Source organism: Paenibacillus sp. JNUCC-31 (genome assembly GCF_014844075.1).
Lineage (GTDB): Bacteria > Bacillota > Bacilli > Paenibacillales > Paenibacillaceae > Paenibacillus.
The window spans coordinates 4,092,545-4,150,215 of record NZ_CP062165.1; the positions used below are offsets into that span (position 1 = coordinate 4,092,545).

The 57,671-nt window shown below is 42.3% G+C and carries 50 protein-coding genes, 1 tRNA gene and 3 pseudogenes; 48 read left to right on the forward strand and 6 right to left on the reverse strand.

The genetic code is table 11. From position 1 onward, the window contains the following. The first annotated feature begins 176 nt into the window (after positions 1-176). The 6 genes and pseudogenes from JNUCC31_RS17805 (at position 177) to JNUCC31_RS17830 (ending at position 4,431) form a co-directional block, all read left to right on the forward strand. On the forward strand, positions 177-1,046 hold the full coding sequence (locus tag JNUCC31_RS17805; protein ID WP_192262950.1) for a sigma-70 family RNA polymerase sigma factor: 870 nt from the start codon (positions 177-179) through the stop codon (positions 1,044-1,046). Positions 1,047-1,157: 111 nt separating this feature from the next. Then, a complete protein-coding gene (locus JNUCC31_RS17810; RefSeq protein ID WP_192262952.1) occupies positions 1,158-1,661 on the forward strand; it encodes a CarD family transcriptional regulator in 504 nt (167 codons plus the stop codon). A gap of 622 nt (positions 1,662-2,283) precedes the next feature. Beyond that, positions 2,284-3,006, forward strand: a pseudogene (locus tag JNUCC31_RS33410) (Y-family DNA polymerase); the annotation flags it as partial. Beyond that, the gene (locus JNUCC31_RS33415) at positions 2,980-3,549 is read left to right on the forward strand and encodes a DinB/UmuC family translesion DNA polymerase (RefSeq protein WP_416234446.1); all 570 of its coding nucleotides are present in this window, start codon (positions 2,980-2,982) and stop codon (positions 3,547-3,549) included. The pseudogene JNUCC31_RS33410 and the gene JNUCC31_RS33415, both read left to right, overlap by 27 nt. Beyond that, entirely contained in the window at positions 3,542-3,880 is a 339-nt protein-coding gene (locus tag JNUCC31_RS17825) for a YolD-like family protein (protein WP_192262958.1), read from the forward strand. The genes JNUCC31_RS33415 and JNUCC31_RS17825 overlap by 8 nt, the downstream gene beginning before the upstream one ends. Positions 3,881-3,903: 23 nt before the next feature. Continuing rightward, positions 3,904-4,431 (forward strand): hypothetical protein, encoded by a 528-nt coding sequence (locus JNUCC31_RS17830; RefSeq protein WP_228469071.1) that lies wholly within the window; start codon positions 3,904-3,906, stop codon positions 4,429-4,431. A 1,294-nt stretch (positions 4,432-5,725) separates the two neighbouring features. On the opposite strand, the gene JNUCC31_RS17835 is transcribed toward JNUCC31_RS17830, so the two are convergent. Both JNUCC31_RS17835 and JNUCC31_RS17840 read right to left on the reverse strand, forming a co-directional pair. Then, complete coding sequence (locus JNUCC31_RS17835; protein ID WP_228469074.1) at positions 5,726-6,478, reverse strand: SDR family oxidoreductase; 753 nt, start codon at positions 6,476-6,478, stop codon at positions 5,726-5,728. Between the two features lie 589 nt (positions 6,479-7,067). After that, entirely contained in the window at positions 7,068-7,616 is a 549-nt protein-coding gene (locus tag JNUCC31_RS17840; RefSeq protein WP_192262962.1) for a TetR/AcrR family transcriptional regulator, read from the reverse strand. 186 nt (positions 7,617-7,802) lie between these two features. Here JNUCC31_RS17840 and JNUCC31_RS17845 point away from each other — a divergent pair, with 186 nt between their 5' ends. The 7 genes from JNUCC31_RS17845 (at position 7,803) to JNUCC31_RS17880 (ending at position 14,267) form a co-directional block, all read left to right on the forward strand. Beyond that, entirely contained in the window at positions 7,803-8,804 is a 1,002-nt protein-coding gene (locus JNUCC31_RS17845) for an NADP-dependent oxidoreductase (RefSeq protein ID WP_192262964.1), read from the forward strand. 12 nt (positions 8,805-8,816) lie between these two features. Next, entirely contained in the window at positions 8,817-9,833 is a 1,017-nt protein-coding gene (locus tag JNUCC31_RS17850) for an NADP-dependent oxidoreductase (protein WP_192262966.1), read from the forward strand. Positions 9,834-9,836: 3 nt separating this feature from the next. Beyond that, on the forward strand, positions 9,837-10,682 hold the full coding sequence (locus JNUCC31_RS17855) for an alpha/beta fold hydrolase (RefSeq protein WP_192262968.1): 846 nt from the start codon (positions 9,837-9,839) through the stop codon (positions 10,680-10,682). Positions 10,683-10,922: 240 nt separating this feature from the next. After that, positions 10,923-11,501 carry a TetR/AcrR family transcriptional regulator gene (locus JNUCC31_RS17865; RefSeq protein ID WP_192262972.1) on the forward strand — a complete coding sequence of 193 codons (579 nt, stop codon included), beginning with the start codon at positions 10,923-10,925 and terminating at the stop codon, positions 11,499-11,501. Between the two features lie 188 nt (positions 11,502-11,689). After that, on the forward strand, positions 11,690-12,388 hold the full coding sequence (locus JNUCC31_RS17870) for an SDR family oxidoreductase (RefSeq protein ID WP_192262974.1): 699 nt from the start codon (positions 11,690-11,692) through the stop codon (positions 12,386-12,388). 56 nt (positions 12,389-12,444) lie between these two features. Then, on the forward strand, positions 12,445-13,146 hold the full coding sequence (locus tag JNUCC31_RS17875) for an SDR family oxidoreductase (protein ID WP_192262976.1): 702 nt from the start codon (positions 12,445-12,447) through the stop codon (positions 13,144-13,146). Positions 13,147-13,181: 35 nt separating this feature from the next. Then, entirely contained in the window at positions 13,182-14,267 is a 1,086-nt protein-coding gene (locus JNUCC31_RS17880; RefSeq protein WP_192262978.1) for an alkene reductase, read from the forward strand. Between the two features lie 110 nt (positions 14,268-14,377). Here JNUCC31_RS17880 and JNUCC31_RS17885 read toward each other — a convergent pair whose 3' ends face one another. Continuing rightward, the gene (locus JNUCC31_RS17885) at positions 14,378-14,632 is read right to left on the reverse strand and encodes a helix-turn-helix domain-containing protein (RefSeq protein ID WP_192273114.1); all 255 of its coding nucleotides are present in this window, start codon (positions 14,630-14,632) and stop codon (positions 14,378-14,380) included. On the opposite strand from JNUCC31_RS17885, the gene JNUCC31_RS34130 reads away from it, so the two are divergent. The 13 genes and pseudogenes from JNUCC31_RS34130 to JNUCC31_RS17950 all read left to right on the forward strand — a co-directional run bounded on the left by JNUCC31_RS34130 (position 14,582) and on the right by JNUCC31_RS17950 (position 24,387). Next, a complete protein-coding gene (locus tag JNUCC31_RS34130) occupies positions 14,582-14,902 on the forward strand; it encodes a ribose-phosphate pyrophosphokinase-like domain-containing protein (protein ID WP_192262980.1) in 321 nt (106 codons plus the stop codon). The two genes, JNUCC31_RS17885 and JNUCC31_RS34130, sit on opposite strands and share 51 nt — an antisense overlap. Beyond that, positions 14,823-14,987 carry a hypothetical protein gene (locus tag JNUCC31_RS17895; protein WP_192273545.1) on the forward strand — a complete coding sequence of 55 codons (165 nt, stop codon included), beginning with the start codon at positions 14,823-14,825 and terminating at the stop codon, positions 14,985-14,987. Before JNUCC31_RS34130 ends, JNUCC31_RS17895 begins: the two co-directional genes overlap by 80 nt. An 18-nt stretch (positions 14,988-15,005) precedes the next feature. Continuing rightward, positions 15,006-15,872 (forward strand): Cof-type HAD-IIB family hydrolase, encoded by an 867-nt coding sequence (locus JNUCC31_RS17900; protein ID WP_228469075.1) that lies wholly within the window; start codon positions 15,006-15,008, stop codon positions 15,870-15,872. Between the two features lie 25 nt (positions 15,873-15,897). Next, positions 15,898-16,059 (forward strand): hypothetical protein, encoded by a 162-nt coding sequence (locus JNUCC31_RS17905; protein WP_192262982.1) that lies wholly within the window; start codon positions 15,898-15,900, stop codon positions 16,057-16,059. Positions 16,060-16,394: 335 nt separating this feature from the next. Next, a pseudogene (locus JNUCC31_RS17910) lies at positions 16,395-16,679 on the forward strand (nitronate monooxygenase); the annotation flags it as partial. Between the two features lie 468 nt (positions 16,680-17,147). After that, positions 17,148-17,939: an ABC transporter permease gene (locus tag JNUCC31_RS17915; protein WP_192262984.1), complete on the forward strand. Its 792-nt coding sequence runs from the start codon at positions 17,148-17,150 to the stop codon at positions 17,937-17,939. Positions 17,940-17,995: 56 nt separating this feature from the next. Then, the gene (locus JNUCC31_RS34135) at positions 17,996-18,748 is read left to right on the forward strand and encodes an ABC transporter permease (protein ID WP_416234317.1); all 753 of its coding nucleotides are present in this window, start codon (positions 17,996-17,998) and stop codon (positions 18,746-18,748) included. Positions 18,749-18,795: 47 nt separating this feature from the next. Further along, positions 18,796-19,755, forward strand: coding sequence for an ABC transporter ATP-binding protein (locus JNUCC31_RS17925; protein ID WP_228469077.1), 960 nt, complete (start codon positions 18,796-18,798; stop codon positions 19,753-19,755). 30 nt (positions 19,756-19,785) lie between these two features. Further along, a complete protein-coding gene (locus JNUCC31_RS17930) occupies positions 19,786-21,495 on the forward strand; it encodes a nucleotidyltransferase family protein (protein ID WP_192262986.1) in 1,710 nt (569 codons plus the stop codon). 20 nt (positions 21,496-21,515) lie between these two features. After that, complete coding sequence (locus JNUCC31_RS17935; protein ID WP_192262988.1) at positions 21,516-22,229, forward strand: dTMP kinase; 714 nt, start codon at positions 21,516-21,518, stop codon at positions 22,227-22,229. Between the two features lies 1 nt (position 22,230). Then, on the forward strand, positions 22,231-22,806 hold the full coding sequence (locus tag JNUCC31_RS17940) for a phosphoribosyltransferase family protein (protein ID WP_192262990.1): 576 nt from the start codon (positions 22,231-22,233) through the stop codon (positions 22,804-22,806). Between the two features lie 16 nt (positions 22,807-22,822). After that, the gene (gene purE / locus JNUCC31_RS17945) at positions 22,823-23,317 is read left to right on the forward strand and encodes a 5-(carboxyamino)imidazole ribonucleotide mutase (protein WP_192262992.1); all 495 of its coding nucleotides are present in this window, start codon (positions 22,823-22,825) and stop codon (positions 23,315-23,317) included. A gap of 125 nt (positions 23,318-23,442) precedes the next feature. Further along, positions 23,443-24,387 (forward strand): GNAT family protein, encoded by a 945-nt coding sequence (locus JNUCC31_RS17950; RefSeq protein WP_192262994.1) that lies wholly within the window; start codon positions 23,443-23,445, stop codon positions 24,385-24,387. A gap of 115 nt (positions 24,388-24,502) precedes the next feature. On the opposite strand, the gene JNUCC31_RS17955 is transcribed toward JNUCC31_RS17950, so the two are convergent. Beyond that, positions 24,503-24,593, reverse strand: a tRNA-OTHER gene (locus JNUCC31_RS17955). A 948-nt stretch (positions 24,594-25,541) separates the two neighbouring features. On the opposite strand from JNUCC31_RS17955, the gene JNUCC31_RS17960 reads away from it, so the two are divergent. From JNUCC31_RS17960 to JNUCC31_RS17970, 3 genes and pseudogenes are all read left to right on the forward strand, one after another. Continuing rightward, on the forward strand, positions 25,542-25,745 hold the full coding sequence (locus JNUCC31_RS17960) for a hypothetical protein (protein WP_192262996.1): 204 nt from the start codon (positions 25,542-25,544) through the stop codon (positions 25,743-25,745). A gap of 678 nt (positions 25,746-26,423) precedes the next feature. Further along, positions 26,424-26,813, forward strand: a pseudogene (locus tag JNUCC31_RS17965) (MerR family transcriptional regulator); the annotation flags it as partial. 83 nt (positions 26,814-26,896) lie between these two features. After that, positions 26,897-27,184 (forward strand): DUF4260 domain-containing protein, encoded by a 288-nt coding sequence (locus JNUCC31_RS17970; RefSeq protein ID WP_192262998.1) that lies wholly within the window; start codon positions 26,897-26,899, stop codon positions 27,182-27,184. Between the two features lie 143 nt (positions 27,185-27,327). Here JNUCC31_RS17970 and JNUCC31_RS17975 read toward each other — a convergent pair whose 3' ends face one another. Continuing rightward, a complete protein-coding gene (locus JNUCC31_RS17975; RefSeq protein ID WP_192263000.1) occupies positions 27,328-27,672 on the reverse strand; it encodes a winged helix-turn-helix transcriptional regulator in 345 nt (114 codons plus the stop codon). A gap of 331 nt (positions 27,673-28,003) precedes the next feature. Here JNUCC31_RS17975 and JNUCC31_RS17980 point away from each other — a divergent pair, with 331 nt between their 5' ends. From JNUCC31_RS17980 to JNUCC31_RS18045, 14 genes are all read left to right on the forward strand, one after another. After that, a complete protein-coding gene (locus JNUCC31_RS17980) occupies positions 28,004-29,131 on the forward strand; it encodes an NtaA/DmoA family FMN-dependent monooxygenase (protein WP_192263002.1) in 1,128 nt (375 codons plus the stop codon). Positions 29,132-29,200: 69 nt separating this feature from the next. Beyond that, positions 29,201-30,310: a Gfo/Idh/MocA family protein gene (locus JNUCC31_RS17985; RefSeq protein WP_192263004.1), complete on the forward strand. Its 1,110-nt coding sequence runs from the start codon at positions 29,201-29,203 to the stop codon at positions 30,308-30,310. Between the two features lie 111 nt (positions 30,311-30,421). Further along, on the forward strand, positions 30,422-30,847 hold the full coding sequence (locus JNUCC31_RS17990) for a MarR family winged helix-turn-helix transcriptional regulator (protein WP_192263006.1): 426 nt from the start codon (positions 30,422-30,424) through the stop codon (positions 30,845-30,847). A gap of 340 nt (positions 30,848-31,187) precedes the next feature. Then, a complete protein-coding gene (locus tag JNUCC31_RS17995) occupies positions 31,188-31,910 on the forward strand; it encodes a DUF421 domain-containing protein (RefSeq protein ID WP_323374332.1) in 723 nt (240 codons plus the stop codon). 255 nt (positions 31,911-32,165) lie between these two features. After that, positions 32,166-33,371, forward strand: coding sequence for a TraB/GumN family protein (locus tag JNUCC31_RS18000; RefSeq protein WP_192273118.1), 1,206 nt, complete (start codon positions 32,166-32,168; stop codon positions 33,369-33,371). 286 nt (positions 33,372-33,657) lie between these two features. Continuing rightward, positions 33,658-34,794, forward strand: a complete 1,137-nt coding sequence (locus tag JNUCC31_RS18005) for a GntR family transcriptional regulator (protein WP_192263010.1) — start codon at positions 33,658-33,660, stop codon at positions 34,792-34,794. Between the two features lie 170 nt (positions 34,795-34,964). Further along, positions 34,965-37,184, forward strand: a complete 2,220-nt coding sequence (locus JNUCC31_RS18010; RefSeq protein ID WP_192263012.1) for a hypothetical protein — start codon at positions 34,965-34,967, stop codon at positions 37,182-37,184. A 3-nt stretch (positions 37,185-37,187) separates the two neighbouring features. Further along, complete coding sequence (locus tag JNUCC31_RS18015) at positions 37,188-40,286, forward strand: alpha-mannosidase (RefSeq protein ID WP_228469080.1); 3,099 nt, start codon at positions 37,188-37,190, stop codon at positions 40,284-40,286. A gap of 48 nt (positions 40,287-40,334) precedes the next feature. Then, a complete protein-coding gene (locus JNUCC31_RS18020; protein WP_228469082.1) occupies positions 40,335-41,249 on the forward strand; it encodes an ABC transporter permease in 915 nt (304 codons plus the stop codon). Between the two features lie 12 nt (positions 41,250-41,261). After that, the gene (locus tag JNUCC31_RS18025) at positions 41,262-42,158 is read left to right on the forward strand and encodes a carbohydrate ABC transporter permease (protein WP_192263016.1); all 897 of its coding nucleotides are present in this window, start codon (positions 41,262-41,264) and stop codon (positions 42,156-42,158) included. Between the two features lie 80 nt (positions 42,159-42,238). Then, positions 42,239-43,894 carry an extracellular solute-binding protein gene (locus JNUCC31_RS18030; RefSeq protein ID WP_192263018.1) on the forward strand — a complete coding sequence of 552 codons (1,656 nt, stop codon included), beginning with the start codon at positions 42,239-42,241 and terminating at the stop codon, positions 43,892-43,894. Positions 43,895-43,948: 54 nt separating this feature from the next. Further along, positions 43,949-45,955, forward strand: a complete 2,007-nt coding sequence (locus JNUCC31_RS18035; RefSeq protein ID WP_192263020.1) for a glutaminase family protein — start codon at positions 43,949-43,951, stop codon at positions 45,953-45,955. Between the two features lie 24 nt (positions 45,956-45,979). Then, the gene (locus tag JNUCC31_RS18040) at positions 45,980-49,267 is read left to right on the forward strand and encodes a glycosyl hydrolase (RefSeq protein WP_192263022.1); all 3,288 of its coding nucleotides are present in this window, start codon (positions 45,980-45,982) and stop codon (positions 49,265-49,267) included. Between the two features lie 163 nt (positions 49,268-49,430). Beyond that, a complete protein-coding gene (locus JNUCC31_RS18045; RefSeq protein ID WP_192263024.1) occupies positions 49,431-51,467 on the forward strand; it encodes a GxGYxYP domain-containing protein in 2,037 nt (678 codons plus the stop codon). Between the two features lie 139 nt (positions 51,468-51,606). Here JNUCC31_RS18045 and JNUCC31_RS18050 read toward each other — a convergent pair whose 3' ends face one another. Continuing rightward, positions 51,607-52,962, reverse strand: coding sequence for an MATE family efflux transporter (locus JNUCC31_RS18050; RefSeq protein ID WP_192263026.1), 1,356 nt, complete (start codon positions 52,960-52,962; stop codon positions 51,607-51,609). A gap of 167 nt (positions 52,963-53,129) precedes the next feature. Between JNUCC31_RS18050 and JNUCC31_RS18055 the strand changes: the two genes are divergently transcribed. The 5 genes from JNUCC31_RS18055 to JNUCC31_RS18075 all read left to right on the forward strand — a co-directional run bounded on the left by JNUCC31_RS18055 (position 53,130) and on the right by JNUCC31_RS18075 (position 57,328). Continuing rightward, entirely contained in the window at positions 53,130-53,864 is a 735-nt protein-coding gene (locus JNUCC31_RS18055; RefSeq protein WP_192263028.1) for a class I SAM-dependent methyltransferase, read from the forward strand. A gap of 172 nt (positions 53,865-54,036) precedes the next feature. After that, positions 54,037-54,615: an RNA polymerase sigma factor gene (locus JNUCC31_RS18060; protein WP_228469084.1), complete on the forward strand. Its 579-nt coding sequence runs from the start codon at positions 54,037-54,039 to the stop codon at positions 54,613-54,615. After that, positions 54,612-55,874 carry a hypothetical protein gene (locus JNUCC31_RS18065; RefSeq protein ID WP_192263030.1) on the forward strand — a complete coding sequence of 421 codons (1,263 nt, stop codon included), beginning with the start codon at positions 54,612-54,614 and terminating at the stop codon, positions 55,872-55,874. Before JNUCC31_RS18060 ends, JNUCC31_RS18065 begins: the two co-directional genes overlap by 4 nt. A 60-nt stretch (positions 55,875-55,934) precedes the next feature. Beyond that, positions 55,935-56,393, forward strand: coding sequence for a 2-thiouracil desulfurase family protein (locus JNUCC31_RS18070; RefSeq protein WP_192263032.1), 459 nt, complete (start codon positions 55,935-55,937; stop codon positions 56,391-56,393). Positions 56,394-56,650: 257 nt separating this feature from the next. Beyond that, entirely contained in the window at positions 56,651-57,328 is a 678-nt protein-coding gene (locus JNUCC31_RS18075; RefSeq protein ID WP_192263034.1) for an NAD(P)H-dependent oxidoreductase, read from the forward strand. Positions 57,329-57,671 lie beyond the last annotated feature (343 nt).

Consider the following 57,671-nt stretch of genomic DNA (forward strand, 5'->3'; position numbering starts at 1 on the left):
GGGACAAAAGATGCTATTTGTTAAAAATTCTTGTAACTTCTTGATTTCGTGCTTGTAGTTCAAGTAAAACAACGATTAGTTCTTAAAACATGCGCTATAATAATTGAATTTTTTTGGTTTTGATGTATCTAAATGAACATCTGCAATGAGTAACATTATGAGAGTAAAGGGACCATATGAATAAAGAATATTTTAATGAATCAATTGCAATGTATGAAAATAATAAAGACACCCATGTCCGACAATTACGGAAAGAAAGTTCGATGAAGGATTCTCTACAATTTTATTTAGACAACATAGGAAAAGTACCGCTTCTTTCTAAAGAGGATGAAACAATTTTGGCAAGCCAAGTCAAACAAGGCAATGAAAAAGCTAAGCTGAAATTCATAGAGGCGAATTTGCGTTTAGTTGTCAATATTGCAAGCAAGTACAAATGGAATGACTTGCCTCTTCTTGATCTCATTCAAGAGGGGAACCTAGGTCTAATAAGAGCAGTAGAAAAATTCGATTTTCAGAAGGGTTTCAAATTCAGTACCTATGCGACTTGGTGGATCCGCCGAGCAATAGAACAGGCTATCGTAGAAAAAGGACGGATTATTAGATTTCCAACTCACATTTTTGAATTATTGAGAAGATGGCAAAAAATTTACCAAGTCTTTTTTTCAGAATTTGGTCGTGATCCTACTCTTGAAGAGATGGTACACAAAATGAACATGCCAATGAACAAGATAATTGAAATAAAAAAACTGGCTGAAAAACTAGTTTTGTCTCTAGACTTAGAGGTTGGGGTAGACAAAGATACAAAACTCGGAGATTTGCTTGAATGTACTAACGAAAAAAGTACCGTTAAACTTGTAGAACAAAAATTTCTAGAGGAAAGGATAAACAATGTTCTTCATACTTTGAGCGAGAGGGAAGAAGGTATAATTCGTTTTCGCTACGGATTTGATGACGGAGAAGTGCATAGTTTTCAAGAAATAGGTGAGGTGTATGGTGTTTCGCGTCAACGTATTTACCAAATTGAAATTAAAGCATTAAAAAAATAAGCGAATATTTTCGTGAAGAACGACTTCAGGACCTTCTTGAGGTCTGAGAGTTTGGTATTTAAAGAATTTAATTTATTTTAGCAAATTCTAGGGATCTTATGGGGGTAAAACATGAATGGAGTCAAGACAGGAGAAATGTTTTTTTATCCATTTCATGGGGTAGGGCTCTTAAAAGAAAAAGTAACGCGTCCATGTGAAGATAAACAAAAGGATTACCTCAAAGTCTATTTTCATGAACTAAAAATGGAGATTTACATACCTGTGGACTCGGCTGAACAGAAGGGAATAAGGGCACTGACAAGTCGAGAAACTTTAGAGAAATCAAAAAAACATTTCTTTAAAAAATACAATAAATTACCTCTTCTAGCCTCTGAAAGAAAGAAATCGTTGGACCGAAAGTTAAAATCAGGAGAAGTCCTTAACATAATTGAGGTGATTCGAGATTTAGTCTGTGCATCTCAATATGATCTTAGATTAGGTTTCCAGGACAAACAGTTACTTGAAGTAGCAAGTAACTTACTGAAAGACGAATTGATGCATGTTCTCAATTTATCGAGTGAAGAAGTTTCTGAAATTCTGAAGCGTACTATTAAGTCAAGATCAAAGAACAAATAACTATTATTGTTATGATCATAATTGATTTGCTTGACGTGTGCTGAATTTAGGTATCACTAAGTTGCAGTACACTATGAGAATTTAAAGACAAGGTGGTAAAGAAGCACATGAAACGTGTACTTTATCCGTGTATTGAACAAACTATACATTTTCGTTTAAAAGAGGATGCCGAGGGTGAGGTTGCACTACGGACTGTCCGAGCAGAATTAGAAGATTTCAAATCAACTTTATAACGGAAGAAAAAAAATACAAAATTATTGAGGAAATCAATCAAATCGATGGTCTATTATTGTGAAATTAATAAGACAGCACAATAACTATGATTGCGGCAGTTACCTAGACTAGTTAGTGCAGTGTCGAGAGTGATTGTTAGTTTACTTGTGTTTTACTATCAATTTAAAGTACGGAGTCTCTCCATAAAATTAAGTTATTCCTTTAGTCAGGGACTCTAAAAAAACTCTAAATATTTTATAACAGGACTCTAAATATTCAGTACGAAGAGGAATAAACATTGTACTGAAAATGTGTTTTTCAGGTTAATAACCTCCTTTTCCGCGTGTCAGATAGTTTTTTTCGTGGTATCATACAGGAACAAATGTTCTTGTTGAAAGGAGTGGAGAAAATGTTACCACCAAGACAAAAGTGGCCCAATCATAGTGTTCTGGCCATTGACGCAAAAAGTTTCTACGCTTCAGTTGAGCTATCTGACCGGTCTCTGGATCCTTTGAAGACCAAACTTGCTGTAGTCAGCGATTTGTCGAGACGCGGTAGTGCAGTGCTCGCAGCATCACCCGAATTAAAACTCCAACACAATATCAAAACAGGTAGCAGGCTTTTCCAGATTCCTAACCGTGAAGATATCATATTGGCTCAGTCCCGTATGGGAAGATATGTAGATGTGTCTATGGGTATCATAGATATTTAATATAAATATGCACCATCAGAAGCTATACATGCTTATTCTATTGATGAGTTGATGATTACAATAGATGGTACTGAACATATGCATGGCTCGCATAAACAGGTCGCCATGAAGATTAAGCATGATATATACAAAGTATTTGGAATTCCTGTAAGTATAGGTTGGGGGCAAAATAAAGTTGTCGCGAAGATAACGATGGACTTAATTGGTAAAAAGAGTGGTTATGCTGAATGTAGTTATGATCAAATTGAAACACTTCTGTGGCCACATTCAGTGAGGGACGTTTGGGGTATTGGAGGTCGATATGCGAGAAGACTCAATGCACTGGGAATCTATACACTGGGTCAATTAGCCCAAAAACCGCTACATGTGCTGCGACAAGAGTTTGGCCCAGCCATGGGAGAACAACTCTATTATCATGCAAACGGATTAGATTTTAGTCCCGTTTTTGTTGATCCAATAATGGAGGCTCGTAAGGGGTTTTCCAATGGAATTACCTTCATGACTGATTACTCGTGGGAAGACACAAAAGTAGTTATTCACGAATTATCTGATTTACTTGCTGCTCGGCTTCGCTCTTATCATATGGCAGCTTTTACAGTGAATTTGTCAATGCGTTATACGAATGATTATAATGGTCGGCGCTTTTCTCAATCGATCACTTTATCATCCGCGACCAATTTATCTGTTCATTTATTTGAAGCCTGTATGACTATGAATTCTAAGAATGAGATACCGGCACCAATTCGACAAATTTCCATGTCAGTAACGAATGTCATTCATGAATCAGAAATCCAGTTGGATTTATTTAGTTGGGAAGAGGATGAGAAGCAACGGGCTCTTGAATCAGCTTTAGACAAAATAGTAGCCAAATTCGGAACCACAGGAATCTTCCGAGCAACATCACTTACCAAGGCTGGTACCCTTCAAGATCGTGCTAAGAAAATAGGTGGACATTATGAGTAGAGAGTATCCTTTGCCGTATGACCGGGGAAATAAAAAATGGACTTCTCTTTTACTTTCAGAACATCGTGAACGTCTGTTGCAATGGAAAGCGAGTCTTGGAAAGCAGGAAAGACCTGTTCTTACCCCAGAACGCAGTAACGAGCTTGCATTTCTAATTCAAGAAGCATTTTACGAACAAAGTTATATCACAATAACTTATTTTAGTGGTGATGAATTTCAACAGTTACATGGCAAAATTAAAAATTGCAGGTTAGATATAAAATCAATTGAAGTAAGTAGTAAAGACGGTCCTGCCAGTATCCTTTTTAGTGACATCATTGATATCCTATAAAGAGATAAAAAAACATTAATTTTGTGCCACGTGCCATTTTGATTATATTTTACGGTTCGCAATTCAAATCATCTAAAAGCAGGTTATATATGATTCTTACAAGGAAAGAGGCCACAGTAATCGAAAAAATCCGCAATCGTAGCACTCGAAAGGAAATTGCTCGCAAACTAGGGATTAGCACGTTCGAGGTAGAGGATATAGTCAATGATCTGGTTCAGCGTTTAGCTATTCAGCGATCGGACAATGTAAAGGAACAGTGTGAAGTTCTCTTGGACACGTATGAAATTGAGGATAACACTGAGAAAATATCTAAACAAAAAAAGACAATTGAAGTATTAATACCTGAAGGATATGAAGACCACATTAGAAAGCAATATGGGATACTTCCTCGCAGGGAAATTGCAAGACAACTTAATTTGAGTAAAGTAACACTGAATCTTATGATCATGCAGCTTGGGTTAAGGGAGAAGGGGATGCCAGAGCTTCATAATCAGCGCTTTTTTGAGCAGAATGAAGACCACATTCAAAGTGTCAACATTAAAGAAGTGTAAAAGACTAAATCGATTTTGGACTCTCTGAAATCTAGGTGTAGTCATACTCCCCCCAACTCCAATTAAACAGAAATGAGATCATTCATACCAAGAAATTGGTGTGTATCAAATGTCTCTTGAAATAAACAACAGACCAAGGAATAATCCTTGGTCTGTTTCAGCTTTGAGAGAAAAGCAATAGTTTAAAGTTCTTCTCCGTTACTTTATGTCCTTATTCTAATTTAGTAAAATCAAGTTTACACAGAAACGCTGTCCGATGTGTATATAATATATACGTAGGTCTTTGCTTAGTCTTTCAATAGTGTGTCAACGAAGTTATCATCTCGTTGATGCAAGTTAGAGGGGAAGTGACTCAATACATATTCGGAGGAGTTTTATGGGAGTCGTAAATAAAACAATTTTAGCGATTAACCCGGTTGAAGGTCAAGAAGCACTAGGTATGTTGATTACGTATGCGAGAGTAACCCCTAATCCTATGATTCGATCAGAAATACTTGCATAACAAAAAAAACTTCTCAGTCTGGGTAAGGATTACTTGAAAAGGATCCCAGAGGTGCAACCAGGAACTTCAGCAATAGAAAAAGAGATTCTTGAGTTGAAGGAAGAGCAGGAGCTTTAGAGCCTGCAATCGGATGGTATGAAAAAGGTGGTGAAGAGTTAGCTTGAGCAGCTTACGTCAATAGATTATAAGGGGAATGTTTGGGCCAAAGAATAAGAATAGAGCAACGTTGAACTATAAAGGAGCATTGATATGTTGATAGTTTACAAGTAGAGACTTTATTCGAATATAAAACAGCCTTAGGGGATTGACTCTGCTTTAGTACGCTACCGACGATTTTTTAATCGTCTATTGGACGAACGGATACACACGCTAACCGAGACAAAGGTGAAATCCTTAACTACTACGATCAAGCGAATACATTGAAAATATGCTTGCAATTCCAGTACTTAACCAGCTAGACTCCCAAGCATTATGGAACGTTGGCAAACACGCAAATTCGTTTTAGCTGACATTCTAATATATCTCTCTGTCCCAATAATCCTGAGTTACATGGCTGAAATATAGGCCAAAGTCGAAATCTTATACATTATTCTCACCGTCAACATGACGTCCCATATTATGAGTTACATCTTCCAACTGTTACCGCAACGGATGATTGAGAATTTCAATATTTTCGATTCTGAATTAAAACAAGAGAGCATCATCACTTTTTCGTGTTAATACGGCGAGCGCTCTCGCGTTGCATTTGAAAAGCACTCGCCGTATTAACACGTTGTTCCATTGACTATCGTATTACCAAGGCAACTCTGTGTCCATATGGAAGAACTTACCTGTCGGTCCGTCCGAAGGCAACGTGGCAAGCATTACACTTGTCTTACCGCCATCTTCAAGATCCATATCAGCGTATTTTCCGCCCAGTGGAGTCTTCACCCAACCAGGGTAAGCAGAATTCACTTTGATTGGTGTATCCTTCAGCTCATGTGCTAGATGGGTCGTAAAGGTATTCATAGCCGCCTTCGAGGCATCGTAAGCAAGAAGTTTAACATCATAAATTTGAGCAGTGGGATCAGAATGGAGTGTATTCGATCCAAGCGCACTGGATACATTAACAATTCTTCCGGCTGGAGCTTTGCGAATTAACGGCAGCAGCAGTTGAGTTAATTCAACCATACTGAAGAAATTGGCATCGAAGGTTTCACGCATAACGCTCGGCGTAACGGTACTTGTTTCATTAATCGGTGAAAGATCTTCAATCTCTATCTGTATCCCAGCATTATTGATCAACATATCAAGCTTACCGTACTGCTGTTCAAAAAAATTGTAAGCAACTTGAAGGTCTTCGGCTAGATTGACATCCAATTTGATATTCTCCGCTTGGATTCCCTCCGAACGAAGTGTATCCACAGCAACCTTCCCTTTCTCCAAATCGCGTGACCCAATAACGACCGTGACGCCAAGCTTACCTAATTGACGTGCTGTTTCCAATCCAATACCACGATTTCCTCCAGTTACAAAAGCAACTTTACCATCCATGTTTATAGTCATTTTTAAATTCCCCTTTGAGATTTATTTTATACAGTTCTTTGACTTAGCCTTGATGATTATAAGATTAGCATCGCACCAAAAATGAATGCCGCTTTTGATTAAATTCAAGAACGATCATTCTAATTATGTTAAAAATTTAGCCCAAGACTGCTAAAGTTGTAGCTTCTTCTGTGAATGCACTTGCCCTGGAAAAGCTCTTATATGGAAGTTTTCGTAGTACTTCTCGCCATGATCATTCTAACGCTTTTTGCTGCACCACCCCTGTCTGCAAATTCATATTATCATATTGAGAACGATCGGTAAAGTATTTTTTTAATTGAGCTGCACCTCTTATCAATGGGGGTTTACCGATTGCACCGTAAAGAAAATCGTTCCCATGTTATGATTACTGTTCTTGTTGTTTTGATCCAGAACGCTAACAAAACAAACAACCGTCTCTTGTACACTAATGTGTGGAGAGGCGGTTGTTTGTTTTGTATAGAGAATGAAATCGTGATGAATTTGAGAAGCTCCAAAAAGGATTTAGACATTCTTTGGTTTTAGAGAGGGTTCTTTTACGACTTTTTCGAATCCAACTAGAGGTTTGGATTCATAGACCCTGTTTGATTAAATTCCAGATGCGTTCAAATCTGTTCTGATAGTCTGGTAAATTCCAGGATTCTTTGAAGGACGGGAGGTTAAACACGGCAAACGCGGAGAGAATCGCTTCTGCTCGTTCCAAGTGGGGATCCTGATAGTCCATTAAGCCGTCAATAATTTGGTAGGAATCCCAGAGAACGTCACGTAATACCAGTGGATTGCTGTCAACATAGTGTGTATTCAAGGCGAACATTTTGGCATTCTCGTTATAGGCACGTTTTTTTGCGTTAGCAAATGCCCAAAGCCAATCGTGGAGCAATTCCTGTGGATTAGCCATATTAGTCATGTCTATTTTGATTTGTTCTGAAATCATCCGGTTGAACCAGCTCTTCGACACAGCTGCCCAGAGCTCTTGCTTATTTTTAAAGTGTTTATAAAGTGCTGCGTGGGTGATACTTAATTCATCCGCAATTTGAGAGAGGGTCACTTCAGTTTTTTCCGTGCGTTCAATTAACGCTTCCGCTGTTTCAATAATGAGCTCTTGTGTGATTTTAGCCACTGTGCTGCCAACCCTTCTTTCTTCATTACATCCCCAATAATCGTTTGTATACCTGCCTGTATTTTAGCATACAGAACAATGAGTAACAATTGTTGACTTTTATAACATCTGGCATTATGCTTGTCACGCAAGTTACAAAAACAAATAAATGTTACTTGTTATTCAGCGCATAGGAGGCTATTCATTATGAAAGCAGCACAAATTAACAAATACTCAAAAAAGTTCATAGTAGAAATTAATGACATTCCAGTCCCAGATATAAATGATAACGAAGTCTTGGTCAAGGTGAAAGCGGCGGCGGTTAATCATTTAGAATTACTCATCGGTACTGGAAGTGTGAAGCTGATTCAGGATTATGAGTTCCCTTTGACCCTGGGTAATGAGCTGACAGGTGTTATTGAGAAGGTTGGTAAGAACGTCCAGGGATTTAAAGTTGGCGATGCAATTTACTCACGCCTGCCACTACAAAAAATCGGCGCTTTTGCGGAATACGCAGCGATTCATGCGGATGCCATCGGGCACTTGCCCGCTAATCTCGATTTTGTAACCGGTGCTGCTGCGCCATTAACAGGATTGACTGCTTATCAAGGTTTGCATGAAGAATTGGCTGCCAAAGCTGGCGAAAGCGTGTTTATTCCCGGAGGTTCTGGTTCATTTGGCCAAATGGCCATTCCTATCGCCAAAAGCATGGGGCTGAGGGTCATCGTTAGTGGAAACCCGCAAGCACGTGAACGGACAATGGCGACTGGAGCAGACCAATATATTGATTACACGACTGAGAATTATTGGGAGCAGCTTAGTAATGTAGATTATGTGATGGATACGTTGGGACCAAGCGAATTTGATCATGAACTTTCTATTATTAAAGCAGGAGGTCGCCTTCTTTCTCTGCGGACCGGACCTAACAAACGTTTCGCCGAGCATATGGGCTTACCAGGTTGGAAACAAAAGCTCTTCACCATTGCCGGGGCTAAGTATGATCACAAAGCGAAGAAAAAGAAGATTCAATATCATTTCATTTTTGTTCGCAGTGATGGTGAACAATTAAAGAAAATCACTAAGATTATTGAAGATAACGGGATTGTACCAGCGGTGGACCCCACTGAATTCCACATTGAAGATATTAATGAGGCTCTGAAGCTTGTTGCAACTGGTCATCCTAAAGGAAAAGTCATTATCCGATTTTAAGGAGAGCACCTAATGAAAGCTGCACAAATTGCTGGATATTCCAAAACACTTGAAGTGGAAATCAACTCAATCGATATTCCATCAATAACATCAACTCAGGTTCTGATTAAGACTAATGTAGCCGGTGTTGATCCACACCTTGTTTTGGCGATTACAGGCAAAGTTAAGTTGTTTGATCATTACGACTTTCCGTTGACTCTGGGCAACGAGTTGGCTGGAGTTGTGATCGACGTCGGCGCTAGTGTTATGGATTTTAAGGTGGGTGATCACGTGTACACCATGCCACCGCTTGATAAGATGGGGGCGTTTGCCGAATATGTCGCAGTAGATGCGGCAATTGTGGCTAAGATGCCAGCCAATCTTTCCTTTAAAGAAGCAGCGGCCGTGCCATTATCTGCTTTGACGATCATCCAAGCTCTAGATATTTTAGGTGCTCAACAAGGCAGTGAATTATTTGTCTCTGGAGGTACTGGTGGCTTTGGACAGATTGCCATACCTTACGCGAAGTCACAAGGACTGTTTGTGACCGTCAGTGGTAGTAGTGGATCTGCGCGTGATTTGGCCAATCGACTCGGTGCAGATGAGTTTATCGACTATGAAACGCAGGACTATACTCACATACGGAGAGACTATGATTATGTTATTGATACCCGTGGCGCCAGTGAAATTAGTAAACATATGAAGATACTAAAACCCGGTGGTACATTATTGGCGTTAAGCGCTGGTCCCAATGCCCGTTTCGCTAATCGAAGCGCAGACTTGTCAACGGGGAAGAAGATTCTTTTCAGTTTACTGGGGTTGCCTTTTGATGGGCTAGCGAAATGGCATAAGAAGAGTTATGACTTTCTGTATGTACAGCCGAATGGTCAGCAATTAGCAGCTTTTACACAGTATCTTGAAAAAACAAACATTAAGCCGGTGATTGATTCCGAGTACACGTTTGACCAAGTGAATGCCGCGATTGCTAAGATTGCGACAGGGCATAGCCGAGGGAAAGTTCTGTTACAAGTAGAAGATGGAGGTAAATGAATTATGGCAACTAACTATTCATATGTTAAAGCACCAAATCTAAGTATTAAGGCGGCTGATAGAACAGTTTACGCATACCGTGAACTAGGAGAGAAAAAGGGTATCCCCGTCATTTTTTTCACTCATTTATCTGCAAATTTGGACAACTGGGACCCACGCGTAGTGGATGGTATTGCCAAAAAACATTGGGTCATTGCATTTGATAATAAGGGTGTTGGACTTTCTAGTGGGAAAGTCCCAGATACGATTGAACAAATGGCAAGAGATGCATTAACGTTCATTCATACATTGGGATTTGAGCAAATCGATATTTTGTCATTTTCGATGGGTGGTATGATTGCACAAGAACTCTTGGCCATCGAACCAAGACTGGTTCGTAAACTTGTTTTGTCAGGAACAGGCCCGCGTGGTGGTGAAGGCATTGAACATGTTACGAAACTTTCTGATCGTGATTTGATACGTGCCATCTTCACGTTGAGAGATATTAAAACCTATTTATTCTTCACGCGAACAGACCATGGCAAACAGAAAGCAAAAGAATTCTTGGTTCGGCTCAAAGAACGTAAAGAGGCGCGAGATAAACAGATTAGTATCAAAGGATATCGTAGACAACTTAAAGCCATCCACGAGTGGGGAATGGCAAAACCCGCTGATTTGTCAAAAATTACGCAACCTACCCTTGTAGTAAACGGTGATGATGACAGAATGGTACCTACACCTAACTCCTATGATTTGGCACAACGTATTCCAAATAGCAAGCTCATTATTTATAAAGATTCTGGTCACGGTGGGATTTTTCAAAATCATGATGAATTTGTGAAATCAGTAATAGCATTTTTAGATAAATAACAATGTTGACGTTAGATCACTGCTTGCTAATATCTCAGTTGCAACGCATCGACTTATTCTGCAACGAAGGCTGGCGTCCACATGTTCAGCGATGGCTTACGTGAGCAAATCGGTTACAAAGGTAAAAATATTCATGCGATGGAGCTTTGTCCACCAATTATCTCTGAAAAATCTTATACATTCTTTTCTTTATCGATCGTTCTCAATATGTTATATTGAGTATGGGAGGAGGGAACCAGAATGGCACGTTACAAAGAATTTGAAGAAAATGTAGTACTAGATAAGGCAATGAAGCTCTTTTGGGAACAAGGTTATGAAAAGACTTCTATGACGGATCTAGTTGAGCATATGGGTATCCATCGGAGAAGTTTGTATGACACCTTTGGCGACAAGCATACGTTGTTTCTGAAAGCAATGGATCGATTTCGGTCTAAAGTAAATAGCGAGCTTGCAGGAATAGTTAAAGGCTCTGAGACGGCTGTTGAGGCTCTTCAATTGATTATGAGTTACATGATATATGGGAATGAAGACTCACCTTCTGGTTGTTTAATGGTCAATTCTGCCGTGGAATTAGCCATGCGCGATGTAGATGTGGATTCAAAGGCCACTGAATCATTTACACTCGCAGAGCAACTGTTCAAGGATATTATTTTGTGGGGACAGAAGAATGGAGAATTATACCTAGATTATGATGCCGAAGTACTGGCAGAACATCTGAATGTGGTGGGTATTGGGTTGAGAGCAATGGCGAGAACTTCCATTCCTAAAGAGAAACTGCAAGGTACAGCAAACATTTCTATAGAACTTTTAACCACATAGTATGGTTAATTGTCCTTTATATAGCATTGTATATCATTTTTAGAATGATCGTTCTTTTTACTAAATATAGAATGATCATTCTTATATTATAAAACATATTCCTCCTCTGAATAAGCATTTATATCTGAGAAGAATATAAAAAAATATTTTAGAATACTACACTACAAAATAAAAAGGAGAAATTAAAAATGAAAATTTCTGAACAAGTCGCATTTGTCACTGGTGCCAACCGAGGTCTTGGTCGATATCTAACGCTTGAACTTCTGTCCAGAGGAGCAAAAGTTTATGCTGCAGCAAGAAATCCAGAATCTATTGATATCCCAGGTGTAATCCCCGTGAAACTGGATATTACCAATCCTCAAGAGGTGATTGAAGCTGCTAAGATCGCTCAGGATGTAACACTTCTAATAAACAATGCGGGATCTTCAACAGGTGCTTCTTTACTTGAAGGAGATCTAGATCAAATACAATTAGAATTTAACACGCATTTCTTCGGAACTCTTTCTATGGTTCGTTCTTTTGCGCCAATTATGACTAAAAATGGCGGTGGTTCGATTCTGAATATTCTCTCCGTATTGTCTTGGTACAGTTCGGGTACTGTGGGAGCTTATACGGCTGCAAAAGCTGCAGAATGGGCATTGACGAACGATTTACGTTTAAATCTCAATTCTCAAAATATTCGAGTAGCAGGGTTACATGTGGGCTATATGGAGACAGACATGACATTGGGCTTAGAAGTTCCCAAAGTTAACCCATTGGACGTTGCAAAAGCAGCGATTGATGGTATAGAATCTGACAATTTTGAAATTATTGCAGATGATGCTAGCCGTCAAGTACAAGCCGGACTTGCCGGTGGTGTAGCTGCACTATATCCTCAACTTTCCTAAAAATTGTATTAATATTCACGAATCAACTTAAAAAGTGATCAAAGGAGACAATAAAAATGATAATTTCTGAACAAGTAGCATTTGTTACTGGAGCAAACCGCGGATTTGGCCGTCATCTTGCTCTTGAACTTCTTTCAAGAGGTACGAAAGTATACGCAGGTGCAAGGAACCCAGAGACTATTGATATTCCAGGTGTTATACCAGTTAAGTTGGATATTACCAATGCTCAAGAAGTTGCAGCTGCTGCTATGATTGCTCAAGATGTTACTGTACTCGTAAACAACGCAGGTTCATCAACAGGGGCATCTTTACTAGAAGGTGATCCTGATCAAATAGCTTTGGAATTAAATACACACTTTTTCGGTACATTGTCCATGGTTCGCGCATTTGCACCGGTTCTCGAGAAAAACGGGGGAGGATCAATTTTGAATATTCTCTCCGGATTATCATGGTATAGTTCGGGAACTTTGGGCGCATATACTGCTGCAAAGGCTGCAGAGTGGGCTTTAACGAATGATTTACGATTAAATTTATATCCACGTAATATTAGAGTAGCCGGTCTACATGTTGGGTTTATGGAGACAGACATGACTTCCAACATAGACATGCCTAAATCCAATCCTGCAGATATCGCGAAAACAGCTATTGACGGCATAGAATCTAACAGCTTTGAAATTATCGCAGATGAAGTTAGTCGTCAAGTACAAGTTGGACTTGCCGGTGGCGTAGCTGCACTATACCCACAACTTTATAAATAAAAAAACTAATTTAAACTACAGAGGAGTTGTTCGTAATGAGTAAATTGTGGACTAAAACAAAAATCGGAAAAATGGAATTGCCTCATCGTTTAGCTATGGCACCAATGACACGTAGCAGAGCAGAAGAGGACGGGACACCGGGTGAACTAAGTTCCCTTTATTATGCTCAAAGAGCATCGATGGGGTTAATCATTAGTGAAGGCACACAACCTTCTGATGATGGGCAAGGTTTCTTGAATTCACCTGGTATCTATACTGAAAAGCATATAGAAGGTTGGAATAAGATTACGAATGCAGTGCATAATGCGGATGGTTATATATTTATCCAATTAATGCATGTGGGCCGCATGTCGCATCCAGATAACACACCCCATCATCGTCAAGCTGTTGCTCCATCTGCAATCGCGCCAGGTGTGGAGCTGTTCACCGCTAAAGGAATGCAGGATATCCCGGTTCCGCGGGAGTTAACTAAAGAAGACATTCAAACAACCATTGCTGATTTCCGAAAAGCAGCAGCAGCGGCTATAAAAGCAGGAGCAGATGGTGTCGAAATTCATGGAGCGAATGGTTATCTGATCAATCAGTTTCTTGGAGAGAATTCAAATACACGGACAGACGAATATGGAGGCTCAATAGAAAATCGTAGTCGCTTCGCGATCGAAGTAGCGAAAGCCATTATCGAAGAAATTGGAGCAGAAAGAACTGGCTTCCGTATTTCTCCAGGAACACCTCTTGGAGGAATACAGGATGGGGAACAAGGTACTGAACTTTATCTCCACCTCGTAAAGGAATTAGCTCAATTGGACTTAGCTTACCTTCACATCATGCATCTTGGAAATGAGAAGCTTCTCCAAGACATTCGCACAAGCTGGACAAACGCATTATTGGTCAACAGAGCAGGGCGTGCGATTGATGATATTAGCGTAGATATTGATAGTGGTACAGCCGATCTGGTACCCATTGGTGCATGGTCTTTGGCTAATCCAGATTTTGTGGAACGTCTCAAAGTAGGTTTCCCTTTAAATGAAGTTGATCGTGATACTGTATATAGTGGCGGAAGTAAGGGTTATACAGATTATCCTACGATGGATGAAGTGAAAGCTCAAAAGTCGATAAAATAAATTGTTGCATTGCTTTCAAAAGAGAGAGGTTTAAGTTGAAAACAGGCCGTTCCTACAACTAGGAATGCCTGTTTTTTTATTGTTTGAGTCAGCGAGGATAGGGTAACTTTCTAATCCTTGTGGTGCAAGCATTCTTGATTTTTTCGATATTCTGAAGGAGTACATTTTTTAATCCGCTTGAACGTTTTCGAAAATAAAAGAACATCCTTATATCCAACGGATCGAGAGATGTCACCGATTTTGAAAGTGGAATTAGTCAACAAAAAACATGCTTTATCCATTCTCGTCGCGTATTCCCTGACTCCGAGATATGCATGAGGATTGATACCTCTCTGGTCAATAAAACAGTTGTTGTATTTCAGAATACATTACCACCACAGGATCTTCATTTACAACAACTCTATCAAATGGTTGAAATCTCGAAAAGTAGAGGGGCAGCTTATATTATCTGTGTTGTGCCCTATCTTGCTTACTCTCGTCAAGATCGTCGATCAAACGAAGGGGAACCCGAGTCCGGGTTGGTTGTTTTACGAACACTCGCTATGTTAGGCGCTAATGATCGCGGGACAAGGCATGATTGCTGGACAGGCCAGTGTGAAGCAGCTCGTACTCGTGCATCTGCCCGGCGACGGTAAGTTGGAGTTCATGCGTGATGAAGCAAGTCGGACCTTCCACGGACCGGTGGACATCCCTGAGCCACTGCGCATGTATACCCTATGATACATTGAACAGGAAGGAATGGTTGAGTTGCATAGATTGCTTGCTCTTGATTTGGATGGAACCATGTTAAATACGAATAAAGTCATTACGTCAGAAACGCGAAGTTCCATCCAGCAATTAATGGCGAATGAAGTAGCTGTCACCATCGCATCCGGGCGGTTTCCCGCTTCGGTATGGCTACATGCGAAGGAAATCCTATTGAATTTTACTCTGGTCGCACTGAATGGTGCCGTGACCGTTGATCCAAAAACAGGACAAATGATTGAAGGATCCCCGCTGGAGACAACATCACTTTTATACATGCTAGATGTGATTGAGGAAGAAGGCGCCTACGTCCATTTCTATGGCTACAATGCCCTATATGTACGGCAAATCAATGATTTGAATCGGAGCTGGCCAATGAATAATGTTGTTGTGCGACCAGAACTGACATGGACGGAAGATCATTATAGAGATCAAACCGAACTGATCCGTTTGGTTGAAGTCGGTTCCGATTTCAGAACGTTCGTAAACAGCATGCCTGGCATGATCTACAAAGCGGCCGTCATTTGCACAAACCTTGCCGCCCGCGAACGGATATTTAAGCGACTTGAAGCATCGGGAATGCTTCAATGTACTAAAACAGGCAGTTTGCGATTTGACGTAAACGCGATCGGAATCAGCAAGCGCGATGCACTTGAGCGACTGTGCCGCAAGCAAGGTATCGATCGACAAGAGGTAGCTGTAGCAGGAGATTATGACAATGATCTTGACATGCTGCAGTGGGCTGGATTGGGTATCGCAATGGGCAATGCTGAGCCCCATGTCAAAGCGATCGCAAACGTCATTACAGGTACAAACGAACAGGATGGAGTCGCCATGGCAATCCGCAATTACCTGCTATAAGTGGCTTATAAAGGAGAGAACTTTCGTGATTCCATTCAAAAAATCATTACTTCTGCCCGTTCTGTCAGGCATGATCGTATTTAGCGGTTGCTCTACACAAGGGCAAGGCGCTTCAGAGCCGAATAATGTCAACGCTGGAATCAAGTACGGTATCGGGAAAGTTGTCCTTCTATACCTCTCAGCCTGAAGAGGGGCTACGAAGCTCTCTACTTAAGAAATGAAAATAAACCTCCTGATAGATGCATTAGACTGAATTGCTCTAAAGGAGATTTTTGTTATCGATAGAGGAAACAAGGGTAAACATTGCAGTTATATAAAAAACTCGGTTCACATAGTAACCGGAGTTTCAAATGTACAGCCTCGGGACGGGAATTCCCCTTGGAGGCAGATAATGAACGTCTGAGCAGTAAATGCCTGCATGTTGTTGTACGGTTGTAAACCACCAGTTACGTTTACAACTAATCGATGAATGCCATTGTAACGCACAAAGCTATTTATTTTCTAATTCGGGCAAAAGCGAATATTCAATCATTAGTACTCGTTTCTTCACGCAGACAGGCACAAAAAGCTGAGCAGCTCGGTGCATCTGCGGTGATTGTCGTCAGAAATGAGGGAGGAGGGCATATTGGACGTGATGACGTTAGAACCATGATGATCGTCCCCCAGGTCGTTGATACGGTAGAATCCCCGCGGTTCGGTGATGGCCGAAGATGGGTGGTAGCCTATGCACTTGGAGCAGAGGTAATCGAAATGGGCACACGTTTTATTGCGACTCAGGAATGTGTTGATGCATCCACATACAAAAAGATGAACAATGTGATTATGTTTAACTAAGTATGAAGGCTACTATTTGTGTCATAGGCTTATCTTAAATCATATTAAATTAAATTTTACTGATCCGGATCGCAAAAATGGTGTGATTCAAAAAGATGGTTTCCTTGTGCTCAATACTCATAATCATCTGGTCAGGTTTAGCTCACCCAAAAAATTGTGTCTCGGGAATTGTTAGGCTTTGATGTCCGTACTCAATAACTACAGATAATATCAAATTCTGCTTAGTTTATGGCAATGTTTGCGTTATTTTTACTCGTTAATCATAGAAAAGACGCACAAATAAGCTAATTACTTGTTATATTGTTCACTTTTTATGTAAAAAAACTTGATAAAAAAAGTAGCCTATGCTATATTACATTTTGTGTAAAAAAATGTTTCGAATTTCATTTCAAACTTTTTCGAAAACGTTACATTTAAAATGTCAGAATAGGGGTTAGAACAATGTTTTTATTTGTGACCTTTTTAAAACGATCATTCCTTGAAAGGTATGCTTACAGATTTGACTTTTACACTTCTATTTTTGGTAGTTTCATATCTCTGTTTGTTCAATTAAATGTGTGGTCAGTTCTTATGGAAAATAACAGTAGTAACAGCCAGGTTTCACTGGATGAAATGCTGACTTACGTCATCATAACTTCGCTTATCACCGCTTTGACAGCATCACAAGTTGGCGAGAAAATAGCACAAAAAGTTGATAACGGTTCCATAATTTCTGATTTTATAAGACCGATAAACATAAGAAACTATCTTTGGGCAGAAGATATAGGGAAAAACATATTCAACTTTTTACTAATAAATATCCCCAACGTAATTATCATATTGCTTTTTATGCGCATAGAAATCGTTTTCGAGCTTTCGAATTTCTTGATGTTTTTAATCAGTTTAGTTTTAGCAATAATTATCGCTTTTTACATACAGTTCGTATTAGGATTACTAGCTTTTTGGCTTCAAACTCCGTGGTATATCTCGTGGATTTTGAATGCTTGTAAAGACTTATTCTCCGGTTCTGTCATTCCATTGTGGTTTTATCCAGATTGGCTCTATCAGATTTCTTCTTGGTTACCATTCAGGTTAATTATCTTCGAACCAATAAATATGTACCTTGGGAATTTATCAATAGATGAAGGGTATAAAATTCTACTACTACAATGTGTCTGGATTGTGTCGTTATATCTTCTGTCTAAGTTAATTTGGTCGAAAGCTCAAAGTAAAATTATTGTTCATGGAGGGTAAATCTTGTGCAATATTTCTCGGTCTATATCAGATTTATTAAGATATCCATCCTAAGTGTGTCCCAGTATAGAAGCTCATTTATACTAGGAGTTATCTCTCAGATCGTCTCATTCTTTTCAGAATTCTTTTTACTTTGGTTGTTACTAAATAACTTTAGTGCGATTGGTAACTGGTCCACATATGAAGTCATGTTTTTGTTCGCCCTTAACTTAGCATCATATGCGATAGGTTCTTTCTTCTTAAATTCTCCCAGCACTCGTCTATCTACAATGATAAAAGAAGGTACTTTTGATGAAGTACTAACTAAACCACTTAATAGCTTTGTATATTTAGTTTGCAGAGAATTTAATAATGGCTACATAACACACTTAGTTGTTTCCTTGGTAGTAATGGTGATTTGTGTGAATCAATTGAACATCGAAATGACTTTCACAAACATCTCAATGCTTATTCTAACCCTGCTTGGTGGTGCTTTAATCCAGGGTTCAACATTGCTAATCATTTCGATACCTTCATTTTGGTTTGTAGAGAATACTGGCCTTAGAGAAGTCTTATTTTTTAACATGCGTAGATTCATTTCTTATCCAATAACCATATATGACAAATTCATTCAGATAATTCTGACATATATACTGCCTTATGCTTTTATTAATTTTTTCCCTGCACAATTTTTTCTACAAAAAAATGATTTCTCAATCTTTTCTCCTTACTTCCAATACGCCACTCCAATTGTAGGATTAGTCTTATTTGTTATTGCGTATAACTTCTGGAGGATAGGAATCAACCACTATCAAAGCACTGGTTCATAAAATAAGTCGACAGAAAGAAGTGAGAAGTCGTGTCAACCATAATAAGTATGGAAAACGTGTCAAAAGAGTTCACCATCTACAAAAGAGAAAAAGGATTATGGAACTCGGTGAAATCGATAGTAAAAAGAGATTATGTTACTAAAACTGCTGTAAATAACATCTCCTTTAATATCAATAAAGGAGAAATGGTTGGATATATAGGTGCAAATGGAGCCGGAAAATCAACAACAATTAAGATGTTGTCAGGTGTATTAGTTCCTTCTTCAGGTACAGTTAACGTAGCTGGGCGAATTCCTTACAAAGATAGAAAAAATAATGCAAAGATCATAGGAGTAGTCTTCGGACAGAGGACTCAGTTATATTGGAGTTTGCCAATAGAAGAGACATTTGAACTTTACAAAAAAATTTATAAGATACCCGACAAAGTCTATCAGCAAAATGTTGAATTTTACATTGAGTTATTAGATCTACATGAATTTATTGATGTTCCTGTAAGACAACTTAGTTTGGGTCAAAAAATGAGAGCAGAATTAGCAGTTTCATTACTACATGATCCACAAATTTTATATCTTGATGAGCCAACAATAGGGCTGGATGTTGTTGTTAAGCAAAAAATAAGACATTTTATTAGAGAAATAAACAAAGATAAACAAACAACTGTAATTCTTACAACCCATGATATGGACGATATAGAACAGATCTGTGATCGGATTATAACTATTGATAAAGGAAATAAGATATTTGACGGAAGCTTGTCGAATTTCAAAGAGGTGTACGGAGCAGGACATACTATTATTGTGGAATTTCAGGAAACCAATGTTCAGTTACAAGATTCGAGACTAACCATCTACAAAGAAGAAAACGCAAAAAAATGGATTAAATTTGATGAAAAAGAAATAAGCGTTGCAGAAGCAATTTCTAGCATCGCCAGAAACCACAACATTGTAGATATTTCACTCAAAGAACCAAGTGTTGAAGATGCTGTGCAAAAGATCTATGGGAATTAATCATTTACTATAATTTGGAGGTGTTTAATAGTGGCTACGATTGAAGTAAGAACAGAAGCTAGTAACAGTTTACTTCGCTATCTCGAAAGAAAGGGAAGAGGACCAACTGGGGCTATTAATCTGATTGAAAATATGGATTTAGGTCCTCTAGTTAAAAACCACAAATTGAATTTTTCAAAAGTATACGAAAGTAAACTCAACAAAAAACTTGAATTACAAAAAACAAAATACAAAATTTTTGAAAATGAATTACTTCTTTTAACAGAAAATTTTCAAAAAAACCAAATAAAATTGATACATATTAAAGGTTGGTTTTTAGGATTAGATCTATATTCTCCTGTCGAGACAAGAATATCCGGAGATATAGATTTGTTAATTGATGTGAACCAACTAGAAGACATTTTGGATTTATTAGGTAACTTGGGCTATTCAGTTGCATATACAGGGGAGATTGTAAACAAATCCTTTATTAATGATGATTTAACAAATCACTCAAGACTCCATAGTCACATCCCAGTTTTAGAGAAAAGAGTTACAACTGAATCTGGTGACGAATTCCTAATAGAGATGGATCTCCATACACGCCTATTTAATAATGTTGAGTCTGAATGGTATAAAATGCAGGCTGTATTGGATAGAGCAATACATACAAAATATGACAAACAACATTTTGTATGGTTATTAGAACATCATGACAGATTAATGCATTTGATGTATCACTTCTCAAAAGAATACACCGTAGATACGCTCCTATATGGTGATAACAATCCTAAAATAAAGCTACTTCATGATATAGCCTTATTTATAGACAAGTATGGGCCCCAGATTAATTGGAAGTATCTTTTAGAGACTACCAATGATCTAAAAGTTGAATTTAGAATCCTACTTACTTCCGTATTAGTCGATGAGATTTATCCAAATCGAGTTCCGAAGACATTTATAGCAGCTTTGAGAGATCACTTTAAACTCAATTATCAACTATATAAGGGGAGTGCTGAACAAATTGAGAAGGCAGTAAATTTTTCTGCAGAAACCATACTTTTTGGGGACTCTCAGGACTTCTATAAAGATTTTGTGACTATTTTGGGATTGAAGAGTGAAGTGCTTGAATGTCAGAAAAAAGATTCTATTGCTCAGTTAGACGAAGTTAGTATTAGACTGACAGAAAATGAATATCCAGTAGCTAATCAGTTTGGTTCTTATGTTGTTTTCGAAAAAAATCTTTCAAAACTCCCTTTACAAGCAACTTGTAATTTAGGGTGGAACTCTTCGTCTTTTCTAGTGAAGATAGATGTAACTGATCATATTGTTGCAAGTCTAACAGACGATAATGCTTACCTAGGCGGAATTTCAATTGGTCTTGGACCAGGAAGTAGCGACCATACTTCAGATAGAAAATCATATATAAAACAGTTTTATTTCAATCCAAAAGTTGATGGAGGATTGAGGTACTGGAATTTAAAACTAGATGATGAGAAAGACAATCAGAATCTTAGCGGTGAAGGTCAGTATCCTTATATATATAATCTAACAACTAATGATAGCGGTTATTTACTTGGATTAGAGATACCATGGTCAAGTTTTGGTATTGTACCCGCTTCAAATTTATGTCTTGCTTTTGATATTAAAGTAAATTTCTATGACTTTGAAGGGAAACCTAAAAAACAAATGGCTTGGTCAAATCACTACGATAACATATGGCATCCGGAGTATATGGGTATTTTAAGAATAGTCGACTAATAATAAGGAGGTTTGTTCAATTGAGTCTTGGGGTTGATTCGATACTTGAAAGAGATGATGACATAAGAGCAAGAGCGTCTAAAGTACAATTCAGTGTTCCTAAATACAAAGGGAAGTTGATTGTCCTGGAAGGAGTAGATGGCGCTGGTAAATCTACTTCATTGGAATTCATTTATGAATTCCTAAAATGCAAAGGTATTACAGCACATAAGATTGATATGTTGTCTCCTGAATTCAGAAAATTATCCTCTCACCGTCTTTATGCTGACGATCATACACGAGCTCTTACCGGTGAAATTGATCAAACGGCCATTGCTATTAGTGCTATGGGAGATAGATTACAAAGGTTCAGATCTACTTTTCATGAAAAGCTTAAAGAAGGGGAGTGGCTTGTCTGTGATCGGTATATTTTCACACCACTCTCGGAGGCGCTCGCTCTTGGAATCAAAGACAATGAATTTAATGTGCTCCTTCAAATAGCTGCATTATTTCCAAAACCAGATCTGGGCTTTGTCGCTAAAGTAGATGCAGAGACAGCCATACAAAGAATACGATCTAGACCAGACGAAAGTGATAAGAAATTGGACATTCGATTCTACAAACGAGCAATCAATGCCTTTGTGGAAAATGGTAAAGCTAATGATTTTGTAGAATTGGATACAAGTCTTGGATTTCAAGCAGTAGAAGATATTGTTCAACATTACTTAGAAAAATTATTAAAAGGGGATCAATAAAATGACTAAAGTTATGGGAAACGTAAGTTCAAATTTATTGCAAACTGCTCAAGAAATTCTACTGGACAAAATCGTGATTATTCCGGATTTCCCCAAAGTGGGAATACGATATTTAGATTTCTACAGAACTTTTGATCAATACGCAGAAGTTCGTAGTGCTGTAATTGAATGTTTCAAGGAAAGATATTCAGAAACAAAGATTGATGCAATTGTGGGTATTGCGAATGGCGGACTAAGTTTGGCATCTGCATTTGCCTATGCCCTTAATGTGCCGCTCCATCCTGTACGAAAAGCGGGAGACACTGTATATGGCGCTATCGAAGCTTCTGTCGGAATGGTTTATGCTGAAAGAAAGTTGTCTCTTGCAACCGATATCATCAAGCCTAATTCAAATGTCGTTTTAGTTGATGATACCATTGCAACGGGTGGTACTTTTAATGGAGCTATTGAGCTATTAAACAAATTAGAAGTTAACATTATTGAGATCGCAACTGTATTTGAAACTGTATCTAAACAGGGGAGGAACAACGTTGCACCTGTTCCTGTGTTCTCCATTTTAGCTAGAGATAATTTTTAAATTTGGAGGAAATGAAATGAATTTTGAAAATCCTTTAGTTGCAATAATAATGGGGAGCCAGTCAGATTGGCCGACTATGAAATATGCTGCGGAAAGTCTTAAGGAAATTGATATTCCTTATACCGTTCAGTTAGTTTCAGCGCACAGAACGCCTGAAAGACTATTTGATTTTGCCAAAAGTGCAAAAGAGAGAGGAATTAAGGTGATTATTGCCGGGACAGGATATGCTGCTCATCTTCCAGGAATGACAGCTTCGCTTACTACACTTCCTGTGATCGGGGTTCCGATTGAATCCAAATCGCTTAAAGGATTAGATTCATTATTGTCCATAGTACAGATGCCTAAAGGTGTACCAGTAGCTACCGTAGCAATTGGCGAAGCAGGAGCACGAAATGCTGGCTTATTGGCAGCTCAAATCTTAGCATTAACCAGCTCAGAATTGGATGAAAGAGTGGTTACCCAAAGGCAAGATTTGAAAGAATCTGTACCATTTGATATTAAAACTGATTAATCAACCGTGTTGTACACTGAGAATTTTAATTTTAACTTCTCAGTGTACACGATTTAACAATGCTAAATACTACCTTTGCCATATAATTTTTCCTGTAAATAGTGGGGTTATAGAAGGAGTTTGTTATGAATAGTGTTCTCACAGCTTCTTATACAAAAGAGAATTCTAGTTTCGGTTCTTTGAAAACCAAATTAGATAATGTAATTTCTACACAAATTGACTCTTATTTGTTATCGGCAACCTATTATCAGTTAACTGGACGCAAGGGAACTTATATTTATCAAGATGAAAGCTCTTTCCTTATTGTAAGCAATCATCCACATTTAGAAAACTGTCTAATGATTTTCCCTGAAGTGATTTCAAATTCTGACTTTTCATTAACTGCTAAAGTCTTACTCGACAACTACAACAGTAAACATCAGATTTTGCTGTGTAGGTATACAAATGAGGAGTACATAAAGTTGTGTACTTCATTATCTAATCTCAAAGAAAACTCAATAGAGCTGGAACGGGTAGATGAAGAAATAATGGATTGGAAATATCCTGTTCGTATTCTTAGTACCGAGGTTGTTTCTAAGTTAGAAGGAGGAAAATTCAGAAAGATACGTAATAAATTATTACGGGCAGGAATTGGAATCGATATCGTACCAATTGAGCAATGTAGCCAAATGAATTTAATGAGAGCTGCTTTAAAATTTTGGGAAGGCAACATGATTCTTAATCAAAAAGATACAGAAGACATGTCTGAATTTTATTACGAGTTATTCAAGCTAATGGAAAATGGAATGGAATTAATCAATGGATTATGCTTTATCAAAGAAGGAAGGCCTGTAGGATTTACTGCGTGGGATATAACCGCTGGAACTGCAAATTTATATGTGAATTTAGCTGACACTACAATAACAGGAGCATCAGACTTTCAATTGGTCTCAACATGCAAATACCTATATGAACATAATATTCAATTATTAAATATGGGGGGATCTGAATTATACAATTTAGATCAGTTTAAAGAAAAATATAGACCAGTAATTACACATCCAATATCTACTTACACTATTAAAGGTTAAGTTGAGTTTATTTAACGTAAAAAGCGAGGGATACAACCCTCGCTTTTTTTCTGTTAAAAAAACAAAAGAAAGCACCACAGAAAATGTGAGATGCTTTCTTCATCTAGCAATTTAACGGAAAGGGTGGGATTCGAACCCACGCACGCTTGAAACGCCTAGCATATTCTAATGAATCTGCCCCCCTTAAGCCTCTTGGGTACCTTACCGAAATTTATTATATCATTAGTAAGTATAATTTTTCAAGTCCTTGGAATAATATTGAATATAAAGTGTTTTCAAAACTATTCAACTAAATTGAAGATCGTAGATCTTAGACAAACCTTGGCTCAAGAAAATCTGTGAAGGCCAATCATTGCAGAGAAGTGCTCCAGGCCAATACGATCTTCTATTTCCATTAGAGGCACCGCACAGATGTCACATAACATGAAAAAATCACAGTTGTTTCGACGTGAGAAGGAATATTACAGTCAGGGTCTTCAAACAACGTAGTTAGGTAAAGCCTATTGCACTAATGTAGAGAGTTCAGCGCTAAGGGCTTGTCCATATGAGTTAATTAATAATCCGATGATTTTGCTAAATAGATAAAATATTCAACTATAACCTAGCTGGGAACGATTGCTGAATATTACCAAGAGGGCAGCTAATCAACGTAATCAACTGCTTTCATAAAAAACGGCAGCACAGTTCGATAACATAGAGATGGATGACGTAATTGAAGAAAGCTAAACTTCAAAATCAGGAGTGAAACAGTGCTGAAATAATATGGATATCCAACAACAAAACAATGGTGCATATAATTCTTTTGAATTTGAAGAGGAGACCACGGGACTTATGTACACTTATGTATAAAAGTTATTTTTTTGACCATACTTCTTAATATTAATTGTATTAGGAGGCAAGAATATGATTAACGAAAATTATAAGAAAGCACAGTCTTAAATTTAGACTTTTATCAAGAAGAAATAAAGGCTTATTCTTTACTTCAGCTTTATCTGGTTCAGAAAGAACATATTTATTGAAGAAGTACTGTCAAGATAATATTAGTACATATTATTTGAAACCAGCTATAATAGATTCAAAATTTCCTAGCGGTATGCTACGAACGAAGTATGCTTCGGGAATTTAATGTTCCTGTGTTCGTGAGAATAACTCAGATGAAATTGATTTACCGTTTAGAGGGAATACTTCGTAATATGAATATTAAACTCCTGATAAATGATGGTTCTCAGAAGATTGGTTTTACTAAGTTAAGCAGTAAGTATTTAAAAGAATTAAATAAAAGACTGGGAGTTAAAGTTGTTTATAGTATTCCAGAGTTTTCATCACATGTTGCTAGAATAGTTACATTAAAGAAATGATATAAGTAAGTATTAGTAGCCAAATTGTTGGAGTGGTTCTAATACAACATATAGATTTAAGGGTCGTGTTTCAGTAGTAGATTATTAAAATGCGAAACGAAATAGTAATTTAATTTGAATGTTTTAAATGAGACTGCAATCTAACATTAGATTGCAGTCTTTTTGCTGTGTTATAATTTACTTGAAGATATCTCCAGAAGCAGTATCCAATTTTATGTATGAATATACAAAGTGAGTTTGTTCATTTTTCTCACTAATTGTGAAAATCACTGAGAAATTTAGATGTTATAGTAATTTTTTTCTCATTAATTATGACAACGCACAGATAAATAATATAAGACAAGAGAAGTCTTAATGTTGACGATTAGCTATTCCTTTATTTAATGAAATATGGATTAGAAAACACAAAAAAGGCTCATTCATCGAGCCTTTTTTGTGTTTTACGAAACCATAACCTGCGATACATTTTTTAAAAGTACATTCTAATTAATGGACTTTTGTGCAACTGAAGTATGGGTTTGGCTTTGCTTGGTCCCAATAAAGCAAAGAATACTGAGATCAAGACGACCAAAGAAAATGGGTTGCCTCATGCCAGTTATTCAAGTTTTTTCTCTTGACCTTGGAGTTTACTCCAATGTTATGATCTAATCGGAAAGGGGGTTTACGGATTTTGCTAGCAAATATCAAATTCAAACGGATACGATTCGTTATTATGAGAAAGAGAACTTATTGAATCCGTTAAGGCGAGAAAATGGGTATCGGGAGTATGATGAAGAATGTGAAAAGCAGTTACAGCTAATTATCGTATTAAAACAATTAGGTTTTACAATAAAAGAGATGCAACAAATACTTATATTACGAGACCAACCCATATCAACAGGATGTAACGATGCAACAGTATGGTTATTGAATCAAAAAATAACGAAACTTGAAGAAAAAATTCAGTTTTACCAACAAGCATTACAAGTGGTGCAAACCATTAAAGAGCTTGCAAGTGAAGCGGTATATTCAGAGAATAAAGAAGTTATTGAAAAATTGTTACTTAGTTTATTCCAAAAGGATTCATAAGGAGAGAGATATGGTGACGAATAAACAAATCGTTCATGTTGAATATATATTAGCTGTTACACTTTCTTTCTTTCTTTATTTACATGCAGCTACACTTTCCAATTTGGTTGTTTTTTGTGCTTTTATTCGTTCCTGATCTTACAATGCTTGGTTACGCAATGAATAAGAAAATAGGTGCGATTGTTTATAATTTCGGACACACATTTATTTTTCCCCTGCTTTTAGCATTAAGTTACTTATATTTTTCAAACGATTATCTGCTGTTAGGGTCGATCATCTGGATAGCTCATATATGTTTGGATAGAGCAATAGGTGCCGGATTGAAATATCAAGATTCTGCATTTACTAGTACACATATACAAAGGCTTTAAAATTGCGGCTGCACTCATTGTACCGATAATTAAAATAGTTTGCGGGCAGGGATGCAATTGAAATTGGAAGAGTTTCAAGTTTCCCAAACGATCTATCGTGATAAGGACAGCCCATGTGAAATAGTTGAGGAACATCTTGTAGTTCATCCGTATTCTTTTCCGAAGTCCTCCATCTTTTCAAGGATGGGCAGTAACTTCATTCCCTTGTCTGTTAACGAATACTCCACTCGTGGAGGTACCTCCGGATAAACATGACGTTGAATAACGCCATCATTCTCCAGTTCTTTAAGCTGCTTCGTAAGAGAGCCTTGAGATAGATCTCCAAGGAATTTTTTGATATCCGAATAACGACGTTTTTCATCTTTTAGATACCATAATATAAAATACTTCCAGCGTCCGGAAAGAACATTCTGGGTAAAGGCTATCGCGTACATATCACTTTTTTTCTCCATAAACTCTTGTTCAAATCCTTCATTGCAAACCCTCATTGATATCACTCCTAATCTATAGGTACAAATAGATGTACTATGTTCATTTAAATTGCCCTCTTTGCAAACGAAACGAATACACTTATGATTGGTCAACAACCAAAACAAAACCATTTTGGTCTTATAGTTAGCAGGCTAAGTAATTATTATATTTCTTCATCCTATAGTTAGCAAGCTAAATAATAACATGGAAAGGATTAACTGATGTGAATACAGCAAATGACTTTTATCCTAATCAAGAAAGGCGAAAGAAAGGTCATGAATTATTGGCAAAAGGATTAGGTTTATCATAAGGAGATAAGTGAACTCGTGAAAAGGAGATTATTCAAAAATGGAAGATAGAAAGCTTAAATTAGGAGGAATTATTGATGGCGTGGGTTGGAATTACACGGGTTGGAGACACCCCGCTATTCCGGCGGATGCCAGTGAAAATATGGAGTATTACGTACAGAAAGCCATACAACTTGAACAGGGAAAGTTCGATCTCATCTTTTTGGCAGACGTAAGTCATATCGGACCTGGCATGATCCCGCACTATCTAAGCATGTTTGAGGGCGTATCCATTTTGTCGGCACTAAGTATGGTAACACACTCCATTGGACTGGTAGCAACCATAGCGACTTCATATGCAGATCCCTTTACGGTTGCCAGGCAAATCGCCTCACTCGACAAGATTAGCAAGGGTAGAGCAGGGTGGAATGCGATCACCTCGAATCCGGGAGGATTAGCCAATTACAGTCGGTCCCATTTAACGAAAGCAGATCTTTATCCCATGAAAAAAGAGTTTTTGGAGATTGTAGAAGGCCTCTGGGATTCGTATGAAGACGATGCCTTTATACGTGATAAGGAACGTGGGGTATTTTATGACCCGCGTAAGATGCATCCACTACATTATACGGGGAACTACTTTTCTGTGGAGGGACCCTTAAATATTAGTCGATCGAGGCAAGGCAGACCGGTCGTCTTTCAAGCCGGTACTTCCCCGGCATTCATGGATATTGCTGCGCAGCATGCCGAAGTCATTATGGCGCCTGGAGATGATTTGGAATATCTCAAAGCATTTACTTCTGAACTAAAACGTAAAGTTCAAAATCAAGGGCGTTCACCATATGACCTGTTGATGATGCCTTCTCACAACCCGATCGTTGGTAAAACGGAAAAGGAGGCACTGGAAAAACTAAGGGAAATCGAATCATGGATGCCTAAAGGTTATCGAATGCCGAAACCTGGGTTAATAGGATCGGCAGAGCATGTTGCCGAACAAATCGAACATTGGTATCGAGAAGGGGTCATGGATATCTTGCTCATTAGACAAGATCATCCAGAAGGATTTAAGGACTTTATTAGATTGGTTGTTCCTATCTTGCAAGATAAAGGCATATTCCGCAAGGAATATGAGGATGATACACTTCGGGGGAATTTAGGTCTACCTTACCCTAAAAATAAATACACGAAGTAATAATCAAAAATACTGAAGATTAGGATACAGCTGAGATAATAAATAAAAAACCAAGGGAGATGTTTTACATTGAGTAAGAAAAAGAATATTCGTACAGGAATCATAGGGGCTTCAATCAATAATGGGTGGGCGAAGGTTACACATATTCCAGCCATTGAGCATTTGGATGAATTTGAGCTTACAGCAGTGGGGACAAGCAATACGGCGAGTGCGAAGAAAAGCGCAGAAGCTTTCTACGCAGATTACGGCTTTGATAACATGGAGGAGCTGGCTCAACATCCTGATGTGGACATGGTCGTTGTCAGTATTAACGTTAAGGAACATTATAACGCCGTTAAAGCCATCGCGCCTGCTGGAAAACCAATCTATTGCGAATGGCCATTGGGATCCAATACGACTGAAGCACTTGAAATGCAGGAATGGGTAGCTTCCGCAAAATTGCCAAATGCGATTGGATTACAGGCCAGACAAGCCCCGGCCGTTCAGTATGTGAAAGATTTATTGGCAGAAGGTTATGTGGGTAAAGTGTTGTCTGCCAATTTGAAGATCTCCATTGATGGCATGGGCGGCGTGGGCGACAAGTCAAGTGCGTACCTATTCGACCGGAAGATTGGAGGGAACTTGCTGACCATTGTAGGTGGACATAATCTGGATGCATTTACCTACATGCTTGGAGATTTCACCGAACTTTCTTCCATCACAGCACAGCAATTTCCTGAAGTTGAATTGGTGGATATTCAGAAAGTCATCAAGAAGACGACAGCTGATCAAATACTGATTACTGGAAAATTAACTAGTGGTGCAGCAGCGAGTGTTCATATTCAAGGTGGAGTCAAACATCAGACAGGACTAACGCTTGAAATTTTTGGGGATCAGGGGACAATCGTGCTGAGTGCGCCTGCATCCATTCAATTCGGATCACACCAATTACGCGGTGCTGGAGCTACTGACAACGTCCTTCGTGAACTAACCATTCCGGATTCCTATTACTGGGGCCCACAATCTCTAAAAAATGACTCCGGATTTGTTCTGAATATGGCTCAGGCTTATCGTAAATTCGCGCAAGATATTCAAGAAGGCACTACCTCAGCACCTACTTTCGCGGATGCGGTGAAACTTCATCAGTTTCTGGATGCCGTCGAAAAATCAGCACAGACCGGTGAACGTCAATATTTTTAATCCATGAGTTGCCCCTAATAGGCGGTAACTCTAAGGTAAATTGACACTTTAATATCACCGTGATACATTTAGTCTGCTAAATATCATTCGGATGACAGGACGGGATAATTCATGACAGATGCAGTAGATTGTGATATTCGACAGTCGTTAGATCGGATTTCCTCCCAAATGCGTCGGAATTATAGTGAATCTCTTAGGGAACTTAATCTCTATGTAGGACAAGATAATTTGTTGTATCGTCTGTGGTTGGGTGATGGGGTAACACAAATGCAACTGTGTGAACACTTGAAATGTGAGCCGCCAACGGTAACGAACATGGTTAAATCACTGGAGCAGAACGGATTCATATATCGTAAACGTGATGGCCAAGATGCCCGGATCATGCGTATTTATCTAACGGACAAAGGAAAAGAATTAGAAAAGCCGGTTGAGATTAAATGGAGGGAGCAGCAGGATAAATTGCTTCAATCCATTTCGACGGAAGATCGGTTGATATTAAGACAGCTAATGCAACAAATGGAGAGGAATTTAATATGACTCTCTATTTCTTCGATATATAATTAGCCTGCTAAAGGAATAGAGTAGCAATTTCCGGCATTTTGTATATATCTGTATCTTTAAGCAATCCGGAACTCAGTTTCCCTACGATCGACAGGCGCACGGCATTTCGCGGAACATAAGGACAGCTGTACCTGGACTGTACTGGATAACAGCTTCACTGCTCAACACAAAGTCGCTAAAATAGCGGCTTTTTTTCAATTCCCAAAAGAGGTTTGAAGTTTAATCAAGTATGTAATCCAGATTTGAGCCGCACCTTATATTTAATGATATTTGGGTTGATACTTGATATAGTCCCGCGACTATAACGAGTGAAAGGGTGCTAACATTGATCGATCAATTCATTATCCTTATTAGAAGTATCTCTGCCTTCTTACTTCTTTTGGTCATCGCGCGCATACTGGGAAAACAAACGTTGTCGAATATGAATTTCCATGAATTTGTCACTGCAATCATCATGGGAGCAATAGCCGCCAATTTAGCTTTTAATGAGAAGATGAAAGTCACGCATCTAATCATATCGTTGATTGTTTTTACAGGAACCTCGTATTTGTTATCCCAATTAAATCTGAAAAGCAGAAAAATCCGTTTATTGGCTGAAGGATCACCTACCGTATTGATCGAGGGTGGAAAAATTATGGAAAATAACCTCAGAAAGAATAAACTAACATTGGATTCCCTTAACCAAATTCTGAGACAAAAAGACATTTTCAACATGGAGGAGGTAGAGTATGCATTACTCGAAGTGAGTGGGCAAGTTTCGGTAATGAAAAAAGCCAATTACAGAACGGCTACAGTTCAGGATGTCCATAAGAAGGTAGAACAGAACCGTGAACGTATGCCTGTGGAGTTGATTATGGACGGAGAGATTTTAAGCAAGAATCTGAAGCTGAATGGCATATCCGAAGAGGAATTAGTCCAACAGCTTGGAGCACAGAAGAAGAACGTTAGCGATGTATTCTACGCGGTTAAAGGAAGTGATGGACGGCTGTATATGGATTATTATGTGGATCAAATTAAACATCCTATTGACGTAGAATAACTTGCAGGGGAAGCACACACGGGGATAAAAAATTCAATTCATCTGGTAAACGAATGCTTCGTTTCATCAGGTGATCTCCGTCTTTTTTTGTTCTCGTGCAGAGTGTTTAGTCCAAATAGATTTAATTATATGAAACTAATTTTAACTAAGACCGTTATTTATAATCAGAGAACGGTCTTTTTGAATTGATCGGATTTGGTTTAATGAGGACTGTTCTTGCACTTCATTCTTAGATGTAGGGAGAAAATAATGAATATGAAAAATTGGAGAAAATCGCTTTTATCGCTCATCATTTCTACAGGTTTGTTGGCAACAGCGGCCCCGGCTATGGCTGCTCCACAGCAGACAGCATTGAAGGTCAATGATCACAACGTGGACTATACAATCCACTCACCAATCGTGGATCAGGGCACAACCCTGGTTCCGTTGAGAACGACACTTCAGGCGATGGATATCAAGCTGAAAAGCGCGGAGAATGGTACCATTCATATCGTTATGGATGGCAAAGAGGTCTCACTAAAAAGCAAGACAAAGCTGATTAACGGCGTGATGTATGCTCCGATCCGGCTCGTTGGTGAGGCAGCAGGCTACGAGGTTCGTTGGGATCAGCAATCTCGCACCGTACTTCTAGTGTCCAAAGCAACAGGGCAAGGGGCCCGTGGTTTTATGTGGGAAGTTGAGCATAATGGCAATACGGTATATCTGGTAGGCTCCATGCATATTGCAGACGATAGCTTCTACCCATTGCGTCCGGAATTTGAGGAAGCTTTTGCAGAAGCCGACTACCTGGGTGTAGAAATTGATATCAGTAAAGCGGCCGATGAAGCACAGCAGAAGCTGATTATGGATATGGGAATGTACCAAGATGGAACATCACTGAAGGATCATGTGTCCAAGGAAACGTATGCCAAGCTCGGGGATATTTTGAAGCAAAGTGGGTTGGAGACCAATGCTCTTGATACATTTAAGCCCTGGGTGGCGGAGACGACAATCAGCAGTCTGAAATCAGTGAAGGCTGGTTATGAAGCGTCTGCGGGTATCGATCTATATTTCATTCAGAAAGCCGTTGAACGGAAATTGCCCGTGCTGGAGCTGGAATCGTATGAATCCCAGTTAGGAATGTTCAATGATTTCACCAAGGAATTGCAAGAGAAGAATTTGAACGCTGCGCTCGACAATTTTGATGTGCTTGATGATAGTGTCGACCAGATGGCCGAAATGTGGAAAACTGGGGATGACCAAGGATTGCTTGAGTTCACCAACAGCATGGCTGTCGACCCGGAGTATAACAAAGCGATGCTAATCGATCGGAATATCGGTATGGCAGACAAAATCGATGGCTACTTGAACAGTGATAAGAAAGAGGAATACTTCATCGTGGTTGGCGCAGGTCACTTCCTGGGTAAGGATGGGGTCATCCAGTTACTGAAGGATAAGGGTTATAACGTTGTGCGTAAATAAATGTGCTGATTTCAGAAGTTTAAAAACCCATGGCTCCTGTAGAGCATGGGGTTTGAACTTTATAGAGCGAAACATCTTCACGAAGTATGATCTTCTGGTTAAAAATGAAACGCTGAAAGTCCTGCAGATCGATAGAATCGATTTGCAGGCTCTTTTGGTTTTAGCTTCCCTCGAGGGTATCGACGACAACATTGACAGGTATGAAATGGTTGTTTATTGTACTTATATGTGTAAAAATATATTTTATATATAAAAATATAATGAATGAATTGGTGATGTGATTATCATGAGTACGAATGATCGAATACCGTTGTACCAACAAATTCAAGACTATATCCGCAAATTTATTGCTTCGGAAAATATGAAGCCGGGTGATCGAATACCGACAGAGAAGGAACTCATGGATCGATTTAACGTTAGCAAAATTACGGTAGTCAACGCCCTGACAGGTTTGGCTAACGAGAAGTTGATCGCACGTGTCCCAGGCAAAGGCAGCTTTGTCGCAGAAGGCATAGATGCAGCTGACACCGCATTTTCTGAATCTCCGGCAGTAAGGGGAGGCAGATCGAGTACAGGGATGATTGGGGTGATCATGCCTACGATTCACGACTACTTTGCGATTCGACTTATCGAAGGGATTGAGAAGTCACTCAATCAGGAAGGCTATCGCAGCATGATCATGCTGACGCAGGGCAACATTGAGAAAGAAAAGGACGCGATCAGGGAGTTAAAGGCACTTGGAGCTGAGGGGCTGTTAATCTTTCCTGTGGATGAAGGTAACTATAACGAGGAGATTCTCGGCATGAAGTTATCCGGCTTCCCTTTTTTGCTGATTGACCGATATTTGCCTGGCGTCGAAACCCATTACATTGCGGCTGATGGAAGGTTGGGCGTGAGGCTGGCCGTTGAACATCTATGGGAGCTTGGACATCGTGATATAGCGATCTGCTCGGATTCTCCGTTGCAAACCGTCACGGTCCAGGAGCGGATTGACGGTTATATTGAAGCGCTGAAGGATAAGGGAGCACTGATTAATCCCGCTCATATGATTACGGATTTCAAGCCATTGTCTGTTCTGAAGGACGCCGAAGCCCATCCATTGTACCGATATATCAGCAACAAAATGGTGACTGCTTATATATCGCTGAATGGCAGGCTGGGGGTCCAGATCTATCAAATGGCCAAGCAAGCGGGTCTTCGCATTCCCGAAGATGTATCGATTGTAAGCTTTGATGACCCCACTTCCATCGTGGAGGAATTCAGTATTTTTACGCATGTAAAGCAATTTGAGAGAGAGATGGGAATCCGTGCAGCCAGCCAGCTTCTCGAAGTCATTCGGAATAGCCCTCAGCTTACAGGCTTCAGCAAAATTCTGATTGAACCTGAACTTGTCGTTCGTCAAACGACGGGAAGTTGTCCCTAATCATCATTTCAATGCTTAAATTCAAGTCTTTTCCGTAGATGTACGGAAAGGGCTTTTTTATTTTTCTTAAAAAAACATATTGAATATATTCTTAATGTATATTATATTTTATGAAATGGTGAATATTTACAACGGAAGACCAATCCAACAGGGGCAGGGAGGTCAAAGCTGTGGTTAGAGATCGGAAAGAAGAACGAACCGGATTCCAGGAATCAGCACCCTATCATCCTGATTATGATCTGCAAACGGATTTTGTCATGGTCTATGGAATGGACGAAACGATGCCGCAACGTATTCAGGAATGGAAGGATAAAGGGTACGTGGTCCATTTAATGACAGGGGTAGCATGGGGGACCTATAACGACTATCTGGACGGGGAAGTAGACGGGGAAACGCACTGGGATGAAGCTCAGATGGATCGCGATGGCGAGATGATTGTCCATGGGAAGGAACCTATTATTCCTTACATGGTCCCAACTGTTTCCTTTGGTAAATATATCGCTGAACGCATACGTGTAGCTGTTGATTCGGGCGTAGAGGCGATTCATCTGGAAGAGCCTGAATTCTGGGTGAACGGAGGGTACTCGGAATCGTTTAAGAGAGAATGGCAGCTGTACTACAAAGAATCCTGGATTCCGCCTCATTCCTCACCCGATGCACAGTTTCGGGCCTCCAAATTGAAAGCTTACTTATTCACACGTGTGTTAGACCGCTTATGTACCGAGATGAAAGATTACGCTCTGAAACGTTACAATCGCATCCTGCGGTTTTACGTCCCAACCCACAGTCTGATCAATTATACGCAGTGGCGAATTGTCAGCCCGCAGTCTCGATTGATTGAGCTTCCATCCGTTGATGGATATATTGCGCAAATCTGGACCGGGACTTCACGAACAGCGAATGTGTATGAAGGGGTGCGGAAAGAACGAACATTTGAAACCGCTTACCTGGAGTATGGTGTCATGCAAGAGCTTGTGCGGGGTACAGACAGACGGATGTGGTTTCTGCATGACCCTATCGAGGACAATCCGAATTATACATGGGCCGATTATAAACAGAATTACCTGAAGACGGTTGCTGCTTCACTTCTTCATCCGGGAGTTTCCCATTACGAGGTCACGCCTTGGCCGCGAAGAATCTTCAAAGGAACTTATCCGTCTGATGACGGTGCACATAAAGAACAGATCCCACCTGATTATGCAACGACATTGCTGCATGTGATGCACACACTTGGAAATATGGATCAAGACCATATCGAAACAGAGGATGAATCTCTTCAGGTTGGTGTATTGATTGCCGACTCAGCGATGTTTCAGCGTATGAAGCCTGAGCCGGAAGCATCGAATGCAGGAAAGTATGACGGCACAGATCCGGAAGGTTTTCAAGAGGATGGCGACACAGAGCTGCTGGATTTCTCTCCATTCTATGGTCTTGCTCTGCCATTGCTTAAACACGGAATACCTGTGAGACCCGTCCAGCTCGATAATGTGAGGCGGTATCCGCATTACCTGGCTCCCTATCGTGTCCTGCTGTTGAGTTACGAGTACATGAAGCCAGAGCACTCCGATATCCATAATGCCTTGGCCCAATGGGTACAGGATGGGGGCGCGTTAATCTATGTTGGAGACGACAGCGACCCGTATCACAACATCCGGGCATGGTGGAATAATGATCAGCACAGTGAAGGCCCAAATACCATATATACCTCACCACGCGAGCACTTATTTGAACAACTTGGACTTAAGGCAGAGCAGGAAGGAATTCATCCTGTGGGCAAAGGATTGGTGCATTGGCTCTCAGTACATCCAGCTGTATGTTCGTCAAGCAAATCGGGTGCAGATCAACTTCGCCAGTCTGTGAAAGAAACATGGGAGAAACTTCAGGGTTCCAACTTCCGTTGGGAATCCAAGCATTATTTTAAAATCAAACGTGGGCCCTACATCATCGCCTCTGTCCTGGAAGAATCCATATCCGAAGAATCACTGGTTATTCCAGGTCCGGTGGTGGACTTGTTCGATCCTGACCTGCATGTTCGGCAAGAGGTAAGGTTAGCTCCTGGTGAGCAAGCACTGTTATACGACATTACGGCCGGAAGGCCACAGCAAGACAAGGTGAGCCTGATCTCTGCATCTTCCAGAATTGAAGATCTGACGATAACGAATACAGGTTTTCAATGTGCAGCCAAGGGTCCGACCAACATGCAGGCCACCGCCAGATTCTATTGCCCATTTGAACCCGTATCCGTTTGCAGTATAGATCAACACCAGACTGTACCTGCCGAATGGAAATGGGATTCAAAATCGAAAACAGTACTGCTGAAATATGAGCATGGCAGCAAGAACAAGGTGGAGATTCAAGTAAGGTGGGATCGTGAGAATGCAAAAGCTTGATGAATGAGAGGAGAGAATAAAACCATTATGCCATATGAACCGATTAGACTCGGACATTTGAATCAAATGCTGTCCAAACTCCGTGAAGCCATATATGAGCCGATTGCCAAGTTGAATGTGACAGCATGGGTTACCCCGGAGCCCGTTTCGTTCGAGGAAAGAATGTCAGGCCAGAAAATCACTCTTTCACAGGGCGAGCGTTGGGGGGAGTTATGGGATTGTGCCTGGTTTTGTTTTACGGGGAGTATTTCACCGTTTGATAGTGACGCCAAAGTTGTTCTCCTGCTGGACGTGAACGGCGAACTCTGTCTGGTAGATCAGGAAGGAACACCTGTACAGGGTTTGACAACCATCAACTCGGAATTTGAATTCACATTGGGTCTGCCCGGGAAAAGAGTGGTTGAACTGGACCATGCGTCGATAACAATGACAGACGGGGCATTTGAACTGTGGGCTGATGCTGGCAATAACGACTTATTTGGCAAATACCAAGGCGGTACGGTAAAAGAAGCGGTCATGGCCATCTGTCATGAAGATATCCGAAGTCTCTTTTACGACACAGAAGTGCTTCTGGAGACGGCAGAACATCTTCCTGCCAACACGGCGCGCAGAGAAAGAATTCTTCAATCCCTATATGACGTTTCCATATTATTGACGGAACTCAGCCCTGAACGCATTCAGCGCGCCAAGAAATTATTAAACGAGCCATTATCACGTCGTGGCGGAGATCCCGTGATGAACATAAGTGCGGTTGGGCATGCCCATATCGATTTGGCCTGGTTATGGCCGATTCGCGAAACGATCCGCAAGGGCGCAAGAACTTTTTCAACGGTGCTTCGCATGATGGAGCGTTATCCCGATTATGTGTTCGGAGCGAGCCAGCCTCAGCTATACGATTGGATGAAGCAGCATTATCCCAAGCTGTATGACCAGATCAAGGAGCGGGTGCGGGAAGGCAGATGGGAACCACAAGGGGCCATGTGGGTGGAGTCGGATACCAATGTGCCAGGCGGTGAATCTCTGGTACGCCAGATCCTGTATGGGAAACGCTATTTTCAACAGGAATTCGGAATGGAGATGAAGTCGCTGTGGATGCCAGACGTATTTGGCTACTCCGCAAGCTTGCCGCAGTTGTTGAAGAAATCCGGTGTGGATTACATGATGACCCAGAAGCTCTCCTGGAGTGAGTACAATCGCCATCCTCATCATTCCTTTCTGTGGGAAGGGATCGACGGTTCCTCGGTATTAACACATATGCCGCCCGAGGACACGTATAACAGTCCCGCCGCTCCACGGTCTATTGCCAAAGCAGAGCGGGAGTATCTGGACAAAAATGTGTCCAGCCACGCATTGATGCTCTTTGGCATTGGAGACGGCGGCGGAGGCCCGGGAGAAGAGCATTTGGAACGGCTGGAGCGGGAGAAGAACCTGCTCGGTCTGGCGCCTGTTGTGCAGGAACCTTCCTGGAAATTTTTTGAACGATTAAATGAAGAAAGAGATCGATTCCAGACCTGGCGTGGGGAGTTGTATCTCGAAAAGCACCAAGGAACCCTGACCAGTCAGGCAAGGAACAAGCGGCACAACCGCAAGATGGAGAAAGCTCTGCGCGAGCTGGAGTTTGCTGCTGTACTGGCTGCCCGCATTGGCAAGTCTTATCCGGCTGAAGCATTGGAGACGATCTGGAAGGAAGTGCTCCTGTACCAGTTCCATGATATCCTCCCCGGATCTTCCATTAAGCGAGTCTATGATGAGTCGTTAATACGGTATGAAGCATTGCTCCAGCAGACGGAAGGCATGATCACCGAAACCTACAGCTATATTACAGATTATATCTCTTCCCAAGAGGGAAGCTCCAATTCAACTGTGGTATTCAACTCACTGCCGTGGGAACGTCAGGAGTGGTTGCACCTCCATGGACGATGGCGTAAAGTGCAGGTTCCATCCATGGGCTACATCGTGGTATCCGATCATGAAGACCAGGAGGTCATGGGAGAGATCGCAACGGGCATTGAAACGGATGTTGCTATGCTGGAAACAGATTTCCATGACACAGCCAAGGAGCACAGTATGGAGAATGACATTCTCATCGTGAAATTTGATCAGAACGGCGGTATCACCTCGATTCTGGATAAACTGGAGGCTCGCGAAATCATCTTACAAGGACAGCGTGGGAACGACCTTCGTGTATATCATGACGAAGGCGATGCCTGGGATTTCCGCCATGATTATTCATCTCAACCGGGGATGCCATTAATTCTGAATGATATCCGTGAGCTTCGGGATGGTCCGAAAGTTGGGCTGGTTTTTGATTACAGCTACGGAGAATCGTCTCTAACCCAAACCGTTATTTTAACTGAGGGCAGTCGGCGTATTGATTTTGAGACAGTCGTGGATTGGCAGGAAAACGGTAAAATGTTACGCACTTCGTTCCCGGTGCAGATTCGTACCGATCAGGTACACTGTGAAATCCAGTTTGGCAGCCTGAGCAGGCCGACTCACCGCAATACGATGTGGGACTTTGCCAAGGATGAGATTTGCGCTCACCAATGGGTGGATATATCAGAGCCGGATTACGGAGTCGCCTTACTCAACGATTGCAAATACGGACATCGAGCCATTAACAATGTGCTTGACCTTCATTTGCTGCGCAGCAGTTCCTACCCGGATCCGGTGGCGGATCGTGCAGAGCACCAATTCACCTATTCGTTATATCCGCATCAGGGGAACCATGTTCAGGCTGAAATCTATCGAAGAGGCAATGAGCTCAATATTCCGCTGCGCCTGAGTTCCTTGTCTGCACCTTCAATGGATGTAGAAGAGGAAAAGCTGCCTTACACAAAAGCATTCCTGCAGCCGGATCATCCGCACATCATGGTGGAGTCAATCAAAAAAGCCGAGGACAGTAATGACATTATCGTCCGTCTGTATGAGACCTCGGGGACCCAGGTTAAAACGAAACTGTCTATCGGATGGGATGCTGCTGAAGTTTGGGAGGTTGATCTCATGGAAAATAACATTTCATCCCTGGAGCTGCACAATCAATCTGACGTAGTTGTATCCTTCACACCATTCGAGATCATTTCGCTGCGATTAAAAGGGTAGCAAGAATAACGGTTTCAACCTTCCGCAAGGGAAAGGAGCGTTGGGAATGTGATTAAGAACAGTGTGTTAATGAAGCGAATCTGGAAGCATAAGCTCTTTTACTTGTTCATGTTACCTGGCATCATCTGGTTTTTCTTATTCTCCTATGTTCCCTTATATGGAATTCAGGTTGCCTTCAGGGACTATACCTTCGTTGGCGGTTTTACCGGAAGCCCTTGGGCAGGTTTCAAGTACTTTCAACAGTTCTTTAACTACTATCAATCGGGTGATATCATCCGCAACACGGTGATCATCAGTCTCATGAAGCTGTTAATCGGCTTTCCGATGCCAATCATTCTCGCCATTCTTTTAAACGAAATACGCATGATCAGGTTCAAGAAAACCGTTCAGACACTTTCCTATTTACCCTACTTTGTATCCTGGATTGTGGTTGTTACCCTGATGCAGAGATTGCTCACGCCATACGGCGGGCCAGTGAATGATTTGCTGGGGTCGTTCGGGACTGAACCAATCCAATTCCTGAACAATCCCACCTGGTTCTATCAGATGATTGTTGGATCGGATATTTGGAAGAACATCGGCTGGAACTCCATCATATTCATGGCTGCCATTGCCGGAATTGACCAGCAGCAATATGAGGCTGCCAAGATCGATGGTGCAGGGCGTTTCCAACAGATGTGGCATGTGACCCTGCCGGGTATCCGTAATGTCGCCATTATATTATTTATTCTCGCCGTTGGTAATTTGATGAGCGCCGGTTATGAGCAGCTGCTTCTCCTGAATGGACCTGCGACCGCTGGCATGGGCAGTGTGCTCGACGTGCACGCCATTAACTCGGGTATCCGGGAAGGGCGTTTAAGTTACGCGGCAGCTGTGGGGCTGTTCCAGAGTGTGATTGGGCTAGTTTTGGTACTAACGGTCAACCGGATTGCCCGCAAAGTCAGTGATGTATCCCTGTTCTAAGGAGGTGATGTGATGACACGCAAATGGTCCTTATTTTCAGTTATAAACTATACCATTCTCGCTTTGGTCGGATTCTCCATGATCTACCCGTTTATTTACATCCTGGCGTACTCGCTGAATGATGGCAAGGATTCCATGCAGGGCGCGATCTATTTCCTTCCTCGGCAATTTACACTGGAAAACTATGCCCAGGTGTTTGATAACGCGCGCATCTGGAAGGCGTATCAGATCACCATCATGCGCACCGTGCTGGGTACGTTCCTTCATGTGATTCTGTGTACACTGATGGCTTACGCGCTCTCGAAGAAATCATTGCCGGGCCGTTCGTTCTTCACCTTTTACATCTTTTTGCCCACGATTTTCAGTGCCGGATTCATTCCATTCTTCATTACGCTTCAGAAGCTGCATCTGATCAATACCTTCTGGGTGTATGTCTTGCCGCTGTTATTCAACTTCATGCATATCATCATTATTCGGACCTTTCTGCAAGGTATTCCCGAAGAGCTGGAGGAATCCGCCCACATTGACGGGTATGGGGATTTTCAAATCTTCATTCGCATCATTCTGCCTCTCTCGGGACCCGTACTGGCAACGATCTCCCTCTTCATTGGGGTCGCTCACTGGAATGACTGGTTCTCGGGTGCCTACTATGTATCCAACAAGGATCTGATTCCGGTGCAGACCCTCCTCCAGGAGATGCTGACCGAAGCGGAGTCGCTGTCCAATTCGATGCAGCGCGCAGCACAACAGGGCGGGCAGACGATTGGCGGTTCAGGCGGAGCGGGTGCGACACCCGAATCCCTGCGTATGGCTTTGCTTGTCATCACGGTCTTCCCGATCCTGTGTATCTATCCTTTCCTGCAACGATATTTCGTAAAAGGAGTGATGATCGGTTCGGTGAAAGGTTAGGTGGCCCTGACCCGGAATTTGCTGAGCTTTACCAGGCTTGACCAAGATCATTCATATTCATATTTCAGGAGGCGATTGGTTTGAACCGAATTGGGTCGAAAGGCGTATCCGTATTACTCGTGTCCATCTTGGTTGGAGGATTGTTGAGCGGATGTACGGATTCATCAGGGAACGGGAATAGCGGGGAAGCTGCAGATGGTTCATACAAGCTCAAAATATTGCACAACTGGAACGGTTCGGGTGGTTCGGATAACGGAATAACGCCTGTGGAAGAAGTCATCAAGGAGAAGACCGGCGTCACGCTGGATTGGGAGTATACCAAAGGCAGTGAGACCGAGAAGGTCAACCAGATATTTGCCACGCAGGATCTGCCGGATATCTATACCGGACCCGCATGGGGAGGCGAGCTGGACGGCATTATCAAGGCGGCCAAAGAAGGGCAGCTCGTCGATATTTCCGACAAATTGGGGGACTATCCTAACCTCGCGAAATCCATTGCCGAAGAAAATGTACCCCCAGCGCTCTACGAAAAGGCGATTAATGCCTATGACGGCAAAAAATATCTGCTTCTGCAAAACCAGCCTGCCCAGAATGAAGATGGCATGGATTGGCTGTACGGCTTCTATGTTCGCAAGGATATCGCGGATAAGGTTGGTATAGACCCTCAGTCGGTCGTGACAAAGGAGGAATTCTATAACTTCCTCAAAGCAATCAAGGATGCCAATCTGCAAGAGAACGGGCAGCCGGTCTTTCCACTGGGCGGCTTCAGCAACGGCTGGTCTGTCGGCATCGGTAATACCATGTTCAATTCGGGTGGCAGTTATGTTGACAAAGGTGACGGAACGGTAGAGCACAACTTTTTCACGAAAGGCTATGAAGAGTACACGCTATTCTATCGGAAGTTGGTTGAGGAAGGGTTAATGGACCCGGAAGCATTTACCCAGACTGACCCGATCGCCAAGGAGAAAATCAATCAGGGGCGTATCGCCATTCTGGCCGCACACTATCCGGCCATTCTGGATGCCTCCAAAGAATATGTCACTTCACACCCTGGAAGCGATTACATCCCTATTGGCCCGTTGGAACGGGCAGATGTTGATCCGAATCGCCCTGTGGATCTGGGCATTCAAGGCAACAACGTAACAGCCATCACCAAGAACTGCAAGGGCGCATGTGTGGATGCGGCGCTGAAGTTCCTCGATTACATGGCTTCCGATGAAGGATTTATGCTGGCAAGATACGGAGTTCAGGGCGTTCATTGGGATATGAAAGAGGGTAAACCTGTTGCCAATCCGGAATGGTTTGATAAGTTTACGGCAGATCAATCGGGCAAAGTTCGCAAGAACGAAGGCATTTCCATTGGTTTGGAATCCATCACGGGGCCTGATCGAATCAATTCGGTCGCAGGCGGAGATATATGGGCGGATCAGAAACGGCTTGATGCCATGGAGAAGGCACGCAAAATCCTGCGACCTAATGGCATTCATGTCATTACAGCCTATAACCCGGGCGATGTGATTACCAAAGCACCAGAATGGGAGATGCTGAAGCCCTCAATGGACCGCATGAGTGATGCCTGGAAGGAAGCGATCTTTGCAAAGTCGGATGAAGCGGCGATGGGGATTATTAATGAACTTCGCGAGCAGCTTCGAAAGACCGGATATGATCAAGCCATGCAATTTACGAACGAAAATCTGAAAGGAAAAGATGTAGTTACCGTTCAGATGCCGAACTGATGACGAACATCGCTATTCTTGATTCTGACTTTTACACGAAGGAGTTGTAAGGATATGACCACCCGTTTCAGACCACCTTCCGTACCTCTTGTCACCGTGGACCCTTACTTTAGCGTATGGTCGGCCGCAGACCATCTGTATGAAGATCATACCCGGCATTGGACGAACAAAGCGAATGGCATGGTGGGCTTGGCGGTGATCGATGGAAAGCTTCGACGATTTATGGGGAAAGTGGGATCGGAGGAGCGTACAGCTGTCCAGGAACCTGAAGTGCTGGTGCAGACCAACCTGACTGTCCAGCCCGTAACGACTCGATATACCTTTCAAGGCGAAGGAATAGAGCTTAATGTTCAGTTCACCACACCTTTATTGCTGGATGATTTGGACCTGTTATCCAGGCCGGTGACGTATTTGGATTTTCAGGTCAAATCGATCGATGGGGCAGCCCACCAAGTCAAAATTTATGTCGATGTAACAGGCGAATGGTGTGTAAACACAACCGATCAGCACGTAACCTGGGAACGCCATGTCATTGAGGAACAATGGAATGCCATGTCCATGGGTACTGTGGATCAGCCCGTATTGAAACTTGCCGGTGATGATACACGAATCGATTGGGGATATATGGTTCTCGCTGTTCCTCAATCCTCTCATATCCAGACGGCCATTCACTCAGTGACAGGCCGCGAACAGTATGTACGCTCCCGTCAATTGCCGACAGAAGATGATCAGCACCAGCCGCAAGCTGTATCGGACAACATGCCGGTTATGGCAGCCGAGATCGATCTGGGGGCTGTCCAGGACGAACCGATATCCGAATTTCTCATGCTTGCATATGACGATATTCATGCGATTGAATATTTTCAACAACCACTGACTGCGTATTGGAAAAGAAATGGATTAACGTTTCAGGAGATGCTGTTACTGGCAGCTCAACAATACGAAGAGATTCAGCAGCGCTGTGACAGCTTTAATCTTGAACTCATGGCAGAGAGTCAGGCCGCAGGCGGTGAGAAATACCGGGATATTGTGGCGCTAACCTACAGACAGGCGATTGCAGCGCATAAGCTGGTTGCCGATGAGGAGGGGAATGTTCTATTTTTCTCCAAAGAGAATTTCAGCAATGGATGTATCGCTACGGTGGATGTCAGCTACCCTTCGATCCCACTTTTCCTCAGGTACAACCCTGAACTGATCAAGGGCATGATGCGTCCGATTTACAGGTATGCGATGAGCCATGATTGGACGTTTGATTTTGCACCTCATGATGTAGGAACATACCCTAGGGCCAACGGTCAGGTGTATGGAGAGAATAAGCTGGAATACCAGATGCCGATTGAGGAATGCGGCAATATGCTGCTGATGGCTGCGGCGGTCAGCAAGTATGAGGGGAACATCGATTTTGCCCGGAGTCATTGGGAACCCCTTACGAGATGGGCAGACTATCTGCTGCAAAATGGACTTGATCCTGTAAACCAGCTGTGCACAGATGACTTTGCGGGACATTTGGCGCACAATACTAATTTATCGATCAAGGCCATATTGGGTATCGCTGCGTATTCCTACCTGTGTGAAAAGCTCGGTTTGCAGGAAGGGGCGAAGTACCTTGAGGAAGCTCGGAACATGGCTCAGGAGTGGGTGTCCATGGCAGATGCCGGGGATCACTATAAGCTGACGTTTGACAGTCCCACCGATTCATGGAGCATGAAGTACAATCTGGTCTGGGATCATCTGCTCGACCTGCATCTGTTCCCCAAAGAGATTGCTGCTAAAGAGCTCGCATATTATACGAACAAACAAAATCGCTATGGCTTGCCGCTGGATAGCCGTGAAACGTATACCAAATCCGATTGGCTGGTATGGTGTGCCTCCATGAGTTCAACGCAAGCGCAGTTTGAGTCTTTCATTTCACCGCTGTGGGATTTCATGAATGAAACTTCGTCTCGTGTTCCCGTAACGGATTGGTATGACACGGTCACCGCTAAGCAGATGAATTTTCAGAATCGTTCTGTGGTCGGCGGCTTTTTTATCCAATTACTCATGCAACAGTCTACAGACTAATGGGTGTGAAGGCAGGTGGTGAGTATGAAGGCAGACGCAGAAGAAATCTGTAACCCTTCCATAGAACTCAAACAGGAATTTGCGAATCCGGATGAAACATATCGTCCACAGCCTTTTTGGTTTCTGAATCATGAGCTGGAGAAGACGGAACTGGAGAGCCAGATTCAATCCATGTTTGAAGCGGGAGTTGGTGGCGTGGTTCTGCATGCTCGGCATGGGATGCAACTGCCATATCTTTCGCCGGAATTCATGGAAGTGCTGGAGTTCTGCACAGCAGAATGCGAGAAACGAAATATGGTTGTTTGGCTGTACGATGAGGAGAATTGGCCGAGCGGAACATTGGGTGGAAAACTGACACGGGAGCACCCGGAATATCGCATGCGTTATTTGAGAATAGAGGAAAAACGGTATTTGCAAGGTACATCGCAGGAAGGCATGAAGCTGGACTTTGCCTCCTGCGATCACAATGAGCTGATCGCCATTCTGGCCTATCGCGCGATTAATTGCGACGGAGAGTGGCTGCTTCATGATGAATCGGAAGATATCACACATTATTGGGGGCGGGAGTGGACGCCGAATCATGTCGATGATTCTTATATCGTGCTCGCCTGCTGGTCTTGTGAAATTGCCGAAGGAATCACCTTCGCTCAAGGGTATTATCTGGACACATTGAACCCGAAAGCGGTTCAGTCTTTCATTCAGATGTCTTATGAACCGTTTCTGGCATTAAAGCCCTATTACGGCTCAACCATCCAAGGGGTGTTTACAGACGAGCCGGGGCTTATGATTCATGATGGTTTCTTCGGCGTGGAGGCAATCCGAACCGCTGTTCATGATGTGGAGGCTACTTTGCCTGGGCTCGTCTTCGCTTGGACTGAGGGGATGGCCGAACGATATCAGCAAGAGAATGGGTATGATCTAATCCCGCGGTTAGGTGCATTGTTGTATCGAGTGACAGACGGCAGCCGATCCACAAGGCAGCAATATTATGATACGATCACCCGTTGGTATGTGGAGGGATACCATGCCGGGATTCGTTCATGGTGTGAACAATCCGGTCTGCTCTATATCGGTCATACGCTGGAGGAGCCTGTCTGGGGGCAGGCTCGATCTCAAGGCAATCAGACCCGAGTATTGCAGCAATTCCACTATGCAGGCGTGGATTATCTCACTCCCGGCATCGGGTCAAAGGCGAATCCGCATCGCATTGTGTCCGTCAAGACGGCGGCTTCTGTCGCGAAGCTGAACAGGAAGGAACGGGTGATCTGTGAAGCCTTTGGTGCAAGTGGTCATGGTTATTCCATGCGCCAGCGGCGACTTGATGCCAATTTTATGGCCTTTTTGGGAGTTAATCTGTTTATTCCGCATGCATTCTATTATTCGTTTGCCGGGTATCGGAAGACCGACTTTCCACCGACTGAATTCAAACATGCACCCCATTGGCTGCATTATCGTGCTTTTGCCGATTATATAGGGCGATTGAGTTTGCTTGGAGCAAAAGGAAAACGAACGCCGGAAGTTCTGCTGTTATCGCCTATCCATACGGTATATGAAAACATGTTCACATCAGGCGAAGCGGATATGCATCCTTCATCAGATGTGCTGTTCTCTCTTTTGTCAGATCGCTTGCTGCGATCATCTATCGACTACGACTATGTGGATGAATGCCAGCTTCGCGATGCGCTCCTTGTTGAAGGAGAGGGCTTGCAATTTAATGGCAACGGTCATAGCTATTCGATGGTCATTATGCCGGAGATTGAGGTGATGTCAAGGGACATCGCAACCAGGCTTGTATCCTTTGTTAAACAGGGCGGAAGTTTAATTGCAATAGGTACAATTCCGCAGCATAGTGAATCCTTGCGCCAAGACCCAGCGCTGCTGAAGGATATCCGGGAGCTGTTTGGTTCCGATCCTCAGCACGGAAAATTAGTTGCTGTTGGCAAGGGGCACAGTCTGTTTTACTCCATGGATGAGGCTGTTCATCAAGGCGGTCAGAGTCAGCGTCTGGATCCACTCGAAGCGTTTTGTATTCAATTAGGGGAGTTGATCAGAGAACCACCGGTAATACGATGGGATTGGATTGAAGGTCAGTCTGACGATTTGATTAGCGTCGAACGCAGAATTGGAGATTTGGTATATGTATGGCTTATGAACTGGTCGGAGCACTCCGTGACCATTAAGCTCATTTACGATGAAAAGAAAGGTGACTTGGAAGAGTGGGAGTTGGAGAGTGGAAGAGTACGCAGCATTGACGCTGAATCGTTCCTTTCATTCGTACCCGGAGAGCTGCGTGTGCTGTCGGTAAGTCCCCAAGAGAGCTCTTCTTTTCCGCAAGAACGTACGGATCATGCGGAGTATACAGAGCAAGTTCAACCGGGAGATCAATCTTTTTCCACGAATGTGGTAGAGGTCATTCTGGATGAGCACTGGCGGTTCAGGACTGCAGGACCCAATGTTTTTCTGTTGGATCGATGGCATGTCACGTTGAATGACCGACATTCCAGGATGAACGCGACCATGCCCGGGCAAGTAAATACGTATCGCACGACGTTTGGCATGACGCAAAAATTGATTGAACGGCTTCAATCCCGGTGTGGTTCGGATCGTTCAGGTAAGGCGGGAGAAGAATCATGGGGCAGGATGGAATTGATTCTGGATGATGTAGATCAGAACATTCCATCCCATATCGGATTTTTGCAGCGTAGGCGTAATCTTGAAATATTCGTCAATGGGGTACGTCAGGAAGCGTTAAGACGCTCTTCGTGGCAGGATGGCGATTATGACAGTGTAGATATCACTCCACATTTGTTGGCCGGCGAGAATGAGTTGGAGATTCTGACGGTTTCGTTATTGGAGCCGATGCCTGCTATTTCATTCCCAGCATATCTGATTGGTCCGTTCGCGATAGAAAACGATACGACGTTAAATACCGATGTGGAACAATGGGGTGGATGTTGGAATGCTGCTGGCTATCCTTATTATTCAGGTACGGGTGTCTACTCGCAGCAGGTGGATCTGTCTAACGTAAACTTAGCTGCAAATGAGGAGCTATGGCTGGTAGCCGAGGATATAAGGGAGACAGCAAGCCTATATGTGAATGATATTGAAGCAGGTATTCGTTTATGGCCGCCTTACCAATGGAACATAACGCCATATATTCAAGAAGGATTGAATGAAATGAACTTACATGCCGCAAACACACTGGAGAATATGTATGGAAAGTCAGCACTGACATCAGGACTCAATGGACAGGTGAGGTTGATCCGACGTACGCGAAGAACATCACAGACGCAACATCACAACAAATCATAAAAAACTTTAAAAATGCGTGTTCAAAAAGTCAGGTTTTCAGCACCGAAGCTAATGCTTCCGAAGTGCGTTTTTTCAAAACGCTGGAGTTGGATGAAGCTAGGGACGGAGTAGCGGAGGATCAAAAGTTGACTTTGAACAACCTCTAAAAGGAGATATGAACATTATGATTCGTAAATTAGCCGTTTTGTGTGTTGCCCTGGTCTGTACAACCGTGTTATCGGCTAGCGCATTTGCTGCCACAGATGAGTTGAAGCATACAAACTCTTTGAAGTGGCCTCAAAATCAAGCGCTTCCAAATTTCAATAAAGTAGAACGTTTGGATGTGGCGAATGTATATGAGGAATCTGGCGATATCAAATTGCTTTTGACGACGCTTGAAGGGGTTATCAATCGGGAAAAACCACGAATTTACATTCAACAGAATAAAGTAGACCCTTGGCTGCAGGACTTGAACGTTCCTTATAAGCAGCATGACAACGTAATGGATGTTCTCAAGCAATATGCGAAAGAGATCAAAGGCATTATCGTATATGATCCGCAGCTGCCGGACTCCATTAACGTGGCAACGACACTTGCCGGACTCAAAAATGCTGTTGTTGCCAGTCCTGAACTGGCTCAACAATTGACTGCAGCACCGTATAACCTATCGGTAATCGAAGACTTGCAGGGCAAGTTCAAGAATCGTATGGATGCATACAACTGGCAGTATGAGCATCTTTGGAGCCAGACCACTCAACGAATGTTAGTCGGATTGAGTCCAGACACCTCCATCCCGATTCCGTCCGGAAATTTTGATTCATTCCAAACGGTTGGAGTCGAGAAGGAACAGATCCGTGATGCAAGCAACAGGAAGACCTATGACTATGACTTGTCATCCTACTTGGGAAAAGAAGCGGTCTACCTCCGCTTTAATGATGCCTTTCCTCAGGATGGCTGGGGGCCTGCGGTTCATCAAGTGACGGTGAAAGCAGATGGACAGATTATTGCGGATTTCAAAACAGGTTCTTCTGAGGAAGAAGCGTTTCTCTATGATCGACATAACTCCAAATTTTTGCCTGGAAGCGATCACCGCTTCGCAGATAATGGAAACTACTTTGTATACGAATTTAAGCCTGCAGCGGACACAAAGCAACTAACCGTATCGATCGAGATGTGGAACCAATACAAGGTATCTGCGAGCAATGTTCAACCACTCTCGTCTGAAGAAAAGGAACCTTATGGCTATCTCCGCGATTATGCCGTAGCGAACAAAGCCATGGTGTTCTGGTTGTCTACCAGTGTGCCAGAGGAAAAGGCGCTATTTGAGAAGATTCTGTCTGATGTAAAGCCAGGGACACCTTATTTGGGTTGGTTCGACAATGATTTTGAAGGTGAAGTTGCGGGCATAGAAATCACATCACGTCACGGTGTCTATGTCGTTCCTTCCGACTGGTTCCATAACATGACCGTATTTTCAGGAACAACCGTAAAACAACAACCTGCTCCCAAACCGGTGAAATCCAAGCTGGAGAACAAAATCTATGTAACCTATACCTTTGGCGAAGGTGACAACATGCAATACGATCAGAATCATATGCGCAACCTGTGGGCTGATCCCGCTCGGGGTAAAGTGCCTATCAACTGGACTTCTAGTCCGTTACTCTACGATGCAGCTCCTGCCATCCTAAACTATTACCGTTCAACCGCGACACCAAATGATCAGCTTGTGGCAGGCCCATCCGGAGTGGGTTACTTCAATCCAAATGTCTGGCCGAAGAACACATTTCCAGCCTATCTGAAACAAACCTTTTCATATCTGAAAAAGACCAACATGTCGTACCCTTTTGTCCTCAATCGTGAACTTGGAAAAGACGTTCCGCTGAGTGATTCGATTGCAGCTGCGTACGAGAAGAACTATAAACTTCCAGGCCTGTTCCTCGCAGGCGAGGACAAAGCCAATGTTCAGATCATGAATGGCAGCCTTCCGGTCTCCATTCTGCGAGGCATCTCAACCGTTCAGGATGGTAAAAATATCCTAAATACTACCAAGGCAGAATGGGATGGCAGCTCTCCAACGTTTATCTCGGTTGGCATCAACGCGTGGAGCATGACACCATCGGATGTTCTGGCGATCACGGAATCTCTTGGAGCAGAATTCCAGGTTGTGAAGGCGGATGAATACTTCTCCCTGATCCGAAAAGCGTACGGCTTGTCCAAATAAGGTATAAACCTTTCGGCAGTCTTCGAAGCAATCGGAAACTTGAGTCACGCAAGTCCGGTTTGATATCCGAATATAATTCGCCAAATCAAAGACCTGCCGATCCTTGGGGATCATGCGGGTCTTTGGCTTGTTAGTACGTTTATTCAATCGTTAGACCGTTTATCCGTTCTGAGATGGATCTCTTTCTATAGTACATCCCAATAGTCACCAGAACTATCATTTCGGATAGCGGAACGGCAAGCCATACACCAGTGATACCTAAGAAGGAAGGGAGGATAACAATTAAGGCAACCATAATAATCATCTCGCGTGCAGCTGTAATCCAGATAGCCATTTTGGCATTCCCGACAGATTGGAAGTACGTGCTCATGACAAAGTTAATACCCATGAACAAGTATGCAAAAGTAAATATTCGTAAACCGTACACGGCGTTATCCGTCACGCTGTCACTGAAGTTTCCGAAAATTTGCACAAAATAGGGTGCGCCCAGTTGTACAACGAGTAAAAGCAGGACCCCACATGTCAGAGCCGTTCTGGAGGCTAAGCGAATGGTCTGTTTTTCCCGATCCATCTGTTTGGCTCCGTGATAATAACTGACCAAAGGTTGGGCAGCGGACGCCAGACCGAGAAATGCCAGCAGTACAACGCCATGAATATAGTTGAGGACTGTAAAGGATGCCACGCCATCCGTGCCCGCAATCCGGTCCAGTGAGATGTTGTGAGCGATGGAGAAGACGGACATGCCCAATTCAGCCAGAAAGCTGGGGAAACCAATGAGTACAATGGAAGCCAGCAGTTTGGTATTCCATTTGAATCGGGTGAAGGTGAGATTATTATTTTTCCTGAAAAAGTGAGTTAGCAACACAAGAAGTGCCAGAGATGCGGATACAATTGTACCAATCGCGACGCCACGAACGCCCCATTCCAGCACGTATAACGTTACATAATTGAGCACAATATTCGCTACCGCAAACGTGATCTGAGCATACATGGATGTATTGGGATTTCCATCGTTACGAACAAAAATAGTCAGTGCGTTCTCAATGGTAAAGACAAAACCGAACAACAAAATGATATTCATATAGTCCGCAGCAAACGGGAATGTTTCGGTATTGGCACCAAGGGCGTAGACCAGCTTATCTTTGAATGTGTATGCCGTATATCCAATGACCATCGTAATCAGCAAAATAATCGTAATGGATTTGGTGAAAATCTGCTTCGCAGTCGTGAGATCTTTCTTGCCCATGTAGGTTGAGTATAAGGTTGCCCCGCCCATACCAATCCATAGCGACATGGCCACAAAAAGTGTGTAGACAGGAGAAGCAATCCCGATTCCGGCCAGCGCGGTAGAACCCAGTTTGTGTCCAACCATAATGCCGTCGATAATAAAATTAAAAGCGATAACCAGCATCCCTAATATGGAAGGTACGAGGTAGCTTACAAATGCTTTACCTACAGATTGCTTCTCCAATGGGTGCGTCCAATTTGTGTTCATGGTGACCTCCGTTAGTATACTGAATGTTCGTTCTATATTATATTATACTGAACGTTCGTTCTGTATAATAACATGCCAAGAATTTGGTTGGCAACTTTTTCAAAAGATTTTCGTTTTTATGTTAGAGTTAATGGAGCATCTTTTATGACACGGGAGGGAATCTGTTTATGAAGCAAAACAAATACGATGAAGCTGAATTCTTCGGCAATTACAGCCGGATGGCCCGATCAACTCAAGGGCTGGAGGCTGCTGGCGAGTGGCATGAATTGCAAATGATGCTGCCGGACTTAAAGGATAAGAACGTACTGGATCTGGGGTGCGGGTTTGGCTGGCACTGCCGATATGCACGTGAGCAAGGTGCACGTTCTGTAATTGGCGTGGATTTGTCCGAAAATATGTTGCAGCGTGCACGCGAGATGACGGATGACCCTCATATCCATTACCAGCGTATGGCGATTGAGGATATTGATTTTGCACCAGGACAATTTGATGTGGTGATCAGCTCGCTGGCCTTGCATTATATCGAGCGTCTGGATGAGGTATATGCCAAAATCCATACATGTCTTGTCCAGGGGGGCACGTTTGTCCTGTCTGCGGAACATCCTATCTTTACAGCGCGGGCGGAGCAGGACTGGCATTACGGACCTGAGGGCGAGATAAAGCACTGGCCCGTGGATCATTATCATGAGGAAGGGCAGCGAGTAGCGAACTTTCTGAATCAGGACGTGGTGAAATATCACCGGACAGTTGCGACACAGTTGAATGAATTGATCCAGGCCGGGTTTATCATTCAACAGGTAGCGGAGTCCAAGCCATCACCGGAGATGATGGAGCAGGTCCCGGGTATGCGAGACGAGAGCCGCCGACCGATGTTTCTCATGATTGCTGCGGTTAAGGCGTGAGCAGCTTCGGTCTCGGAATGAGGTTTATTAGCTTTATTATAGATAGACCAGCGTGTTCAGCACATGTGAACATTGCTGGTTTATTTTATTTTGCAGAAGTTGGGTGAAAAAATATTGCGACTGGGAACCAAAGCTGAATGGACGAAGTCTTATTAAGTGAGGTGAACATTAGTTGGACTATCAATATTTGGCACATGCTCAGACGATCGACAATTACACACTTAGCAGCATGATGGATGAGTACGGGAACGATGTATGGAACTACGCGTACTTTCTGACCAAAAGTACTGAGCAGGCGGACGAATTGTCACAGGAAGTGTTTATCCGGGCATATTCCGGGATCGCCCATTTTCGCGGGGAATGCTCATTGAAGACATGGCTGCTGACCATTACTAGGAACACGACATTTACATACCGGAAGTCCAGATTTTTTCGCAGCAGTTTATGGGGAGAGACACTGCCAATTCACACGGAACAGGTTAATACGAGCCAAGGTGAGATGAAGCCTGAAAAATGGGTTCACCCTTCTGCCGAAGCAGAGGCGATTAGCAGGGAGTACGTTCATGAAATCTGGGACATCATCATGGCCCTGCCGGACAAATTCCGGGAATTGCTTTTGCTGCATCTGAAGTATGAGCTTACGACGGGTGAAATTGCGGAAATGCTGGGCATAAGCGCGGGAACGGTCAAATCCCGACTGTCCAGGGCGAAGGCCAAAGTACGGAAACAGTGGAAGGAGCGAAGCGAATGAAACGTATCGATGACGAATGGGAAAAAGTAGTCCAACAGGAGCCGTTTGCGGCGTCTCCTTTTACCGAAGAGCATAAGCAGAACGTACTTCGCCAGGTAGCCTGGCTCAAATCGGGATCTGCACAGAAAATAAGCGATGCTCACGATAAGTCTAACGAGCAACACGTTCGGTCGAATCAACGTAGAAGCCGTCTTCGCTCTCGCAAAGCCATTATGGCGTGCACGACGATTGCAGCCGTGGCAGTGGCGGTCATTCTCTGGAACGGACAGATTGTGGAGCCGATCATTGAACAAGTATATCCCACAGCAGCGCTGCAATATACGGATGATGCTGGCATGAACCTGCTCACAGACAAGATGAAAAAGAATGTAGCCGTCACGATGCGAGACTATCTTGGCAAACAATTACGTATAACCAAAGTGCAGGACCTGCCTGTGTCTGGAAGAGTGTCTGTCGAGGCTGGAAAAGAGGGCGATGCAGAATATGCGTTGATCTGGCTTGATGCGGCAACAGGCAATCTGCGTGAGGTACAGATGAGACGGGAGATGGCAGCTAATGAGCTGGAGCACCTTTATTTGCGTCAAATTCCGTCACTGCTTGAAGAGATAAAAAGTGACCCTACGCTAAAACCGATCTCAGCCAGACGTTATGTGAAAAAGAAACAGGGTCAGGAAAAACCCGTATGGTTCACAACAGTGTTTTTGGAGAATAGTAGGGGCAGGGGCAGTATCGAATGGACGAGGGATGAAGCAGTATCCGTTTCTGGTAGTGTGAGTTCTGCCACTGTATCACAACAATTAATAACAGATGCCAGAATGTCGATTGAAGCCTTGTCTGGTGAGCCCGCACCTGATTTGAAAGATATAATATTTAAACAAAATGACAAGAAGCGTGAAGGAACAACGGACCTATATTTTGGAGATCGGTATTTAGTAAGAAGAATTAGCGGGATGTTTAGCGATGAATATACTGTTATGGATTTCCAGAGGGGGATTCCAAAATCTGTAACTGGGAAAGAGTATGAGCTTTACTTAGAGAAGTTACGTAACATGAAGGAAAGTGTAATCAGGCAGAACGCAGCACCAGTAATCAAACAAATATTCAAAATCGACCTTGATCTATATAAACTTGAAAGAGATCCAAATACGCCTGGAATGGTCACATTCCGTTCAGTAGAGACAGAGGTTTACAATACTTTTAAGGTTCGATATGAAGAAGATGCAAGGATTACGATGATCACAATAGATGCCAACCTTTAAGCCTTGATCCCATATGGTACAATCAATTTAATAGATGGCTGGAGCATAAGGAGCATAACGATGAAATATTTGGTGAGTTCATGTCTTGCTGGCGTAGCCTGCCGTTACAACGGAACAGCGAGTCTGGATGCGAAAATTCAGGAGCTTGTAGAGCAGGAACAGGCAAAGATGGTCTGCCCGGAACTGCTTGGAGGGTTTTTCACCCCGCGGGAGCCGGCTGAAATTATCGGCGGTACGGGTAAGGATGTGCTGGCAGGTACAGCCAAGGTCATTGAGAAGAGTGGCAACGATGTAACAGATTTATATATTAAAGGAGCCTATCAGACACTTGAATGGGCGCAAAAACTGGATGTCACCTGTGTGGTGCTCAAAGAATTCAGTCCTTCCTGCGGTACACAGATGATCTACGATGGCAACTTTGCCAACCACAAAGTCGTGGGCGAAGGGGTTACTTCTGCTTTGCTTCGGCAAGAGGGATTTACGGTCATCTCGGAAAATGAATTCATGCAGCAGTTGTAATCATAATCATCTCTGAAACGAAACACAGGTAAGTCGCCTTGGGGAGCAGCAGATTCCATGGCGACTTGTGTTTATTATAACAGGCGTGGAGTTGATCATTGAAAAACCTTGTCAGTAAACATTTGTTACTTTTATGAAGTAAGAAACATTATTGTGCGTACTTTTAAATTTTGATTATAGAATCTAAAATAATACTCAGGTATTCAGATTAAAACTAATGAACATGAACATAAACAAAAAAAGGATGTGCAGATCATATGGAATCTACGGCAAACGCCATTACGAAAGAAAACGTCTTGAACGCTTACCATTTTCGGCATGCAACCAAACAGTTTGATGCTTCACGTACCATTTCAGCAGAAGATTTCGAGTATATTCTGGAAACGGGACGACTGTCGCCAAGCTCGATCGGATTGGAGCCATGGAAATTTCTGATTGTGCAGAATGCGGATTTGCGCAAGCGTCTGTCCGAAGTTTCTTCCGGGGCTCAGAAACAATTGGCAGGGGCAAGCCATTTTATGGTTATTTTGGCGCGATCCGATGCGAGTTATAATTCTCCTTACGCGGAGTATATGCTGAAAGAAATCAAGGGCATGCCGGATGACGTATTCGAGTTGACCCGTGAAGCTTATGGCAAATTTCAAAAGAACCAACGAATGCTGGAAAACCCCCGTACTTTATTGGACTGGGCGTCCAAACAGACCTACATCGCTCTCGGCAATATGATGACTGCGGCAGCGCTGATTGGTATTGATTCCTGCCCGATTGAAGGGTTTAACTATGAGGGCGTACATCACATTCTGGAAGAAGAAGGACTGCTGGAGGATGGACTTTGGGATGTTTCCGTTATGGCAGCCTTTGGTTATCGTGCGGGAGATCCGCCACGGGAAAAATCCCGTCAGCCTTTGGAGAAAATTACGCAGTGGATTGATTAAGGTTAATGTAATATCGGCTGTTTATATATAAAACATAACGGGGCGGTCCGATAATTGTTCTTGAACAATTACATGGGACCACCCTTTGTTATTTTATTCTAATGAACCGAGCACACGCTATTCGCTTGTATTTTCACAGGTCTGAGATATAACGAATTACAGAGTCGTTATTTCGTCCAACGGGTCGATTTTTACGTTCTGGGGCCATTTTATGAATGAATAACTGCGCTGAGGTTCGTTACATTTTGAATTCCCTGATTTTTTGTTTTATAAGGTGCGGTAGGTTCGTTAGCGCTTTGGCAAGAGAAAAATCCCCTTCGGGAGAGTTCCTTGTTAAAAAGAG

Excerpts from the sequence above, each read along its gene's own strand:
- JNUCC31_RS17825 (WP_192262958.1), top strand. The coding sequence starts at position 3,542 with ATGAGTAGAGAGTATCCTTTGCCGTATGACCGGGGAAATAAAAAATGG.
- JNUCC31_RS17940 (WP_192262990.1), top strand. The coding sequence starts at position 22,231 with ATGACTAAAGTTATGGGAAACGTAAGTTCAAATTTATTGCAAACTGCT.
- JNUCC31_RS17895 (WP_192273545.1), top strand. The coding sequence starts at position 14,823 with ATGATCGCGGGACAAGGCATGATTGCTGGACAGGCCAGTGTGAAGCAG.
- JNUCC31_RS18040 (WP_192263022.1), top strand. The coding sequence starts at position 45,980 with ATGAAGGCAGACGCAGAAGAAATCTGTAACCCTTCCATAGAACTCAAA.
- JNUCC31_RS33415 (WP_416234446.1), top strand. The coding sequence starts at position 2,980 with ATGGGAGAACAACTCTATTATCATGCAAACGGATTAGATTTTAGTCCC.
- JNUCC31_RS17880 (WP_192262978.1), top strand. The coding sequence starts at position 13,182 with ATGAGTAAATTGTGGACTAAAACAAAAATCGGAAAAATGGAATTGCCT.
- JNUCC31_RS34130 (WP_192262980.1), top strand. The coding sequence starts at position 14,582 with ATGAGGATTGATACCTCTCTGGTCAATAAAACAGTTGTTGTATTTCAG.
- JNUCC31_RS17865 (WP_192262972.1), top strand. The coding sequence starts at position 10,923 with ATGGCACGTTACAAAGAATTTGAAGAAAATGTAGTACTAGATAAGGCA.
- JNUCC31_RS18050 (WP_192263026.1), bottom strand. The coding sequence starts at position 52,962 with ATGAACACAAATTGGACGCACCCATTGGAGAAGCAATCTGTAGGTAAA.
- purE (WP_192262992.1), top strand. The coding sequence starts at position 22,823 with ATGAATTTTGAAAATCCTTTAGTTGCAATAATAATGGGGAGCCAGTCA.
- JNUCC31_RS17845 (WP_192262964.1), top strand. The coding sequence starts at position 7,803 with ATGAAAGCAGCACAAATTAACAAATACTCAAAAAAGTTCATAGTAGAA.
- JNUCC31_RS17855 (WP_192262968.1), top strand. The coding sequence starts at position 9,837 with ATGGCAACTAACTATTCATATGTTAAAGCACCAAATCTAAGTATTAAG.
- JNUCC31_RS18015 (WP_228469080.1), top strand. The coding sequence starts at position 37,188 with ATGAGAGGAGAGAATAAAACCATTATGCCATATGAACCGATTAGACTC.
- JNUCC31_RS17805 (WP_192262950.1), top strand. The coding sequence starts at position 177 with ATGAATAAAGAATATTTTAATGAATCAATTGCAATGTATGAAAATAAT.
- JNUCC31_RS17850 (WP_192262966.1), top strand. The coding sequence starts at position 8,817 with ATGAAAGCTGCACAAATTGCTGGATATTCCAAAACACTTGAAGTGGAA.
- JNUCC31_RS17915 (WP_192262984.1), top strand. The coding sequence starts at position 17,148 with ATGTTTTTATTTGTGACCTTTTTAAAACGATCATTCCTTGAAAGGTAT.
- JNUCC31_RS18070 (WP_192263032.1), top strand. The coding sequence starts at position 55,935 with ATGAAATATTTGGTGAGTTCATGTCTTGCTGGCGTAGCCTGCCGTTAC.
- JNUCC31_RS18055 (WP_192263028.1), top strand. The coding sequence starts at position 53,130 with ATGAAGCAAAACAAATACGATGAAGCTGAATTCTTCGGCAATTACAGC.
- JNUCC31_RS17960 (WP_192262996.1), top strand. The coding sequence starts at position 25,542 with ATGAAATTGATTTACCGTTTAGAGGGAATACTTCGTAATATGAATATT.
- JNUCC31_RS17950 (WP_192262994.1), top strand. The coding sequence starts at position 23,443 with ATGAATAGTGTTCTCACAGCTTCTTATACAAAAGAGAATTCTAGTTTC.
- JNUCC31_RS17980 (WP_192263002.1), top strand. The coding sequence starts at position 28,004 with ATGGAAGATAGAAAGCTTAAATTAGGAGGAATTATTGATGGCGTGGGT.
- JNUCC31_RS17990 (WP_192263006.1), top strand. The coding sequence starts at position 30,422 with ATGACAGATGCAGTAGATTGTGATATTCGACAGTCGTTAGATCGGATT.
- JNUCC31_RS17975 (WP_192263000.1), bottom strand. The coding sequence starts at position 27,672 with ATGAGGGTTTGCAATGAAGGATTTGAACAAGAGTTTATGGAGAAAAAA.
- JNUCC31_RS18025 (WP_192263016.1), top strand. The coding sequence starts at position 41,262 with ATGACACGCAAATGGTCCTTATTTTCAGTTATAAACTATACCATTCTC.
- JNUCC31_RS18000 (WP_192273118.1), top strand. The coding sequence starts at position 32,166 with ATGAAAAATTGGAGAAAATCGCTTTTATCGCTCATCATTTCTACAGGT.
- JNUCC31_RS18045 (WP_192263024.1), top strand. The coding sequence starts at position 49,431 with ATGATTCGTAAATTAGCCGTTTTGTGTGTTGCCCTGGTCTGTACAACC.
- JNUCC31_RS17970 (WP_192262998.1), top strand. The coding sequence starts at position 26,897 with ATGCAGCTACACTTTCCAATTTGGTTGTTTTTTGTGCTTTTATTCGTT.
- JNUCC31_RS17875 (WP_192262976.1), top strand. The coding sequence starts at position 12,445 with ATGATAATTTCTGAACAAGTAGCATTTGTTACTGGAGCAAACCGCGGA.
- JNUCC31_RS18035 (WP_192263020.1), top strand. The coding sequence starts at position 43,949 with ATGACCACCCGTTTCAGACCACCTTCCGTACCTCTTGTCACCGTGGAC.
- JNUCC31_RS17810 (WP_192262952.1), top strand. The coding sequence starts at position 1,158 with ATGAATGGAGTCAAGACAGGAGAAATGTTTTTTTATCCATTTCATGGG.
- JNUCC31_RS18005 (WP_192263010.1), top strand. The coding sequence starts at position 33,658 with ATGAGTACGAATGATCGAATACCGTTGTACCAACAAATTCAAGACTAT.
- JNUCC31_RS17925 (WP_228469077.1), top strand. The coding sequence starts at position 18,796 with ATGGAAAACGTGTCAAAAGAGTTCACCATCTACAAAAGAGAAAAAGGA.
- JNUCC31_RS17835 (WP_228469074.1), bottom strand. The coding sequence starts at position 6,478 with ATGACTATAAACATGGATGGTAAAGTTGCTTTTGTAACTGGAGGAAAT.
- JNUCC31_RS17900 (WP_228469075.1), top strand. The coding sequence starts at position 15,006 with ATGGTTGAGTTGCATAGATTGCTTGCTCTTGATTTGGATGGAACCATG.
- JNUCC31_RS17870 (WP_192262974.1), top strand. The coding sequence starts at position 11,690 with ATGAAAATTTCTGAACAAGTCGCATTTGTCACTGGTGCCAACCGAGGT.
- JNUCC31_RS18065 (WP_192263030.1), top strand. The coding sequence starts at position 54,612 with ATGAAACGTATCGATGACGAATGGGAAAAAGTAGTCCAACAGGAGCCG.
- JNUCC31_RS18075 (WP_192263034.1), top strand. The coding sequence starts at position 56,651 with ATGGAATCTACGGCAAACGCCATTACGAAAGAAAACGTCTTGAACGCT.